The following is a 57,671-nucleotide window of genomic DNA, read 5'->3' as shown; positions in this document are numbered from 1 at the left end:
GGTTGATGTCAACATCATCGAAGTGGCCAGCGCGGCCGGCATGATCCCGGTGATTGCGCCAATCGCGCCGGGTGCTGGCGGCGAAACCTATAACATCAACGCCGATACCATGGCCGGCGCAATCGCCGCAGCGCTGGGCGCGGCGCGGTTATTCCTGCTGACCGACGTGCCAGGCGTGCTTGACAAGGACGGCACATTGCTGACCGATCTGACCCCGGCCGATATTGCCAAATTGCAGGCCGAAGGAACAATTTCAGGCGGGATGATCCCCAAGCTGGAAACCTGCATCCACGCGGTTGAGGCCGGGTGCGAAGCCGCCGTGGTGCTTGATGGCCGGGTGCCGCACGCGATGCTGCTGGAAATCTTCACTTCACGCGGGGCGGGCACGCTGATCAAAGCATAGAAGCATGTCCCGGCCACGCTTGCCGCTATGCTTCGGCTCAGCTAAGCGCTGGCTGCTTAACAATCGGGAAGGATCGGATCTGTGGCCGTTTTGGCGCTTCTGGATATTTTCAGCCTGCTGATATCTGTGCTGATCTGGCTGATGATCGCGCAATTCGTGCTCAGCCTGCTGCTTACCTTCAACGTGATCAACATGCACAGCCCCGGGGTAAGCGGGCTGTGGCGCGCGCTGGATTCGTTGCTTGAACCGATTTACCGCCCGGTGCGGCGCCTGGTCCCGCCGGTGGGCGGAATGGATTTCTCACCGATGGTCGTGATCATCCTGCTGAATGTCCTGAAAAAGGTCGTTACGGCTGCAGCAATAGCGAGCATTACATGACTGCTGAACTGATCGACGGAAAACTGTTTGCCGCCACCCTTCGCACCAAAATCGCTGAATTCGCCGCTACGTTTGAGCAAAGCGCGGGCCGCAAGGCTGGCCTGGCGGTGGTGCTGGTGGGCGATGATCCGGCCAGCCACGTCTATGTTGCCAGCAAGGCCAAGCAGACCGTGGCCTGCGGAATGTCGAGTTTTGAACACCGCCTGGCCGAAGGCACCGATCAGGAAGCTTTGATGGCGCTGGTTGACCAGCTCAACGCCGATCCGATGGTTGATGGCATATTGGTCCAGTTGCCGCTGCCAAAGCATCTTGATGAGCAAGCCGTGGTCGAACGGATCGATCCGAACAAGGACGTTGACGGCCTGACCCCGACCAGCACCGGGCGCCTCGCGCTGGGCCTGCCGGGGTTGGTCCCCTGCACCCCGCTGGGCAGCCTGATGTTGCTGAAAGACCGGCTGGGCAGCCTTTCTGGGCTTGATGCAGTGGTGATCGGGCGCTCAATCCTGGTCGGCAAGCCGATGGCCCAGTTGCTGCTGGCCGAAAGCTGCACGGTTACCATCGCCCACAGCCGCACCCGCGATTTGCCGGATGTGGTAAAGCGCGCCGATATCGTGGTGGCTGCGGTCGGCCGTCCCGAAATGGTCAAAGGCAGCTGGATCAAGCCCGGCGCAGTGGTGATTGACGTTGGCATCAATCGCCTGCCGCCCGCCGAAGGCGCGGCCAAAGGGCGCCTTGTGGGCGATGTCGATTTTGCCGAGGCTTGCGGAGTTGCCGCGGCCGTCACCCCGGTCCCCGGCGGTGTTGGCCCGATGACGATCGCCGTGCTGCTGCGCAATGCGCTGGTAGCCGCGCATCGGAATGCCGGGGTGGCTTTGGCCGACGGAGCGCTGTAAGCTGCTGCGCATGAAGCGCTTTGTCCTGCTCGCCCTGGCCGTGCCGACCGCGCTGCTGGCCGGAAAATCAGACCCCGGCGCGCCGCTGGTTGCGGCGGACGAAACCTATTCGAAAGCATCCCAGCGCAATGGCGCATGGACAGCCGTGCGGCAGGTGGCGCTTCCCGAAAGCGAAACCTTTGTGCCGCACCGGGTCAAGGTGCTCGAATTCGGCAAGGATCTGCCCGATCCGCCCTTTACCCAAAGCTGGAAGCCTGAGCACGCCTGGATATCGTGCGATGGCACAGCCGGAGTTACATTCGGTTCCTGGAAGATCGACGGCCACCCGATCAAGGGCTGGTACGAATCGGTCTGGGTACGGATGAAGGATGGCAGCTACCGCGTCCTTTTGCGGCGCGGCGGCCGCGAAACACGCAAGCTGCACTCGCGCCCGGGCCGCAAAGGCATCCGCGCGGTTTGCGGCGGAAAAGCCCCGCCGCTGCCGCTGGTCGCGCCCGATGTTGGAACCGATTTCAAGCTGGGCGCCAGCCACGATCAGACCTTGATCTGGAGCTCTGCGGTCAGCCAGGGCGGCGCGGTCCGCGTGGTCATTTCACTGTGGGATGGCAAGGTTCACGTGCCCATACTGGAAGATGTGGCTCCCGCGCCGCAACCGCGCTAACCTGCTGCAAATGAACAAACCGATTCTTGCCCTGTGCGCTGCGGCGCTGCTTGCCGTTCCGATGCTGGCCGCCGATCGCCGCGATCCACGCGAAGGTCATGGCTATGCCAATCCCAGTGCGGTTATCGCCGCTGAAATTGGCTTTGCCCGCCTGGCCCAGGAAAAAGGCCAATGGACGGCCTTTCGCACCACCGCCACCAAGGATGCGGTGATGTTTACCCCGCAGCCGGTCTATGCGCAGCTGTTCCTCAAGGGCAAAGCCGATCCGGCCAAGGCGGTGGCCTGGCAGCCGCATCAGGTCTGGTCGAGCTGCGATGGCACTATGGCGATCACCCGCGGCGCCTGGCAGGCACCCGATGGCACTTCAGGTTATTTCACCACCGTCTGGCAGCGCCAGAAGGACGGCAAGTACAAGTGGACGCTCGATCAGGGCGATCCCCTGCCGATGCCGCTGGATGCACCGGAAATGATCGTGGCCAAAGTGGCCGATTGCCCAGCCGGATACCGCGCCGATCGTGCATCCAAGCCGCGCGATTTCAAGGGCAAGCTACCCGCGCTTGATCCGGCGCACCTGGCCGGCCGATCGCATGATGGCACGCTGGGTTGGGATGTTACCGTTGCCCCCACTGGTGCACGCCGCTTTGTTGTCACCATGACCAGCGAAGGCAAGCCCGCCACCGTTCAGGACATTCAGACCGAAGCCCCGGCAAAGTAAGCCGCCTGCATGCTCGATCTGTTCCTCTCGGCCTTCGTAACCCTGTTTGTGGTGATCGATCCGCCCGGCTGCGCACCGATCTATGCCGGGCTGGTGCGCGATGCCAGCCGCAGCCAGGCGGTGGCCATGGCCTGGCGCGCCTGCATTATCGCCACGATCATTCTGGTGGTATTCGCCTTGTTTGGCGAAGATCTGCTGGGCGCGCTGCATATCGAACTTAACTCGTTCCGGGTTGCGGGCGGGATCATGTTGTTTGTGATCGCGCTTGATATGGTTTTTGAAAAACGCACCCAGCGCCGCGAGGAACGCGCTGAAAAAGTCCGGGCCGAACACGCCCAGACGCCCGAGGTGGAAGATGTCTCGGTGTTCCCGATGGCCATGCCGATGATCGCCGGTCCCGGATCGATCGCCACCGTGATGCTGCTGACCGCGCGGGCCGACGGGATAGAGCAGAACCTGGCCGTGCTGGGCGCACTGGCCGCCGTAATGGTGCTGACCTTCCTCTCGCTTGCCGCCGCCGGCCCGCTGATGAAGCTTTTGGGCCACAACGTCGAAGCGGTAATCACCCGCCTGCTGGGCGTGCTGCTGGCAGCATTGGCAGCGCAATATGTGATCGATGGTGTGAAGGCGGTGCTGGTTTAGACTTACTGCAGCGTAACCCGCCCGTCATCGCTATCACGGCGGGCGAAGAACTGCATCAACTGGATCAGCAGCTCGCACCGCTGGGCCAATCCATCGGCCTCTAGCAGCGCTTGCTTGGCCGCCGCATCGAACGGAGCGATCTGGCTTACCCCGTCGATCAGCGAGAGATCATCAAGCCGGGTTACTGCTTCCCAATCGACGCCGTATCCCTGGGCATCGGCAAAACGGCGGGCTTCGCGTTCAAACCCGGCGCGTTCGATCGGGCTAAGCGCCTGGTCTGGCAGCTCGGCGATCAATTCACCTTCAATCTGGCGGAACGGCGTGGTGCTATCCAGCTCGTGCAGCAACCGAAACCGCGCCTGGCCTTCAAGCACCAGATTGAACCGCCCGTCATCCAGTGCCTCAACCTCGCCGATCTTGCCCAGACAGCCCACCGCATAAAGCGGTGCGCCTTCGCCGGCATGCTGGGGCTGGATCATCCCAATCCGCCGATCACGCGCCAGCGCATCCTTGACCAGCGCCTGATAGCGGGGCTCAAAAATGTGTAATGGCAAATGCAGCCCAGGATAGAGGATCGCCCCGGTCAGCGGGAAGATCGAAATACGCATCGCCCCGGCCCTAACCGAACAGCAACAGCGAAAGCTTGCGGCGCTGCGCGGCAACCCAGGGATCTTCCAGGCCGACGGCCTCAAAAATCTGCAGCAACTTGGCTTTCGCCGCGCCATCGTTCCATTCCCTGTCCTCGGCGATCATCGCCAGCAGCATGCCGATCGCAGCATCGCGATCCTGCGCGGCAAAAGCGGCTTCGGCATAGGCCAGCCGCGCTTCCATATTGCCCGGCGCTGTGGCTGCCGCCTGAAGCGCGGCAAGTTCGCTGTCCTCAGGCTTGCTGCGGGCCAATTCCAACGCGATGCGGGCCCGCGCCACTTCAGCATCGCCCGCAAGGTCTGCGGGCAGCGCGCCCAACACACCTTCCGCCTCATCCAGCCCGCCGGCTGCAACCAATGCCCGCACCAGCCCGCCATAGGCCGCGCCGCTGGCCGGATCGATTTCGGCGATCTGGGCAAAGATTGATGCGGCCCGTTCGCCGTCGCCGCCGGTCAGCGCTTCCTCACCCATCGCCAGCAGCGGAGCAATATCCTGCGCGGGCGCAGCGCCGGCGTTGATCGGCAGCTTATCCAGCAATTGATCGAGAATGCCCTTCAACTGAGTTTCACTGCGGGCCTGGGTCAGATCGGCCACCGGCTGGCCCTGAAACAGGGCATAGACCGTGGGGATCGAACGGACCTGAAACTGCGCAGCGATGAACTGCTCTTCATCGACATTGACCTTGGCCAGGACAACACCCTTGTCTGCATATTCGGCCGCGACCTTTTCCAGCATCGGGGTCAGCGCCTTGCACGGCCCGCACCATTCAGCCCAAAAGTCCAGAATCACCAACGCGGTCATCGATGGCTCGACAACTGTCTTGCGGAACCGGTCCACCGCCTTTTGTTCATCAAGGTTTAGACCCTGGCTAGCCACTGCATGTTCCTTTAAAATGATTGTTCGCCTGCCAATTTGGGCCTTTTGGGCCATTTGCCAAGGGCCAATGCAGATCAAGTGTCATTTCGCACTTTTCCGCTTGGCAAGCGCAATACCCGATGCTAACCGCGCGCCTCACCCCGGCCCCGACGCTGAAAAGCAATTGGGCCGCAAACGTTCGAGCGGGCGTAGCTCAGGGGTAGAGCACAACCTTGCCAAGGTTGGGGTCGAGGGTTCGAATCCCTTCGCCCGCTCCAGTTTTCTCCCATAAAACTGAATAGGTTAAGCGGATCGCGAACGCGCGAAATCCGCTTCCCCGCCCTGTTCCGCGCGCCGGGGAAGCAGGGGGGAAGCACAAATAGCCGTTTCGTGGCGTGATCTAGCGTTCGCATTGCGGTATTCTGAACCCCGTGATTCCAAGGCGCAAGGGCGATAGTGTCGAGGGCAAGGATCGGCGGAACTGACTTCGCCAAGCCATACCCTTCACGGCATTTTGAATGCTCGTCGAACCTTCGCCAGACTACGCCGAACGGATGGGGCACGGTAGCGAAGGCCCGGATAGGCGCGGCACTATGAGACGGCTCCAGAATTGGCTGAATTGCGCCGGTTCTGGGGAAATGTGCCAGCTGGGTTGCATAGTGGCTGGCTGTGAAACCCCAGCAAAACTGCGGCCCCACACCCCAGCGGCTGGCGCTGCTTTTATCTGGCCATCCAAAATTCCACCCTTCCCAGCCGCTCCTCAGGGCCTAAACCCAGGCCGATATAGACCGGCCCTCTGTATAGCGTAGCTTGACGCTAAACGAACTCGCTGATACAAGCACGCATGAGAATCAGAAATGTCCTCCACAAAGGGCTGAAGCGGTTCATTGAACGTGACGACGCGAGCGGCTTGCAGCCTGCCGTGGTCGGCAAGATCGGGCGTATGGTCTCGTTCCTGCAAGACATGACGCACGAGGATGAATTGCAGACCGTGCCCATCTGGAAGGCCCACCGCCTGACGGGTGATCGCAAGGGAACGTGGAGCCTGTTCGTCACCAAGAACTGGCGGATGACATTTCGGATCAACGCGGACGAGATCGAGATCATCGACCTCGATTATGAAGATTACCACTAGGAAGACTGGCACCAGGAGGCCGTTATGAACGCCATGACCGGAATCAGGATGAAGACCCCCGCCCATCCCGGCGGCTTCATCAAGCACGAGATCATCGCTCCGCTGGAACTGACCGTGACGGCGGCAGCGCAGGCGCTGGGCGTCACCCGCGCCGCGCTCTCCACTCTGCTCAACGAACGCGCGCACCTCTCGCCGGAAATGGCCCTGCGCGTGGAAAAGGCGTTCGGCGTCTCGATGGACACGCTAATGCGGATGCAGAACAGCTATGACATTGCCCAAACCCGCAAGCGCGAGGGGGAGGTCAAGGTGTTGCGGTATTTGAAGACTGCCAATTCAGCTGCAACACAAGAAAAGATGGTTTGAAGAATTTTGTCAAACGGTGATAAGCCACTGTTGTCAGTCGCTAAGCAGTTGGATGGAGAGGGTGTGAAAGGAGCACAGGAAACAGAGCTTGTCACGCAACAAGACCCTCTCAGTCAGGGCGACATAATAAGAATTGAATGGCCTGGCCACATGGTGGGGCCGGAATTGGGCGTTGTCATCAACGCCGATTGCGATATCGCTCATTGCAAGACTGACGGTGTCATTGCCTTTCTTCCACTCTATCACTTTCGCGAATACCTATCCGAATTCTGGGTGGCAAATCACATCCAAGAAGTTATAGATTCGGCCACAAGGACAGTTTTGAGACTTGCGAATGACGAAGACCCTGCGGCGCTTCACGCATGGCTATCGACAGATGCACCTGAAGCGGTTGGACAGAAAATTTCTGAACATAGATCACTAAAAAATGGCGATTCCACCGCACTGATGCGAGAATTAAACCGATTAGCCGTTTGCCTTGATGGAAATAAAGAACACATCCAAGCATTCAAAGAGATTTGTTTGTTAGAATCTGATTCAGAAAAATATGCTCGCACACATATCACGGCGGCGAAAAAGGCCATGGGAGACGGGCATTTCTTCATAAGTGAGTTGGCTGGAAATCAATCTGTAGGTTTCGTTATACGCATGAGACGAATTTATTCTATTCAAGAGGAATGCGTATTTTTGTCAAATTCAGATCAAAAGTCAAAGAGTATAGGTGAAATAGAAAGTGCCTTTCGCATTGCCCGCCTCACTCCGCTATATAGATTTAAGTTATTGCAACTATTTGCTCATCAATTTTCACGAATTGGCTTATCTGACGAAACGATGGCACTTAGCTCTTTGGCAATTGACGATCTTGTCATGCAGTTTTCCGGAGACAGAAAATGAAATCTCTGGTAATTTCAGTTAAAACATTATTCCGCCTGTCGCAATATTCTATATCTGACGAATGGTTTGATTGTTACGGAATACCAGAAGGTGATTCGACGATCAAGCAAGTCGTAGTCAACGATATTGCCTATCTTATTGAACCTGATCTTGATTCCGACGACGAGCCTGTAGTAGTAATAAACCTCGCGGAAGACAATGTGTTTGGTCATTCTCCTTCTCGGAGCGTTACGCTCGAGCGGATTATCACGGTTGGTAGATCAATTTACACAAATAGTGTCAGCATTCCAACGGGATGGCGGAAGCATCACGATGAAACGACATTTTCGATTCAGGCAGCATCAATCTACCATGGGTGGAAGCCCCGCCTTCATTTCGAAACGCGACCTCGTGGAACGAAAGATTTATTCGCCTTTTCACGAACGGAAGAGACCGTCAATTTCGCCGATCTCGATCATCACCTTGATATTTATGACGCTGCCAAGGCCGGATTGGCTGAAGCTATCCTCTCCAAAGGCCAAGTTATCCTCTCCCAAGACCAACAGGAGAGCAAGAGCTCTCGGGCAGGTATAACTCTTAGCCAACGATTACCCCAAGGCTTCGTCCAGGGCGCTTCGCTCGAAGAATGGTACGATACCAAATTGACATCCGAGCAACGAGGCTTTGTTGACAAAGCACACGATGGGCCAGTTCGCCTCCGAGGCGCTGCAGGAACGGGAAAGACGCTATCCTTGGTAATCAAGTTTCTGCGAGATTCCATTGCACAAAGAAATTGCGGAGCAAAAAAAAGGATTGGATTTATAACACACAGCTTTGCCTCAGCTGATCATGTTAGCTCGATTTGCGAAAGCTTGGATCATTCGGGAATTATGCACTCAAGAGATGCTGCTATTAGAACTGAAATTCGAACACTCTATGACGTGGCAAACGAATATCTTAACTTCGATTTAGATCAGCTCACACCACTGTCGCTTGACGGCCGGGAGGGTCGAAAGCTTCAGATGGAAATTATCGAAGCCGTCCTGAAGGAAATTTTTTCATCGAATCTTGCTCAGGCGCAATTTTCCGGCCTTTCCGATGAGATCATGCAGCGCTGGGTCGCGTTGATCCGTGATGAAGACAAGCGCTTTGTCTCCGAGGTGATGAATGAATTTGCCAGCGTCCTAGACGCAGAGGGGATTCGATCGGGAGAAGATAAAGGTGAAAAATATGCTAGGGGGACTGTGCCTCGTGCTACTTGGCTGATGAATCTTCCGGCAGAAATTGATCGCAGATTCCTTCTCGAAATTCACCGGAGATATCGTGTACACCTTGGAGAGATGAACACGATAAGCGTCGATCAGATGATCGGTGATTTTAACTCTTTTCTAGATTTTAATAGGTGGGATAGAATTAGAGATCGGGAAGGATACGATGTTATTTTTGTCGATGAATTACACTTGTTCACATCTGTAGAACGGCAAACTCTACATAAAATCATGAAGCGAAATTTTGAAGAAGATGGCCGCCCATGTCGGCCTCCAATATTCATGGCATATGATCTAAAGCAAAGCCCTCGCGATACCTTCGCAAGCTATGATGATGGTGATTATAATCTATTCTCTTCATCTACTGGACTTCAGGGAGCGGATCTTGTAAAATTGGAGCGTGTTTTTCGATATACTCCTCAAATTGCTGAATTTCTCTCAGATCTCGACGCATCATTTCCTGCAATTGATATTCCCGGAGAATGGGATGCGTATTCCGGTAAAGCAGAGCTTGATAGTGGCGCCACTCCAACGTTGACAGTATTTCGAACTGAAGTCGATTTGTTCTCTGCAATCTTCAGCGAAGCCCAAAAAATTGCTAGATCGATTGAAGGTGGCGGAAGGCGCGTTGCAGTTCTTTGCGTAAGCGAAGAGCAATTTGATAAGTATCTTACTGCTGCAAGTGGACAATTTTCAGGACGGCATTTGCCGATCACGAGTAGAGAGCCTTCATCTGAACTCCGACACGCAGGGAAGCGCTTTGTTTTCAGTATGCCGGAATACGTTGCAGGGCTTCAGTTTGACACGGTATTTTTGATACATGTTGATGCATCTGAAGCGCCTCTTGATTCCGGTGACGGGATGCGTCGGCGCTTTATTTCGAACATTTATCTCGGCTCTAGCCGCGCAGAGAATACACTGCAGATCGCCGCGTGCCTCGCTAGGGGAGGGAAATCCGACGTGCTTGACATGGCAATAGCCCGGAAGAGCATTATTGAAAAGGCACCTCCGATCGCGAAGAAGAAGTAGGACTGTTTCGAGCGAGAGTTCCCTTATTGGGTGTATCTACACCTATTTACCTCAAGCCACCGCCCGCAGCGTCGCCAACGTCCGCGCCTGCTTGATCTCCCGCACGCTCCGCAACTCGCCGCCCTCCAGTAACCGCGCTATCTCCGCCGCCACCTGATCCGCCGCGATGATGAGCGCGGTGTCGAGATGGACATAGCGTTGCGTCACGCCGCGCGGGGCGTGGCCGAGGAGGCCGGAGATTGTCAGCTCGCTGAACCCTTGCGCCGCCGCCATGCTGGCGAAGCTGTGGCGCAGGGTGTGGGGTGTCACCTCGTCCAGACCCGCCCGCTTGCAAACCCGGTCGAACACGCGCACGATGCCGATGAAGTGGCCGTCGCCCCAGTCCGCCGGGAAGACGAACGGGGCGTGGCTGCGCATCGCCTGCTCCTCCAGGCAGGTCATCGCCGCGTCTCCGGCCACGCGCATCTGCGGGCCGGACTTGGTATCCGGGAAGCGGACAAGGTTGTCGTCCGGCTGCACCCATTCCTTGCGCATCGCCAGCACCTCCATGCGGCGGAAGCCGGTGAGCAGCATGACGCGGATCGCGGCGAGGCCGGTCGGGTGTTCTCCCTCACGCTCCATCTGCGTCATCACCTTGCCGAGGTGGCGGATTTCGCCTGCGCTGAGGTATCGCTTGAGTTTTTGCGAGGCCATGATGCGCACGCCCGTCGCCGGGCTGACCTCGATGAGCCCAAGGCGGCGGGCGTGGTTCAATAGGCTACGCAGCGTACTGATCGCGCGGGCGGCGACCCCGATGCCGCCTGCGGTCTGGCCGCCCCTGCCGACCTTGCGCGCCTTTGCGGTCCGCCCAGCGGCGATGTCACCCTGCAAGCGTTCGATGTCAGCCAGCTTCAACTGGCTGACAACGCGGTTGCCGATCAGCGGCTTGATGTGCAGTGCAATCCGGCTGCGGTCGCCGGAAAGGGAGGAGGCCTTGATCGGGCGGCGGTTGCGCCCGATCAGTCGCCCGGCTTCGGCCTCGGTCAGATACCAGTCGCATAACGCTGTCACGGTCAGACCCTGCCGGATGGCGTGACGCTCGGCGGAAGGGTCGGCGCCGTCGATCACGGCGGCGAGTTTCTTCTGGGCCAGGTCGCGCGCCTGCTCGACGGTCAGCACGCCATATTGGCCGATGACGCAGCGGCGGGTGCGGCCCTCCACGTTGCGATACTGGATTATGAAGGTCTTGGTGCCGCTCGGCTTCACACGAACGCCGAACCCGCGCAACTCACCATCCCATAGGAACGTGTCGCGGCGGCGGTCGGGTTTGAGTGTGTCGATGGTGCGCTTGGTCAATCTGGTCATGGGTCTCGTCCTGGGTGCGTATGTCATTCCTCTCGAAGTTGCCCCTGGGTTCCGGTGGGCCGCGCGCCTGCGTTCTGCTTCCCCACGCAAGTGCAGCATGACCGGGGAAGCAGGGGGGAAGCAGTTGACGGCAAACCGCCGGAAATTGCAGGGTAGCGGCTGCGACTCGGAACGCAACACAAGCTATTGATAGTGTGTGGTATTTCGTATGTTTGGCAACGTCCGGTAACGCTGGCGAAATCGTCTCGGGCGAATTGCCAAGGTTGGGGTCGAGGGTTCGAATCCCTTCGCCCGCTCCAGTTTTTCACAAATCGCGGAACTCCACCAGAAACCGTTTGGCCAACGGTCCTGCGCGCCCTTCTTTTACAGAGCGTTTCGGGCTTTTATGGTCGAACTATCCGTAAGTGTTCGAAATGGCCGCGGGCTGGCATAGTGCGGGTTGGTCCAACCTACCATTGCCGTCGCCGCGTTCGCGTTGATGTAGCGGGCGTTTTGGGACGTCGGGATGGAAGTTTTGTCATCTCGGGCTATCCCTACGCAATCGAATGCGACATGTTCGCGCGCCTTGTCCCGCTGCAGTCGCGGCATGGCCATTGGAGACTGTGATCGCCGGAAAAGGAAACCAGGACAGTGAGCACCCAGATCGTCGCCATCGGCGGTACCGTCAATCCCGGCAGCGCGACCGAGCAAGCCCTGCGGCTTGCGGCTGCCTGCGCTGCTGCGGGCGGCGCAGAGCTACAGGTGTTTGGTGGGGCCTATCTGGCCGCGCTGCCGCACTATGGCAGCGAAGCCCATGCCAAAGGCAATGGTAGTGAACTGGTGGAAGCGGTGCGCCGTGCCGATGGTGTGCTGATTGCCGCACCCGGCTATCACGGGACGATATCCGGACTGGTCAAGAACGCGCTTGATTTCCTTGAGGACCTCTCGGAGGACGAGCGGCCCTATCTGGATGGCCGGGCGGTTGGGCTGATCACCACCGCTTATGGCGATCAGGCAACAATGAGCACCCTCTTTGCGATGCGCTCGATTGTCCACGCGCTGCGCGGTTGGCCGACCCCGCTGGGAGCTACGATCCGAACTTATCACGGGCTGTTTTCGCCCGATGGCAAATGCCTGGAAGACCGTGCCAGGCTGCAACTGGAACTAGTCGGCCAGCAGGTAGCGCGCGGCGCGCGCGCTTTTGCACTTGCAGCAAACGAGGCCGAGCAGTGAACGACAGACGATGCTCTGTCCCAGCACGATCGGGCCGGCGTCGATCTGGCCGATCTGGTGGATTCAGCCGCCGCTTGACCTGATCCCGCCGGGCAGGCAGGCACAGCGCCATGGCGGGATTTCTTTTTGCGATGCTGGCGGTGCTGGCTGCCGGACTGGGCGCGCGCGATCAGGTGCTGGTGGCGCGGATGGCCCCGCGCGGGGCAGTGCTTGTGATCGCCCTGGTTTGCACTTTGCTCACATCTTTGGGAGCCGGCCTGGCAGGGCAAGCAGTCGCGCCGCTGCTTAATGGTCCGGCGCGGGCGATGCTGGTCGCCATGGCGCTGGGCCTGGCCGCGCTGGAGCTGCTGGTGATCCGTCCAAAGCGCAAGCCGGACGAGCCGACCCAGTCGCTGGGTGCTTTTGGGCTGGTGCTGCTGGCACAGCAATTGACGGATGCCGCAAGGTTGATGATTTTCGCGATCGCTGCGGCCAACCCGTTGCCTTTGGCGGTGATCGCTGGCGGCGTACTGGGCAGCGCGGCGTCTGTGCTGGCCGGCTGGCTGGGCGGCGCGGACTGGGAGAAGCTGCCGCTGACGGCAATCCGCCGCAGCCTGGGCCTGCTGCTGGCGCTGGTCGCGGTTTGGCTGGCGTATAATCGTTAGAGACGCTCTGGCGGAGCCCGCATAGCTTTGCGCGCAGGTTCCTTGGCCGCCGCACAAGTGCTATCGCCGCGCGCATGGATCAGCTGTCTATCATCCCCCATGCCGGTGATGCCGAAATTGCCGATTGGCTGGCGCGGCATTTGGCTGCCAAACTGGATGCCAATCCGGATGGCATCGCCATTACCATCCCCGGCGGCTCTACGCCGTTCCCGATCCTGGCCCGGCTCACCGCGCGGTCGGGGGTCGACTGGAGCAGGATCACAGTCTGGCCGGGCGATGACCGGATTGTGGCGGAGGATCACCCGGCCAGCAATGTCGGGCGAATACGCCGCGCGCTTGAACCGCTGGGGGCAACAGTCGTTGCACTGAGCGAGGCCGCCCGCCCACCCCGGTTCGCACTTTGCTGGCTGGGCATGGGCAGCGATGGGCATATTGCATCGCTGTTTCCCAACACCGATCCGCAGGCCGCCGATCCCCTGCCTGTCCGCCGCCTTGTGCCCGATCCGCTGCCGCCCGAGGCACCTTTTGATCGGCTAAGCCTGACGATCCCGGCCTTGCTTGATAGCGATGCGATCGTGTTCGTAATCCGGGGAGAGGATAAGGTCGCGCTGTTCGATGCGGCGCTGCGCGGGAAGCACGATTTGCCCGTAGCGCGGCTGCTGGCGGCGGCCCATCAGCCGGTAACATGCTTCGCCTGATCCCGGCAGCACTGCACCGCACAGGCTACCGGCTGGCCCACGCGGTGCGCCGGCGCTGGTGGCGCGCCACCAAGGCCAAGCTGACTGGCTGCCGGGTGCTGGCGTTCGATGCGGCAGGCCACCTGCTGCTGATCCGCCATTCCTATGGCAGCGGCAACTGGATGCTGCCCGGCGGCGGGATTGCGCGCCGCGAGGATCCATTGGCAGCGGCCCGGCGCGAACTGGCCGAAGAGACCGGGCTGACGCTGGAACGGCCGCTCTGCATCGCGGTTGTCGATGAGCCGCTCTATGGCACCACCAACCGGGTCCACCTGTTCACCGGGCGCGCGCAAGGCATGCTGGTGATTGACGGGCGCGAGATCATTGAAGCGGCGTTCTTCGCCCCCGATAGCCTGCCCCCTGCGCTGTCACCAGCACTGGCACGCGGGCTGCGGGATTGGCTGCGCGCGGCTCAATAGCCGCCGACTGTTCCCACCGCCAGACGCGGATCTATCGCGCCAAAATAGCGCCAGCGATTTCCGGTAGCAGCATTTGGTTTGATGCTGAGTGATGGCCCCCCAACCAGGATTGCGGCAACCTGGTTCCAATAGTCCATCTGCTCCAGCTTGTGCCCCTTGGCCATCAGCACCGCCATCGTATCGGCCGATAGTGAATCCTTTTCATAAAAGATCACATCGGGCAGCCATTGGGCGTGGATGCGCGGCGCATCGACGGCTTCAGTCAGGGTCATCCCGTGATCGATCACGTTCACCATCACTTGCAGCACGCCGGTGGGGATATGGCTTCCACCCGGCGTGCCCAGGACCATCAAAAGTTGGCCATCGCGGGTAACGATGGTTGGTGTCATCGAAGAAAGCGGGCGCTTGCCCGGCGCAATCGCGTTATTGGTCCCTTCGACCAGCCCATAGATATTGGCGTTTCCAGGCTTGGCCGAAAAGTCATCCATCTCGTTGTTGAGCAGAATTCCGGTGCCATCAGCCGTAACCCGCGCGCCAAACCAGTCGTTCAAGGTATAGGTCAGCGACACCGAATTGCCGGCCTTGTCAACGATTGAGAAATGCGTGGTGCTGCGGCCTTCGCGGATGCCATCAGGGCCCGGCAGGCTTGAACTTGGCGTGGCCTTGTCTGCCGAAATACCCGCGCGCAGGTCTGCGGCATAGGCCTTGCTGGTGAAGCGGCTGGTATCAAGCGGAACGAAATCGGGATCGCCCAGATTCATGTTGCGATCGTGATAGGCCCGGCGCAGCGCCTCTGCCGTGTAGTGGACGCCCTGTGCCGAATGGAACCCCAGGTTACCCAGCGGATAGCCTTCCAGCACATTCAGCGTTTCGCACAGCACCACCCCGCCCGAACTGGGCGGCGGCGCGGAAATGATGTGAAAGCCGCGGTAATCGCATTCGATCGGTTTGCGCTCTACCGCTTTGTAACTCGCCATATCAGCGGCTGTGATAATCCCGCCGCGCAGCTGGCTGGATGCCGCCAGTTTGGCCGCCGTTGGCCCGGTGTAAAAAGCCTTGGCCCCGCCAGTCGCGATCGCCTGCAGCGTGCGGCCAAGATCGGCCTGAACCCAGCGCTGCCCAGCCTGCCATGGCTTGCCCCGGTTGAGAAAGATCGCCGCGCTGGCCGGATCCTTGGCAAAATCTGCCGCGCCTTCAGCCAGAAAATCGGCATCGGCCTGATCGAGAACGAAGCCTTTGGCAGCAAGCCCAATTGCAGCAGCCATCAGCGTGGCGCGGGCGCGGGTGCCATATTTGGTCCGGGCCAGCTCCAACCCGGCGACAGTGCCGGGAATGCCCACTGCCAGATGACCGCGAGTGGAAAGATTGGCAATCACGTTGCCGCTCTTGTCCTGAAACATCGTTGGCGTGGCCGCAGCGGGGGCCGTCTCACGAAAATCAATGAATGTCGACGTGCCATTGGCCAACCGGATCGTCATGAAGCCGCCGCCGCCGATGTTGCCAGCTTCGGGGAATGTCACCGCCAAAGCATAGGCCACTGCAACCGCAGCATCGACCGCGTTGCCGCCCTTCTTCAGCACATCCAGCCCAGCGTCGGTTGCCAGCCGGTGCGCGGTTACAACCATCCCGTTGGTTGCGCCCGGCGGCGATGGCGCGGCAGCCGCCACGATTTGCGAGCTGACCAGTGCCAGCGAAATGGCGGCCGATAGGGCAAGCTTCAAAACGCGCATCCAGGATCCTCCCAATTAGCCAAACCTTGGCACAAAAGAATGGGGCGGAGAAGCCTGCGCTTCTCCGCCCCGAACTTTGCCTATCCCCGAAGGGCAGGTGCGCGGATCAGAACTTGATCCGGACGCGCCCGTACCAGAACCCGCCGTTGAACCCGAAAGGTCCACCGTTGCGCGGATAGACCTGACCATCAGCCGTGCTGTTGGTGATGGTGTAGATCGGGTTCGAAGCCGAAGCCGCGATCCTGTCAGGATAAGCGTTGAACAGGTTGCTGGCACCAAACGAGAAGGTGTAGTGATCGTCAAAGGTGTAGCTGATATCGAAATCAGTCGTCCACTTCGAGCCGAACAGCTGGCCAGGATAATCCTGCTCAGCGCGCCATGAGCTGTAGAAGTGCTCAGTCAGGTTGATGCTGAGCGGGCCAACCGACCAGTTCGCCATCATGTTGAGACGATGCTTCGGCGCCAGGTTTTCAGCATCGCTGATCTGGCCAGCGCTGATCGTTCCGGCGATGAAACGTGTCACCTTGTTCTTGTTGTGGTTGTAGGCCAGCGTCAGGTTGAGCTTTCCTTCGCCCAGGCTGGTCCGATAGGTGCCGACCACGTCAACACCCTGCGTCCGGGTGTCGAGCGCGTTGGTGAAGAAGTTCACATCACCGCCAACCCCGACCGAGGCGAGTTCTGGCAGAGCAATGATATGCGCCGCCGTCACCGAATTGGCCTGCGAGATAAAGATGCGGTCGGTAACCTTGATCGAATAGGCATCAACCGTCAGCGTGATGGCGTTGCTGGGCTGGAATACAAAGCCGAGACCGAAGTTGGTCGACTTTTCCGGCTTCAGCGGAACGCCGCCATAGAACTGCGCAATTGCGCTGGTGACCGGGAACGTACCCGTCTGGACCGATTGACCAGCAACAAAGTTGGTGGTCAGGATCTGGGTGTTGTTCTGACCCGGCGACGGAGCGTGATACCCGGTACCGACGGTGCCGCGCAGCGACAGTTCTTCGGAAACCTTGAACAGCGCGTTGACCTTGCCAACCACGGCATCGCCCGAGCTTTGATAATGCTCATAACGACCGGCAATGCCCATGCTCAGACGATCGGAAAGATCGCCTTCAAGGCCCACGTAAGCACCATAGCTGTTGTCGGTGTTGGTCCCGGCATAGGTCGGGCTGGTGCCGCCATAACCGCTGGCAGCCGGGCTTTGCGCGCGGGTGCAGACCGAGCCGGCGACGGTGCAATCGGCGCTGGTTCCGACCAGTACACCGGCCGGGGTATAAAGCGGATGCGGAGTTGCCCACGGCCCTGCGCCATAAGACTGCACATCACCCTCGGTAGCGGTGTAGGATTCGCGGCGATATTCAGCCCCGAACGAAAGCACCAGCGGGCTGGCAAGGCCGGCATCAAGATCATAGGTGCCGTCAAAGTTGACCGTGATTTCCTTCTGGATCAGCGTGCCAAAATTGAAGCTGGTCTTCGAAAGCGGGCCGTATGAAGGGCTGATCGAGTTGTACATCGACAGGTCAAGCGAGTTGCGCGCCAGCGTTGCCGACAGGTCATAGTGCAGCTTGCCCGAATCGCCGCGGATCCCGGCGGTTCCGGTAGCCTCATCAACCACACCAACGAAACGCGGGGTGAAACCGGCCGGATAGAGCGACGTAGCGTTCCAGATGTTGGTGTTCTGGATGTATCCGCCTGCTGCAATACAAGCCGGGTTAACGGTGCACTGGGTCAAGTAGTAAGGCGCCCGGAAAACGCCGTTCCCGTTCAGGCTGCCAGTGGTGCCCGCGGTGGTGCTGAAGCCTACTGCCACCGATTGCGGCGCGCGGTAGTTGAAGCTCTGGTCAGCCTCCGAATGGGCGACGTTGGCGAACAGATAAAGCTCTGCACTGTCGCTCATTTCGAACTTCGAGTTGAGCATCACCTTGTAGCTGGTGCTGGGCGAGTTGCCCCAGATCTGGGCTGGATCTGGATAGTGCGGCAGCAGGTGCGCAAGGCTGGGGTTGTTGGCAGCGAATGACACTGCCAGCGGGCGGGTTTGGCCGCGGCTGGTCTGGCCATCATCGTTGTATTCACCCGAAAGCGAGATCGAACCGCTATCGCCCAGCTTGAAGCCGAAATAGCCCGAGAGCTGATAGCTCTTGCCATCGCCCTTGTCATAGTACTGGCCATAACGGGCGCCAACTTCGATCCCGGCATCGCTGCGCAGTTCATAGTTGAGCACGCCAGCGATAGCGTCCGAACCGTACTGGGCGGTTGCACCATCGCGCAGAACCTGAAGGTTCTTGACCGAGATGGCCGGAATGCTCGAAATGTCCGAACCCTGCGAGCCGAACGACAGACCGGTGTCACCACCGCTGTAAACCTGGACCAGCGCCGAACGGTTAAGGCGCTTGCCGTTGAGCATCACCAGCACCTGATCGGCCGGAAGGCCGCGCAGCGAAGGCGCGCGAACGAAAGTCGAAGCGTCCGAAATCGAGTTCTGGCCGACGAAGAACGAAGGGACCACATTCTTGACAGTGTCGAGCATGTTCGAGCTCGGCTGGTTCTGCAGATCCGAAGCGCTGATCACGTCAACCGGCGAGGCCGAATCGGTAATCGTACGATCGGTACGGCGGGTGCCGATCACAACCAGCGTTTCTTCAGGAGCAGCGGCGGCGGCATCGTCAGCCGCGCCGGCATCCTGCGCAAGGGCCGGATCGGTGAGGAAAATGGCGAGAGTTGCTGCTGTGGCTGCAAGCGCAACCTTGCGGCTGCGGCGGCTTGCGGTCGTTTGCATTGGGTTCTCCGTCTATATAGTTAACCGCCACGCCCGAAACAGCGCGATTACGGCGCGGTTTGGCTATTGCGGACGGCGCGCTTGTGCAATCCATTGCAGCCGTAGATGCATCGAATGTTACCGGACTGTGGCTTTCGCGCACCTATTGTTGCGGGCGGGCCGCGGCTACAATTCCGAACTTTTCATTGCAAAGATTGGCGTGTGTGGTTCGTGCGCGGCCATCCGCGCCAACAGCAGATCAAGCTCGGCCTCGGCGATGATGATCCCCTGATGCGCAGGCCGCACGAAGCCAGTAGCAATCATGTGGTGGTTGAAAGCGATCAAATGATCGTAAAACCCGAATGCGTTGAGCAGGCCGACCGGCTTGGCGTGATAACCCAGCTGGGCCCAGCTGACTGCTTCCCACAGCTCGTCCATCGTGCCGACCCCGCCCGGGATCGTCAGAAACCCATCGGACAGCCGGGTGAAGGCGGCCTTTCGTTCGTGCATATCGGCCACCACGATCAGCTCGCTGCAATCGTGGTTGGCCACTTCACCAGAGACCAGCGCTTGGGGGATCACCCCGATCACCTCGCCGCCGGCCTCAAGCGCGCCGCTGGCCAAGGCCCCCATCAGCCCAAGCCGGCCGCCGCCATAAACCACACCAATCCCGCGCGTGGCAAGGCTGGTGCCAACCTCTTTGGCCAGCGCAAGATAGCGCGGATCATCAGGCGAAGCCGAACCACAATAGACTGCCAGGCGTTTCACACGATGCTCCCCACAATTGCTGCGCTGCAGGCCTTAGCACCCGCCAGCACGCCCGCAACCCCAGCCCCCGGATGGGTTGCCGCCCCGGCAAGATAGAGGTTGGCAATCTTGCGGTCGTGGTGCGCCAGGCGCAGCGGACCCGATTGGCTGGGGCACTGTTCGAGGCTCCAGCCGCTGCCCAGGTGGACCCCCGGATCCAGCGCCAGATCGCGCGGGGTGGTGATGCATTGGGCCAGGATCCGGTCCTGGATATCGGGGATCAAGCGGCGGCCGATCTCTGCCAGAATCCGTCCCGCGATCATCGGTCCGGCGCTGTCCCAATCGATTGGCAGCTTGCCCAGATGCGCCACCGGAATCGTCGCACGCATCAGGCTGTGCCCGTCCGGTGCCAGCGCTGGATCGGTTACCGTGGGGTGATGCAGCCAGATCAGCATATCACGCGGCAACACGCCGGTATCAAACAGATCGCCCATCAGATCGGCGAATCGCGGGCCCAGCAGCACGCTTTGATGCGCGATTCCCGGCCACGATCCGGCCAGCGCAAAGTGCACCGTCAAGGCCGAAGGCGAAAACCGCCGCTGCGCCAGCCTGGCCCCCATCGCCTTCCCCCGCGCGGTATCCTTCAGCAGGGTGCGATAGGTCTGCACGGCATCGGCCGCGCTGGCTATTGCGGCAAAGTGTGTGCGCCAGCCGCTAAGCGTTTCAACCTCGCTGGCGCGGTTGCCCAGACAGTGGATCCGCACCACCGGATCATGCAGCCGGATCACCCCGCCCAACGCGGTAAAGCGCGCCGCCATGGTATCGGCCAGCCGCGCCATCCCGCCCAGCGGCCAAAAGCCAGGACCAGCCCCGGCCAGATGCTGTCCGCCCAGCACCAGCGCGCTGGAGTTCAGCGGATTGGCCCCCGAAAGAAGCGCCGGGAGAGCCAAGGCCTGACGCAGGTGCGGTTCTTCAAACAGCCGCGCTGCACGCTGCCAGGGCGATTGCCACAGCCGCCCATGGCGCAGCGCAGCCACCGCCCGGCCCAGGTCCGCAGAACCAGACAGGCCGCTCTCCGCCAGCCTTGGCCAGGCCTCGCGCCGGATCAGCCCGGTCCATTCGCGCCATTCATCAAGCCGCCCGGCATCGCCCGGCGCAATCCGTGCAACCTGCCGAAGCAGCTCTGCCGGATCGGCTGCGGCTTCGAATTGGGTCCCGTCGCTCCACAGAAACCGGCAAGCCGGATCAACCGGCTGAAGCTGCAAGGCCGGTTCAGCGTCTTCCTCGGTAAGGCTCCACAGCTCACGCAAGGGGGCAGGATCGGCGAGCAGCCCTGGGCCTTCCTCAAACGCAAAGGGGTGCCCGGCGATTCGCCGGATCAGCCCGCCCACTTCACCGCGTGCCTCGATCAAGGTGGTTGGCAGGCCCGCCGCCTGCAACCGGATCGCCAATGCCAATCCGCCCAGCCCGGCGCCGATCACGCAAACCGCGCGGGCAGGATCATGGGTGTTGCTGTGGGTGCGTTTGGCCATTGGCCATGGGTTTTAATGGCCAGGCCAGGCGATGCAACGCCCTTGGCGCAGCCGCCGCCTTGCGCCATGGTGGCGCCGCGATGATGATCCAGCCAGCCACCCTTGCCGATGCCGCTGAAGTGGCTGAAATCTATGCCCATCACGTGCGCTGCGGCACCGCGACGTATGAGCTGGAGGCGCCCGCCCCATCAGAAATGGCGGCGCGGATGGCCAAGGTGATTGCCGCCGGCTGGCCCTGGCTGGTGGCGCGCGATCCCGCCGGGCAAATGCTGGGCTATGGCTATGTTGTCCAGTTTCGAGACCGGGCGGCCTATCGCTATGCCGGGGAGGATTCGATCTACATCCGTAACGAATGCCGCGGCCAGGGGGTGGGCAAGGCACTGCTGGCGGCGCTGATCGGCGCCAGCGAAACGGCCGGCTTTCGCCAGCTTTATGCGGTGATCGGGGGGGCCGAACCGGGCTCAATCGCGCTGCATGCGGCGCTGGGTTTCAGCCATGCCGGAAGGCTGCGCGGCAGCGGGCGCAAAGCCGGGCGCTGGCTTGATACGGTATTCATGCAGATCGCCATCGGCGCAGGCGATACCGCCCCGCCGCCAAGCGAGCCCTAGCGACCAAATTCGTCGGACAGGAATTGCATCATTGCCGCCTGGAAATCTTCACGTTCTTCGGGAGTGGAAATTTCTTCCGAACTTGGAGTTACCACGCTGCCGAGCGCGCGGTTCATCGCGTTGATCTTTTTTGAAGCCGGGGTTTGGCCAAAAGCGATCAGCTGGCGTTTTTCCGCTGGGGTCAGTGATTCCATCAGCTGATCCATCCCGCTGCTCAGGCCTTTGCGTTCATCCGCCCTGGCAGCCTGCTCATCGTCAAAATCACCGCTCTGGATGCCAGCATCAAGCTGCGAGGCGAACGTCATATTCCTGGCCATCGCTGCGCTGATCTTGCGGCCAAGCGGTGAACCATAAAACCGGGCCATCTCGCGCGCTTCGGCCGGGGTCATCACCGGAGCCAGCGCCGCAACCGAGCGATCGCGCGCGATCTTGATCGAACGCGGTATCCAGGCTCGGAAATAGGGCAGGCACATCGCAATGAAACGGTCGCGAATGCCCTTCTTTCCGCTTACTTTTCTTGCAAATTCAGGTTCGTTTCGGACAATCGCATCGAACACTTCGCCTGAAGCCATTGCTGACATTGCTTCAAGATCAACCGCACCGATGATCGAATCGTATAGCTCAAAATAGGCCTTGTCGGCATCCGGTGTTACCGAAACCACCATTGGTGGGGCAGCCTGGGCCGAGGTCAGCGCCGGGGCCAGGGTAGTTCCGGCCAGGACTGCCAACAGCGGCGCAAGCAGGCTGATCTTTCGCATAATCGTGAACCCCTTAAGTGAATCGCTGAGACACGATAGCAAGCCGGCGCATCCGAGCAAGCCGGAAGCGGCGCGGGCGCGGCAGGCCGGTTGATCCGGCCCGCAAGGTCTGGACTATGTGTTTATGGCCCAGGTCACGATTGCAGCCCAGCCCAGGTGTACGTCGCCCAGACCAGCGCGGCGCAGGCGGCCAAGGCCAGGTAGGGCAGCAGCCCGGCCCGCGGCACCACCACTTCGCGCTCGAACGGATCGTCCGCCGTTCCTTCGCTGACCGGGAACTTGCCTTTGTCCTGCACATAATGGCGATAGGCGAATACCGGGACGATCAGCAGCGCAGCCAGCAATCCGTTGCGCAGCGTCCCCGCACCCCAGATATCCGCACCTGCGCCCATCCAGACCATGTTGATGAAGCCAAACACCGCACCCAGCGCCAGCAGCCAGGTGGGGCAGCGATAGGGCCGGGCCCAGCCCTTGCGATCGATCCGGTGGATCCAGCCGGCTTGCAGGTTGAGAAAGTTGAAGATGAAATAGCAGACGTTCGACATCATCAGCACGGCGAAATAATCGGACGCCAGAAGCAGGACCAGATTGAAGCCAAGATCGGTCCACATCGCGGCGGTGGGCGAACCATGCTGGTTGACCCGCGAAAGATATTTGGGCAGCCAGCCATCAGCCGAGGCCTGATAGAGAGTGCGGCTGGAACCCATCATCGATGTCATCACGATCAGCAGCAGCCCCAGCACCAGCATGACGATCACCAGGTTGCCGATAACCGCGCCGCCGCCAACAATCCGGGCCAATGCCGCCGCCACTCCGGTTCCGTCGTAAATCGTCGGATCGAGCAGGCCGTCAAGCCCCAGCGAGGCCTGGAAGGCCAGCGGCACCAGCGTAAAGATTGCAATGCACAGCACCCCCGCTGCGATAATCGCCTTGGCGGTATCCTTGGCCGGATCGCGGAATTCGCGGGTGTAACAGACCGCGGTTTCAAACCCGTAGGTTGACCAGCCCGCCGCAAACATTGCTCCGGCCATCACGGCCAGACCAGCCCCATCCCAGGTGCCAAATCCGATGTTGCCCGCGGCATCGCGGACGATCGGGAGCAGCGGAAACAGATGATCGCGCGGCAGATCGCCTGTCAGCAGCGGGACCAGACCAACCAGCAGCAGCGGCAGCATGCAGACCAGCCCCAGAACCTTCTGGAAACTGGCAGCGCGGGCCGCGCCGTGGTGCTGAAGGAAGAAGGTCAGAAGGAGAAACGCCGCGCCGATGATCGACACTGCGTTAAGCCGCAAAGTCAGCCCTTCGCGGATGAGGCCAAGATCCATCAGCTGGATCTGCCACGTGCGGATCACGGCATCAGCCGCGAACAGGCTGCTCAATGCATAGCCTGCCGCCAGACTGCTTCCCAGCACCAGCACCGGCGACCACGCCAGCCAGTTGCACCACACCGATATCGGCGCGATGAATTTGCCATAGGGGAGCCAGGCCGCTGCGCCATAGATCGAGGCGCCGCCCGATTTGTTGGGATAGAGCCCAGCGATCTCGGCATAGACGAAGCACTGGATGAAGCCCATGAAGATAGAGGCAATCCAGATCACCCAGCTGGGTTGGCCGATCACCGTTGCGATCCCGCCCATGGTTAGCAAAACCCCGGCCGGCACCCCGCTGGATGCCCAGAAGGCATCTTTCCAATCGAGCTGACGGCGCAGCTGCAGCGCGTCGGCTGCGCTTATCTCAGGTGCCTGGCTTGCCACTCAACCCTCTCCTCAAATGTAAATCGGGCCTGCCTTCGGATTGCTCCAAAGACAGGCCCGCATTCCTTCGCGCGACCCGAAGGAAACCTAGGGCTCGGACCCACTACCAACAGGTCCGAGGCGTCAAAATGGCGAACATATCGGGCCGAAACGCACGCCGCAGGGGCTTGTTGCCCCTGCAAGGGCGTTTCGGCCCGAGATGGAAGCCATTTTGGCGTCCCTTCGGGATTTGATGAATTTGCCCCATTGCTGCGTCAGGAAGTCTCGAAATATCGACATATTCCATCGCCTTCCCTCCTTGCACTGAGGCAAATTCCTTCAAACCTCGGACCTGTTGGTAGTGGGTCCGAGCCCTTAGTTGCCGAAGTTGTAACGCAGGTTCACGCCCCAGGTCCGCGGCTTGGCATAGACCCCCAAGGTGTCACCCCAATAGAGCGAGCCATCGAAGGCATAGACCCGGTAGGCGCGGTTGAAGAGGTTGTTGACATAGAATGCCACGCTGATCCGTTCATCCGCCGTGGTAAAGCCGATCCGCGTATTGGCGACAGCATAGCCGCCTTCGCGCTCAACCGGCGCACACATCACGGTGAAACACATCGAAGATTGGAACAGCGCATCGGCCTGCAGCGAAGCCGTGCCGCCGCCAAGTCCGAACTCATAACGAACCATCGCATTGCCCGAGAATTCGGGCGACTGCGGCAGGTTGTTGTTCACCAACGTTACCCCATCGGGCAGCAGCACACCTTTGACTTCGGTATCCAGATAGGATCCCGAAAGCTGGAACGTCAGCCCGGGGGCCGGACGCGCAGTGAAATCAGCCTCGATCCCGGTCACCTTGGCTGGCAGGTTGCGCACCACCTGCGTGAAGCCTACCTGCACGAAGGCCTGATAATCCTGATAGTCATAATGGAACGCGGCAATGTTCAGCGTTGTCCCCGGCGCCAGGGTCGATTTGAAGCCGAGCTCAAAGGCATTCAGCGTTTCGGGTTGGTAGGCCAGATTGTTCAGCGTATCGACCAGCTGGCTGGGGAATGGTGTGCCGGTCGAGAAAGTGAACCCGCCCGATTTCGAGCCGCGGTTGTAGCTGAGGTAGACCAGTGTCTTGTCGCTGGGCTTGAAATCGATTTCGGCGCGCGCGGTGACCCCATCGAAAACCGGGCTGGCGGCCGCAGGCGTGATCGTGACCCCAGATGTCCCAGAACCAAAGGCCCAGCTTCCCGGCGTGTTGGTGCCGGTCAGGTCGGTATAGGAAATTCCACCCGGACCGAAATGCAGCGAAAGCGCCCAGAGCGGTAGCGACTGTACCGCTGTATAATCGCCTTCCTTGCTATCGCGCCAATAGCGCAGGCCGCCGATCAGCTTCAGCTTGTCGCTGACTTCGAATTCATCCTGCATGAACAGGGCCAGACTCTCGGTACGCTGGGTAAAGTTGACGCGCGGATCATAGGCGATGAACGGGACCGCATATTTCGCGCGGTATGTACCATCGATAATCATCCCGAAGCCGCCGAAGGTCAGGAAATTGCGGTCGCTGGCGTGCGACAGGCGCAGTTCCTGCGAGTACTGGTTAACCTTGGCACCTTGGTAAAATACCGTGCCCGAGGCAAAGCAGGTGACGCTGGAAGCCGGTGCCGGGCACGGCCCCGAAGCCGGCGGGGTGACCCCTTCGACATAGGGCAGCTCTGGCTGACCGTTGCCCGATTCGATGTAGAATTTGTCAAGCGACTGGTAGTCGGTGATCGAAACCAGATCGAGGCCACCGATTTCGGCATCGATCCGCAGGGTTGAGCCGAAGATCTTGCGATCAACATAGGCATCACCGGTGCCGGCCGTGGCCCAGGGATCGCCGCCCTGCGAAGCCGCAATCGCTGGGTTGAAATAGCCCGGCCCAGCCGTTCCGGTGGTGCCCCAATAGCCGCAGCTTGCGGTCGGTGACATGAATTCGCCCTGGAACTGCGCGTTCGGGCAGGTCGGTGCGTAGTTGTAGATTCCGGCCTGGCGCTCACCATCGGCCTGCGCATAACGCAGGGTCAACTTGGCTTTGAAAGTGCCCGAAGGTTCATAGGCTATGATCCCGCGCAGCCCCCAATGGTTGTTGGCGCCGCGATCTTTCTCGCCCGGAGTGATATTCTGGATATAGCCATCGTCACGGTTGTAGATCCCGGCGATGCGCACGCTCAGCCCCTCGCCCAGCGGGCCAGAAACCGCACCTTCGATAATGGTCTGGTTGTAACGGCCATAGGTTAGGCTGACGAAGCCTTCGCCGCGGTCGGTCGGCTGGTTGGAAATAAACTGCACCGCGCCGCCGGTGGCATTGCGGCCAAACAGTGTTCCTTGCGGTCCGCGCAATGCCTCAACCCGGGCCAGATCAAATACCGGGAAGCCCGCCGTGGTGATCGAGCTGGCGTAGCTGTCATCCTGATAGACTGCGACCGGCGGCTCTTGCTGATCGCCATAATCGTTCTGCGAAACCCCCCGCATATTGAACACCACCTGCGAACTTGAATAGGCGTTGTACTTAATATTGGGGATTGCCGAGACGATGTCGGTCGCGTTGTTGATCGAACGGTTCTGGAGTTCCTTTTCGCCCAGCACCGATACTGCGATGCCCACATCCTGCATCCGCTGCTCGCGCTTTTGCGCGGTTACCACGATGTCACCGGCGGCCTGCGCTTCGGCTGCATCGGGCGTGCCGGCGCTATCCGATTGGGCCTGCGCAGCTGTTGCTGCCAACCCCAGGGCCACACTGGCGATCGATGCGCCCAGGCGCAGCCATGCGGTTTGCGATGAATGTTTGATGCGTTGGGCCATTATAACCTCCCGATTGCGGGGCGGACCCGGACCTTGTTTGGGCCTTCGGGTGCCGCCTCTAGACCTCACTGATCGTCCAAGGATGCTGCATATTGAACGGGCGTGCAAGGCGCTGCTTGCTGTCTGGCTGAATCGCATCTGGTACCCCGCCTGGCAGAAGCAGCCTGTTTGCGGGTCATGCAATGCAATTAAATATTTGATATTAACTTACAAAATATTCGCAGTGCGAAACGCCACCCATGGTAATGCCTATCATCAAAGCCGCTTATAATGCCCTGCCTGCCCCTTTATCCCCATGGCGATAGCGGCGGCAGCTTGTTATTGAACCTGTGTTCAATTGACAGAAAGTGAGTTGCGGACATGGGTCGGAAAGAACCGGAAGATCGCCGCGACCAGCTGCTCAAGGCGGCGCTCGCCAGCCTGGCGGATACCGGAATCGAAAATTTCACCCTGGCCGAGGTGGCGCGCCGCGCAAATGTTTCGGCCGCGCTGGTGGTCCACTATTTCGGCGACCGGGACAAGCTGATCGAAGCGACATTCCGCCAGCTGGTTGAACGCGTCACAACCCTGCCGATGCGCGCACTGGCTGGCGGGGATGAGCCCGAGGCACGGCTGCGGGCCTTCATCATCGCGCACCTCAACCCCAGCGAACTAAGCTCTGAGGCTTCGCGGGCCTGGCTTTCGTTCTGGGGCCTGGCGCTGTTCAATCCAGCGCTGGCCCGGCTGCAACGGGTCCATCAGGAACGACTGGTCTCCAACCTCAAGCACGAATTGCGCGCGCTGGTTATGCCCGCTGCGGTAGAACGGATTGCGGAGACAATCGGCGCGCTGATCGATGGGTTCTGGCTCCGCGCGGCGCTGGCCAGCGCCTGGAAGCCCGACGTGCAGATCCCGGTTGACTGGATTTTTGCCGTGATTGAACGCGATATTGCCGAAGCCCGCCTGCCCGCGGCCGGCACTGCCCCGCCGGCTGACAGCTTTGAGACGATCAACCCCGCCACTGGCGTAGTGCTCGCGGTTATCCGGATCGACGGCAAGGCAGAGGTGGACAAGGCCGTCGGCCGTGCTGCCGAAGCGCAAAAATTGTGGGCTCGTACCCCTGGGGCCGAACGCGGCCGCATCCTGAACCGCGCTGCCCAGCTGCTGACCGAACGCAACGACGCCATCGCGCTGCTGGAAGCGCAGGATACCGGCAAGCCGATCCAGGAAACGCTTGCGGTTGATGTGCTATCGGGCGCCGACGCGATTGAATATTTCGCCGGGATTGCCCGCACGCTTTCCGGCGAGCATTTTGATCTGGGGCCAGGCGCTTTCGGCTATACCCGGCGTGAGCCGCTGGGTGTGGTCGCCGGGATCGGGGCCTGGAACTATCCAATCCAGATCGCCTGCTGGAAGAGCGCCCCGGCCTTGGCCTGCGGCAATGCTATGCTGTTCAAGCCGGCCGAACTTACCCCGCTGACTGCGCTGGAACTGGAAAAAGCCTACCGCGATGCCGGCTTGCCTGATGGTCTGTTCCAGGTGATCCAGGGCAAAGCCGATACCGGCCGCTTGCTGAGCCGCCACCCCGGCATCGCCAAGGTTTCGCTGACGGGAGAGGTTGGCACCGGCAAGAAAGTGATGGCCGATGCCGCTTCGACGCTGAAGGTGGTGACACTGGAACTGGGCGGCAAATCCGCGCTGATCGTGTTTGAAGATGCCGATCTGGACGAAGCGGTTTCGGGCGCACTGCTGGCCAATTTCTATTCGGCTGGTGAAGTTTGCACAAATGGCACCCGCGTGTTCGTGCAGCGCAAGGTTCGCGCCGCATTCCTGGCCAAATTGAAGGCCCGGACTGAGGCAATGGTGGTGGGCGATCCGCTCGATCCGGCAACACAAATGGGCGCGCTGATTTCTGAGGCGCACATGGAAAAGGTGCTGAGCTATATCGCGCTGGGCCAGCAGCAAGGGGCAACTCTGCTTACCGGGGGGCAACGGGTCATCACCGGCGCTTTGGCCAAGGGAGCCTTCGTTCAACCGACCGTGTTCACCGATTGCACCGATGAGATGGCAATCGTGCGCGAGGAAATTTTTGGCCCGGTAATGTCGGTGCTCGAATTTGACGATGAGGCCGAAGTAGTGGCGCGCGCCAACAACACCGATCTGGGCCTTGCCGCCGGGATCTTTACCAACGACCTTACCCGTGCGCACCGGGTTATCGCCGCGCTTGAAGCTGGTACTTGCTGGATCAACACCTATAATATCACCCCGATTGAGCTGCCGTTTGGCGGCAACAAACAATCGGGCCTGGGCCGTGAAAACGGCAAGGCGGCGATCGAGTACTTTACTCAGCTCAAGAGCGTCTATGTGGCGATGGAGCCGATCGATGCCCCATACTGAAAACTTTGATTTCATCGTGGTCGGCGCAGGATCGGCCGGTTGCGTTCTGGCCGACAGATTGAGCGCAGACGGCCAGAACAAGGTGCTGCTGCTTGAGGCTGGCGGATCGGATCGCTCAATTTTCATCCAGATGCCGGCCGCGCTGGCCTATCCGATGAACACCAAACGGTGGAACTGGGGCTATCATTCAGAGCCCGAACCGCATTTGAATGGCCGCCGCTTGCATTGCCCGCGCGGACTGGGTCTGGGCGGATCAAGCTCAATCAACGGCCTGGTCTATGTGCGCGGAAACCCAAACGATTTCGAACGCTGGCGCGATGAAGACGGCGCGGCAGGCTGGGGGTATGGCGATGTACTGCCCTATTTCAAACGCGCCGAAAGCCGGGCCGAGGGCGGCACCGAATACCGTGGCGGGGTCAACAACGGTGGGGGCCCGCTTTCCACCACCTATGGCACGCTCAAAAATCCGCTCAACCAGGCCTGGCTCGATGCCGCGCAACAGGCCGGGTATGATCTGACCGAGGACTACAACGGGTTCCGTCAGGAAGGCTTTGGCCGGATGGATATGACGGTGCGCAAGGGAACGCGCTGCTCTGCGGCCAAGGCCTATCTCTATCCGGCCCGGCGGCGCTCGAACCTGACCGTGGTGCAGCATGCGCTGGCCACGCGGGTGCTGTTTGAAGGCAGGCGCGCGGTGGGGATTGAATACGAACGGCAAGGCCAGATCCACCAGGTCCGGGCCAGCCGTGAAGTGCTGCTTTCGGGTGGGTCGATAAATTCGGTCCAGTTGCTCAAGCTTTCGGGTATCGGTCCGGCTGCGGAGCTGAACGATCTGGGTATCGCGGTGCTGGCAGACCGGCCCGGTGTGGGGGCCAATTTACAGGATCACCTTGAATTCTATTTCCAGATGGCCTGCACCAAGCCGATTACCCTGTTTGGCAAGACCGGTCTTTTGGGCAAGGCGATGGTTGGGGCCGAATGGCTGTTCCTGCGGCGCGGGATCGGGGCATCGAACCAGTTCGAAAGTTGCGGCTTCATCCGCAGCAGGACCGGGATCAAATATCCCGATATCCAGTATCATTTCTTCCCGATGGCGATCAACTACGATGGCACCTCGCTCGCCACAGAACACGGTTTTCAGGCCCATGTCGGGCCAATGCGTTCAAAGAGCCGGGGCACGGTGACGCTGCGCAGCAAGGACCCGCGCGAACACCCGAAAATCCTGTTCAACTACATGAGCCACCCCGACGATTGGGCCGAAATGCGCGCCTGTGTGCGGCTAACGCGCGAGATTTTTCAGCAAGAGGCCTTTTCCCCTTGGCGCGGGCGCGAAATCCAGCCTGGCGCGGACTGCGTTGGCGATGAGGCGATCGACGCTTTTATCGCCGATCATGTCGAAAGCGCGCTGCACCCTTCGTGCACGTGCAAGATGGGCGATCCGAAAGACCCGATGGCGGTGGTCGATCCACAGCTCAAGGTAATCGGCGTTGAAGGCCTGCGGGTAATTGACAGTTCGGTGATGCCATCGATTACCACTGGCAACCTTAACGCGCCCAGCATCATGATCGGAGAAAAGGGCGCGGATCATGTGCTGGGCAAAGGGCTATTGGCGCCGTCCAATCTGCCCTGGTACGTCGCCCCCGACTGGAAGACTGCGCAGCGATGACCCGCGTGATTGCGGAACCAGCCCGCGACATTGCGGTGGTGCATGAAACCGAAGTCCTTGTTATCGGATCCGGGCCCGGCGGGCTTGCTGCCGCGCTTGCAGCGGCACGGGCCGGGGTAAAGACCACGCTGGTTGAGCGCTATGGCTGCTTTGGCGGCAATATTACCCAGGTCGGGGTTGAAGGCTTCGCCTGGTATCGCCACCCAGGGACAATCGACAGCGAAGGGATCGGCCGCGAGTTTGAGGACCGCGCAAAGGCGATGGGCGCAGCCATCCCCGAACCGCAATCGATCAGCCATGCGCTTGATGCCGAGGCGTTCAAATACGTGGCCGATTGCCTTGTGCAGGAGGCCGGGGTGATCCCGATGCTGCACCGGATGTTTGTTGCCCCGATCCTGGAGGGCGATACCATTCGCGGGGTGATCGTTGAAAGCAAAGCCGGGCGTGAGGCAATTTTGGCCAAGCTGGTGGTCGATGCCAGCGGCGATGCCGATATAGCGCACCGCGCCGGGGCGCCCACCCAGATGCACCCCAAGGCCGAGATGATGAGCGCCTCGGTGATGTTTTCGATGTGCGGAGTGGACAAGGCGAAGTTCATCGATGCGGTAAAGGCCGATCCGCAGACTTATGCCGATTGGGCCAAGGACGGCGAATGGTCGGTCAGCACTTCGGGCAAGGAGGACGCAATGTTCTCACCCTTCCTGCGCAAGCCGTTCCAGCAGGCGCACAAGGCCGGCTTGCTGCCCGATAATCTGGCGACCATCGCCGGAACCTGGGGCACGGTCAGCGATCAGGGCGATCTGACATACCTCAACATGGTCCACATGACGCTCGACGGGACCGATCCCGCCGACCTGACATTTGGCGAGATAGAGGGCCGCCGCCAGGCGATGCAGGCGATCGAGGCGTTGAGAAAATTCCAGCCCGGCTGCCAAACCGCCAAACTGCGCAATTTCGGCATGACGCTGGGGATCCGCGATACCCGCAAGATCGATGCCGCCTACAACCTGACTGCCGTGGATGTTCAGGAAGAAGGCCGGTTCGAAGATTCGATCGGCATTTTCCCTGAATTCATTGACGGTTATGGCCTGCTGGTAATCCCCACCACCGGGCGCTATTTTCAGGTGCCATACCGCGCGATGTTGCCCAAGGGCGTGAGGAACCAGATCGTCACCGGCCGCACCATCGGCGGTGACAAGATCAGTCATGCGGCCGTGCGCAACATGATGTGCTGCGCCGTGGCAGGACAAGGCGCCGGCACGGCGGCGGCAATTGCGGTTAAATCGGGCCGCAGTTTTGGCGATGTTGATCTGGCCGCAGTCCAGAACGAATTGCGCCGCCAAGGCGCGCGGATCGCCTGAAGCGGCGCTATTCCCCTGAAGCAAGCGAGGGTGTATAAGCCGCGCTTATGATAACACGCGCTTCTGATATGCGCGGACCAAGGGGGTTTCCGTGCTGAACAAGAGCCAGCTGCCCAGCAGCTTTGAATTCAGGGCCTTGCAGGTCTTCGTGGTCACCGCCGAACAGGGCAGCATGACCCAGGCCGCCAAGGTGCTGGGCCTTACCCAATCGGGCGTTTCGCAGATCATTGCGGCGTTGGAGGAGGCGGTGGGGCGGCAATTGTTCGATCGTTCGATCCGTCCGATCGTGCTGACGAAGGTGGGGCAAGTGCTGCTGCGGCAGAGCCAGAAGATCCTGGGCGATCTCAATTCCGCTTTTGTTGAAGCAACCGAAAGCGAAAGCGGAGAGCTTTCTTCACTGTCGATTGCGATGCCAGAAAGCCTGGCCAATGTGCTGGGCCCACGGCTTTATCGCCGCAAGGGTGATCTGGCGCGCAACTGGCGGATTTCCAACGGTTTGATGCCCGATCAGCGCGCCAAATTCAACACCCATGCCGCCGATGTGATGATCACCGAGGAAAGCAATACATCGGATATGCTCGATGTGGATCGCTACAACCTGTTCACCGAGCCTTATGTGCTGATCTTCCCCAAACAGTTCCAGCTGGCCCCCGAACTGGGGCCGCATCTGGCCGATATGCCCTTCATCCGCTTTTCACTGCGCAGTTCGATGGGGCGGCAAACCGAGGCCCAGCTCAACCGGCTGCAGCTTAAATATGCCTCGCAGATCGAATTCGATTCGATTGTCGGCCATGCCACTGCGGTGGCCTATGGGCTGGGCTGGGGGATTACCACGCCGCTGTGCCTGTTCCAGGTGCCGTGGGCCTTCGATCAGCTATCGATCCATCCGATCCTGCGCGGCAAATTTGGTCGGCGGATGACCATGCTGGCGCGCCAGCAAACGCTGGGCTCTGCACCGCGGGCGATAATCGACGAGTGCCGCGCGATTCTGGACCAGGAGGTGTTCCCTGAATTGATCGGCAAATTGCCTTGGCTTGAAGGCGCCTTCAAGCTGGGTGAGGATTGAGCGGGGCAGCGCAGCTTCATTACCACAGATCATGATAGCGATCATTTTCCGCACCCGGCTTGTGCAAGCCCGCTACATCGCAGAAATCCAGCCCACCGGAGCGCGGCATGGCTCGCGTTTACCGGTTGGCAAAAACTCCGAAATTGAGGGGCAGGGGCCTTTGCGCTCTTGAGGTGAACAGATGCAAGAGAATCAACTTCCCGAGCCGGGTGCCCCGGATATCGAAATCGCCCGCGCCGCCAAGATGGCGTCGATCCTTCCGCTTGCGCAGGAGCGCCTGGGTATCGCGCCGGAAGCGCTGGTTCCCTATGGTCACTTCAAGGCCAAGGTCGATCTCGATTTCATCGCGACGCTTAAGGACAGGCCAAACGGTAAGCTGGTGCTGGTTACCGCGATCACGCCGACCCCGGCCGGTGAAGGCAAGACCACAACCTCGGTCGGCCTGAACGACGGGCTTAACCTGATCGGCGTGAAATCAATCGTCTGCCTGCGTGAACCGTCGCTGGGTCCGTGTTTCGGGATGAAGGGCGGCGCTGCCGGCGGGGGCCGCGCTCAGGTTATCCCGATGGAAGACATCAACCTGCACTTCAACGGCGATTTCCACGCGATCACCTCTGCCCACAGCCTGCTGGCCGCGCTGCTCGACAATCACCTGCAGTGGGGCAACGAGCTGAATATTGATCCGCGCCGGGTGGTATGGCGCCGCGTGGTTGACATGAATGATCGCGCGCTGCGCAATATCAATGTCGGCCTTGGCGGGGTAACCCACGGGGTTCCGCGCGAAACCGGTTTCGATATTACTGTTGCGTCCGAAATCATGGCGATCCTGTGTCTGGCCAGTGATCTTAAGGATCTGCAGCGCCGGCTGGGCGATATCATCGTTGCGCGGACCTATGACAAAACTCCGGTTACCGCGCGCGACCTAAAGGCCGATGGGGCCATGGCCGTGCTGCTGCGCGATGCGATTTCGCCCAATCTGGTCCAGTCGATCGAGCACAATCCGGCCTTCATCCATGGCGGCCCGTTTGCCAATATCGCGCATGGCTGCAATTCGGTTATGGCGACGCAAACTGCGCTCAAGCTGGCCGATGTGGTGGTAACTGAGGCTGGCTTTGGGGCCGATCTTGGCGCCGAAAAGTTCATCGACATCAAATGCCGCCATTCGGGCCTGCGCCCGGATGCCGTGGTGCTGGTGGCCACAGTGCGCGCGCTCAAGATGCAGGGCGGGGTCAAGAAGGACGATCTGAGCAACCCCGATGTCGATGCTTTGGTACGCGGCGCGGTCAACCTTGAACGTCACATCCAGAACCTGCAAAAATTCGGGCTGACCCCGGTGGTGGCAATCAACCACTTCATCAAGGATACCGAGGAAGAGATCGCCGCGCTGCGGTCCGTGTGCGAGAAATATGGCGCGCGCGTGGCATTGGCCAAGCATTGGGCCGAAGGCGGCAAGGGCGCAGAAGAGCTGGCCCGGCAGGTTCAGGCGCAATTGGCTGAAGGCCAGGCTGAGGTTAAGCTACTTTACCCCGATGATATGCCACTGGCTGAGAAGATTGAAACCATCGCCCGCGAAATTTACCGCGCTGATGGGATCGTGTTGACCGGATCGACCGCAGCAACGCTGAAGGATTACGAAAAGCTGGGTTACGGCAAGCTGCCGGTCTGCATCGCCAAGACCCAGTACAGCTTCTCCACCGATCCGACAAAGTCCGGCGCACCAACCGGGCACACCGTAGAAGTGCGCGAAGTGCGGCTTTCGGCCGGCGCTGGGTTCATCGTTGCGGTCTGCGGCGATATCATGACCATGCCCGGCCTGCCGCGGCGCCCGGCTTCGAATGAGATCGGCTTGGACGAAAACGGCCAGATTGTGGGCCTTGCCTGATTTGCAAGGCATTCACAGTCTGATTGCGGCCCCACTCATGACGGCATGAAGATTTGACATGCTTTGGCCTGGCGGGATCGGGGTTAAGCCGGGTGCATGAACGAAATTTCCTCCTCTTCACGGCGCGGCGGCGGGCGTGATGCAAAGCGCGCAGCCCGCCTTGGAGCCACTGCGGCTGCGGTCCCATTCATCAGCCGCAAACTGCCCTATGTCGAGCTGCTGAATGAGGCCGGGCTGGCGCTGATCGAGGAAAATGCCGAGCAGATCCTGTCTGAAATCGGCTGCGAATTCCGCGATGATCCCGAAGCGCTGGAAATCTGGAAGGCGGCCGGGGCCGAAGTAACCGGCGAACTGGTGCGGATGCCGCGCGGCATGTGCCGTCAATTGATTCAGGATCACGCCCCGTCGGAATTCGTCCATCAGGCCCGCAACCCGGCGCGCAGCACCACCATTGGCGGCAAGCGTACCGTCTTTGCGCCCACCGCCGGTCCGCCGTTCGTGCGCTGTCTCGACAAGGGTCGGCGCTATGGCACGATTGGTGATTTCAACAACTTCGCGAAGCTGACCCAGGCATCTCCGTGGCTGCACAGTTCGTCCACGGCGATGTGCGAACCGGTCGATCTGCCGGTCAACAAGCGCCACTTCGATATGTTTCTGGGCAATGCTGTGCACACCGACAAGCCGTTCTTCAGCGCAGTTTCGGCACCCAGCCGGACCGAGGACTGCATCGAGATGGCCAAGATCCTGTTCGGGGATCGCTGGATCAATCCGCTGACGGGTGAGCCCAATACCTGCCTGATGGGGGTGATGAACGGCAATTCGCCGCTAACCTATGATGCAACCATGCTGGGCGCTGCCAAGGCGCTGGCCCGGGCCAATCAAGGCACATTGGTAACGCCGTTCATTATGGCCGGCGCGATGGCCCCAACCGGCCTTGCCGGAGCGATTGCGGTCACCCTGGCCGAAGCGATGGCGGGCATGGCGTTTCTCCAGCTGGTCAAACCCGGCGCCCCGGTAATCTTCGGCAGCTTCGTCACCACGCTTTCGATGCAAAGCGGTGCGCCGACCTATGGCACGCCCGAAACCTCGTTGCTGAAGAATGCGCTGATGGCGCTGGCGCGGCGGCTGGGTGTGCCTTCGCGGACCGGAGGCAGCCTTTGCTCTTCGAAAATCGCTGATGCCCAGGCCGCCTATGAAAGCGCCCAGACCCTGCAAACCACCGTGCTGGGCGGCGCCAATTTCGTGCTGCAATCGGCCGGCTGGCTTGAGGGCGGCCTGGTCACGGGGTATGAAAAGTTCATGATGGATTGCGATCAGCTGGGCATGATGCATGTGCTTCTGAACGGCTATGATCTAAGCGAAAACGGCCAGGCGATGGATGCAATCCGCGAAGTGGGTCCGGGCAAGCACTTCTTTGGCTGCGCCCATACCCAGGCCAATTTTGAGAATGCCTTTTACCGCTCGCCGCTGGCCGATTATGCCAGTTGGGAACAGTGGGAAGCAGAAGGCGCAAAAGACATTCAGGTCCGCGCCAACGCCGCGTGGAAAAAGACCCTGGCTGAACATCAGGACCCTGCGCTTGACCAGGGCGTGCGCGATGCGCTTGAAGCCTACATCATGCGCCGCAAGGGCCAGATGCCTGACGCCAACTACTGACCGTCAGACCTGCTCGCGAAAATTGGCGAAGCGGCCGATCAACCAGCTGCGGAACACCGCAATGGCGGGATCGGAAAGATCATCGGGATGAAGCTTCAGATAATAGCCATAGCCGTCTTCGATCACTGCATCGTACGGCGCGACCAGCTGGCCGGCCGCAATTTCGGCGGCAAACATATCGACATCGCCCAGCATCACCCCGCCTGAGGTTGTTGCATAACGCGCCGCAGCAATCGACGTATCGAAGGCCAGGCCATCATGGCTGGGAATAGCAATCCCGTGGCGCCGCAGGTAATCACCCCACAGCAAATCGCGCGGCTGCCCTTGAAGCTTGACGTGCAGCAGCTCGTGATCAGCCAGGAACGGCGCCATTGCCATGCTGCCAGCTAGCGCTCCAACCGCAGGCGAGCAGAGCGGAACCACCCGGACCATCCACAGCAGATCGGTAACCCTGTCATCAACATTGGGGCGATCGTAAACAATCGCCATATCAAGATCGGCTTCTGGCAGGCCGGTCGTATGGGCGCTGGAAACGTCAATCCGTACTTCGGGATGATCGCGGTGGAATTCCGCCAGCATCGGGATGAACAGCTGGTGCAGCAAAGTTGGCGGCACATGCAGGCGCATTGCCCGGCTGGGTACGCTATCATCGCGGATCGCATTCATGGTCTGCTCGATCCGCTCAAGCGACTTGCTGACGACAGCCAACAGCTCCTGCCCGGCTGGGGTCAGCGCCAGACGCCCGGCATCGCGGTCAAACAGCCGCTGGCCCAGCAAATCTTCCAGTGCAGCAACATGGCGGCTCATCGCGCTTTGCGAGACTGAAAGCGCCGCAGCGCCGCCGGTAAAGCTCAGCTGCTTGCCCACCGCTTCGAAGGCCCGCAACGCATTGAGCGGAAGCCAGCGGCGATTGATGGCCGATCGTATCGCGATGTTATCCCCCCTTTTGGTAACCTGCAGCGGCTCGATAGCCGGTCTACATCAGATAGGGCTATGCGAAAATTCAATTGTTCGCAGCCTGCGGAATTGCTCACACGCAGGGCTGCAATTGGAGGCATTGATGAACGACCTTGTCTGGGCCAGGACGCAGCTTGCCGCCCGCCTGCCTGATCACAGTTTGCCGCAAGGGCTCTATACCGATCAGCGTGCCTTCGATTTCGATCTTGATGCGATCTATGGCAGCTCGTGGCTGATGGCCGGGCTTGAATGCGAACTGCCCGAAGCCGGGAATTATCTTGCCCTGAAGGTCGGAAAATGGCCGGTCTTGCTGGTGCGGGGCAAGGATGGAGAGGTGCGGGCCTTTCACAACAGCTGCCGCCATCGCGGATCGATCCTGTGCCAGGATGGCCATGGTTCTGCCCCCAAGCTGGTCTGCCCTTATCACCGCTGGACCTATGACCTGGATGGATCACTGTTTGCCGCGGGCCGGATGGGCGAAGGGTTTGACAAGACGGAACACGGCCTTTCGCCAATTGCGCTGCGGCGCGTGGCGGGCGCGCTGTTTATCTGCCTGTCCGATAGCCAGCCCGAATTTGACAGTTTTGGCGATAGCTTCAACCGCTATGCCGCGCCGCTCAATTTCAGCGATCTCAAGCTGGCCGCAACCGATCTGCTGGTTGAGCAGGCAAATTGGAAGCTGGTGATGGAAAACGCCCGCGAGTGCTATCACTGCCCGACCGGACACCCGGAACTGGGACAAAGTTTCCCGGTCCATATGGTTCGCCACTTCGATACCATCCGCAATCCCGAAGCAGAAACGTTTGCCGCGCAGATGGATGCGCACGGCCTACCGCATGCGGCGGCGGAGGGTTCGTGGTGGCAACTGGCCCGGATTGCGCTCAACCCCGGCAGCACCAGCATCAGCATGGATGGTAGGCCGGTCTGCGCGAAACCGCTGACTACGCTGAATGGCGGCAACGTCGGTTCGCTGCGCTGGGCAATCGACCCGCACATGTTTGCCCATGCCACTGCCGATCATGTGTTTACGTTCAGCTGCATGCCGGTTGGGCCGCGCGAAACGCATGTATTCAGCCGCTGGTATGTTCACAAGAATGCAACCGAGGGGGTTGATTACGATCCCTTCGCGCTAAAGGAACTGTGGTTGAAAACCAACGCGCAGGACAAGGAATTGGCTGAAAACAACCATTGCGGAGTGCTGAGCCCGGGATATAGGCCCGGCCCCTATTCGCTTGAGGCCGAAGCCCTGGCGGTCCGATTTGCCGACTGGTATTGTGATCGCGCATCAGCCTATGTTGCCGATCATGGCTGAACCAAAACCTCCGCAATTTCGCCCCGAAACCCTGGCTATCGTTAGCGGATACGATCCGGAAACGGCATCGCGATCGGCCAAGCCGCCGGTTTATATGACCGCGACCTTCACCTACCCTTCGGCGCAGAGTGCCAAGGATGTTCACCGCGCCTATTTTGATGGTGACGGGCCCGAAGCCGGCGGGGCCTTGCACATCTATTCGCGGCTGGGCCATCCCGGGCTCGACGTGCTGGAGGCACGGCTGGCGGCAATCGATGGGGCAGAGGCCGCCCTGGCCTATAACAGCGGAATGGCTGCACAAACCGCCGTTGCGCTGGCCTATCTGCGGCCCGGTGAAGCCGTGGTCCATAGCCGCCCGTTCTATTCGGGCGTTGATGGCCTGTTCAATGAAATCATGCCTCAATTTGGCAGCCACGCCGAAGCCTATACCGATGGCTGTGATGAGGCGAACATGTGGGCGGCCTGCGAACGCGCGATGACCAAGGGGCCAATCGCGCTGCTCGCTGCCGAAAGCCCCGGCAATCCCACTGCTGCGCTGGTTGATCTGGATCTGCTGGTCAAAGTGGCCGGGCGGATTGAGGCGGCGCAAGGCCGGCGCCCGATCGTGATGGTCGATAACACTCTGCTGGGCCCGTTCCACCAGCGTCCGATCGAACACGGTGTCGATCTGGTTGTTACATCGTTGACCAAATACTGCGCAGGCCATTCCGATCTGCTGGCAGGCGCGATTACCGGCCGCAAGGATTTGATCGAGCCGCTTAAATTGCAGCGACTGGTCTGGGGCAGCCATCTGGATCCCTACACCGCCTGGCTGGTGCTGCGCAGTCTGGAAACGGTGCATTTGCGGACCGCACGGGCGATGGAAAATGCCGCCGCCGTGGCCGATTGGCTGCGCGCCCATTCCAAGATTGCAGGCGTTACCTATCTGGGATTCACCCCCGAAGGCAGCCCGGCCCGGGCGGTGTTTGAACGCCAATGCCGGGGCGCAGGATCAACGTTTTCGTTCCGTCTCCACGGCGGCGAGGCCGAGGCTTTCCGCATGCTTGATCGCCTCAAGCTGCTAAAGATGGCGGTCAATCTGGGCGGATCGAATACCTTGATCTGTCATTCCGCCAGCACCACCCACTATGCCGTTTCGCCAGAGAACCGGCTGAAAAGCGGGATCACCGAGGGCACCATCCGGCTTTCGGTTGGGCTGGAACACGTAGACGATATTATCGCCGATCTGGCGCAAGCGCTGGAGGCCGTATGACCGCGCGTGGAACCGATCCTCACGCCATTGATGGCAAATTTCCGGCACCACAGCAGCATTATGATGTGGTGGTAGTTGGCGCTGGCAGCAGCGGCGCAGCAGCGGCGCTTGGCGCAGCGCAGGCCGGAAAATCGGTTTTGCTGGTTGATGAAAACCCGGTAGCCGGGGCGATGATCGGCACCGACGTGCCCTATTTCTTTGGCGGCCGCGCCACTGCAGCCGTCCAAAATTCCGAACGGATGGTGGAGACGGTATTCTCCAATATGCCCTGGCTAGAGCCTGTGCTTGAAGCTGGCGCCGAGGTGCTGCTGGGCACCTGTGCTTGGGGGATTTACCGCAATGGGCCGCTGGTTGGCAGCCTGCCCGGACAGGTAGTGGGCCTGGCTGACAGCGAGCGTTCATGGCTGGCCGGGTTTGATCAATTGGTTTTGGCCACCGGCGCGCGCGATCTGGCCATGGCATTTCCCGGCTGGGACCAGCCCGGGGTAATGGGGGCAAAAGCCCTGGCAATGCTGCTTGAACGCTACGATGCTTTTGCGGGGCGGCGGATCGTGGTGGCAGGATCGCACGATTTGGGGCTTGAGACGGCGTTGCTGGCGCATGCAAAGGGAATTGAGGTGCTGGCCGTGCTGGAAGTGCGCGGCGCTGTGCAGGGCACACCTGAACTTGCTGCGCAAGTTGCAGCCGCTGAAATCCCGATCTTGTGTGGGACCCATCCGGTTGATGCCAAAGGCGGCATCGACGGGATTGAGGCGCTGGTGCTGTCCAATGGCGCCACGATCGCCTGCGATACTTTTGTCATGGCAATCGGGCTGGTGCCGATGATTGAACTGATCGATGCGATGGATGGCCCGCGCCAGTTTGTTCCCAATCGCGGCGGCTGGATCCCGGGCGAGAGCGTGGCGATCGGTTTCGCCGGAAATTGTGCCGGCTTGCCCGATACCGCCTTTGATCATTGCGCCTACCGAACAGACTGGATGCAGGCGCTGGGCGGGGCCTGCGGCGGCGATACGATTATCTGCCAATGCGAAGAAATGACCCTTGCTGATCTGGTAGGCGTGCAGCCGCCGCGGTATCTTGAACGCTCGCCAGCGATGCAGCAGCGCTCGCTCAGCAGCTTGCTGGCCGATGGCCCCCCGAACCAGGATCAGGTCAAACGCCTGACCCGCAGCGGGATGGGCCAATGCCAGGGCCGCCGCTGCCGCGATCAGGTGGCGATGATCCTTGCAGCCGAAGCCAACTGCCCGCTGGCACAGGTTCCGCTTGCCAGCCACCGCGCACCGGTCCGGCCGCTGCCCTTGAAGGTTATCGCCGATTGGGATGAAGGCCCGGAAATGCGGGCCGGATGGGATGTCTGGATGGGCATTCCGACCCAGTGGGTGCCCTATGCAGATATCGGCACACCCTTTGAGGAAGAGAATCGGCGGCGGCTTGGCGGGAATATGAGCCTGTGAGCGCGCAACGGGTCGTTATCGTTGGCGCGGGCGCATCGGGGCTTTCAGCCGCGTGGTGGCTGGCGCGCAGCGGCGTCCAGGTAACCGTGCTCGACAAGGGCGTGGTTGGATGGGAAGCTTCGGGGCGCAATGGCGGTGGCTGTTCGCACTATCAAAGCCCGCTGTTCAAGGAGGAGCAGCGGCTGTGGCCACAAATGGACGCGCTGCTGGGTTATCCTACAGAATTCAGCCCGCAGCGGATCGTCATGGCGGTAACCCCGCGCCAGCTTGAACAGTACCACTACATTGCCGAGATGAACAATCGGCTGGGCCAGCGGGTCGATCTGCTTGATGTGCAGCAGGTCCGCGATGCGGTGCCATTGGCTGGCGATAATTGTTTGGGCGGGATCCATTATCGGTTCGGCGGCCACGCCAACCCGCACCGCACCGTGCAGGCCTATGCCTGGGCGCTCCAGGATCTGGGTGGGCGGATCGTACAGCATTCACCGGTTACCGGCTTTCAGTCAGCCGGCGGCAAAGTGACCGCCGTTGAAAGCGCCAGCGGCAGGTATGATTGCGATGCTGTAGTCATTGCTGCGGGCCCACAATCCAGCACGCTTGCGGCAATGGTCGGGATTGAACTGCCACTGGCCGCAGCGCGCGCCGAAATGATTGTTACCGAACCCGCGCCGCTGATGAAGCTGGGCGGGGTGGACGGCAACGGGCTCTATGGCCGCCAGACCCTGCGCGGCAATCTGGCTTATGGCGGCGGCCCGCACGAATGGGTTGAATTTGGCGATCTGGGGCCCGCAACAAAACCCAGCACGCCGCTTACCCGCAATCTGGCGCGGCGCCTTGCCGAACTGTTCCCGGGCGCAGCGCATCTTAATGTGATCCGTTCGTGGGCCGGCATTATCGAGATGACCCCCGATGGCCGTCCGGTGATCGACCGGCACGAGAACGTGACACTTTGCACCATGTCAGGCGTCGGTTTTGGTCTGTCACCGGCCAGCGGCCATGCGATCCGCGATCTGGTGCTGGAGGGGCGCTGCAGCTTTGCCGATATCGATAAGCTGGGACTTGGCCGGTTTGATGGGATCCAAGCGGATTGGCGGACAACCAAGGGGTGGCTGCCGCTCTGATGGGCAAATATTCCGCCCTTTCCCTGCTGCGCGGCGCGTTCAACGGGCAGAGCCACTGGCAGCCCGCCTGGCGCGATCCTGAGCCCAAGAGCAGCTACGACGTGGTGATCATCGGCGGCGGCGGGCATGGCCTGGCGACCGCCCACTACCTTGCCAAGGTCCACGGCATCACCAACGTTGCAGTGATTGAGAAGGGCTATATCGGCGGCGGAAATGTGGGGCGCAACACCACGATTGTGCGTTCCAACTATCGGCAAGAGCCGCTGGGCCGGTTCTATGAAGTCAGCCTCAAGCTGTGGGAAGGCCTGTCAGACGATCTCAACTACAACGTGATGTTCAGCCCTCGCGGCGCGCTGACGCTGGGGCACTCTGATGCCGATATGATCCGCCTTGCGGAAAAGGGCGATGCCATGGCCTGCCAGGGGATCGATGCCGAATTGCTGACCCGCGATCAGGTGATGAAGGTCGAGCCGTGCCTCGATTTTTCACGCAATGCCCGCTTCCCGATCGAAGGGGCTATGATCCAGCGGCGCGGCGGCACCGCGCGGCACGATGCTGTGGCCTGGGGCTATGCTCGTGCTGCAGACAGCCGGGGCGTGGACATCATCCAGAAATGCGAAGTTACTGGCATGGTGATGGACGCTGGCCGGGTGATCGGGGTTGAAACGTCACGCGGGCGGATCGGCGCCGGCATGGTCGCAATCTGCGCAGCGGGTCATTCGGGCCATGTTGCAGCCATGGCTGGCCTGAAGCTGCCGATCGAAAGCCAGACCTTGCAGGCGATGGTCACCGAAGGCGTCAAGCCGATGGTCCACACGGTGGTGATGACCCAAAGCCTGCATTGCTACATCAGCCAGAGCGACAAGGGCGGGATCGTGTTTGGCGGCGATCCGGATAACTGGCCCTCTTATGCCCAGCGCGGCCAACCGATGACGATGGAACTGGCGCTGCAGCAGGGCCTGGCGTTGATCCCGGCGCTTTCGCGATTGCGGATGCTGCGCTGCTGGGCCGGGGTTACCGACATGAGCTTTGATGGATCGCCGATCATCGGCCAGACCCCGGTGGACGGCCTGTGGATCAACGGCGGCTGGTGCTATGGCGGGTTCAAGGCGACGCCGGCATCAGGCTGGCTGTTTGCCGATGCGCTGGCCAATGGCCGCCCCCACGAAGTGATCGAGCCGTTCAGCCTGGACCGGTTTGAGCGCGGCTCACCAGTGGATGAGAACGGCACCGGCCCGTTCCCGAATCATCGCTGATATGAAACTGATCCCCTGCCCTCACTGCGGTAACCGCGCCCAGGCTGAGTTCGTTTACGAGCGCACCGCGGATTCGGTGGTGCCGCTTGATGCCGCCCCGGACGCCGCAGTGGCTGCCTTGTTTGGTCGTGCCAACCTGCGCGGGGTTGAGGAAGAAGTGTGGCGCCACACGCATGGCTGCGGCAGCTGGCTGCTGATCCGCCGAGACCGGGTTAGCCACGCACTTGAATGGGTGAAGCTGATCGGGCCGGAGGCGCTGCCATGATCGGGCCAGCAATCAACTTCACCTTCGATGGCCGCTGTTTGACCGCACGGCCGGGGCAAACGCTCGCCGCTGCGCTGCTTGATAACGGGATCAAGCTGATCGGCCGCAGCTTCAAGTATCACCGCCCGCGCGGGATCCTTTCGGCCGGGGTGGAAGAACCCAATGCGCTGGTGACGGTTGGCAGCGGCGGGCGGACCGAACCAAACACCCGCGCAACCGATCTGTTCGTTTACGAAGGCATGGTTGCAACCAGCCAGAACCGTTGGCCCACCCTGAGCAGCGATGTGGGAGCAGCGTTGCAACTGGTGTCCAGGGCCCTGCCAGCAGGGTTTTACTACAAGACCTTTTTCGGCCCGCCGGGGCTGTGGCTGTTCTATGAGAAGTTCATTCGCCGTGCTGCCGGGCTTGGCCCAGCCCCAACCCGGATCGACCCCGATCAGTATGCTCAGCGCGCTGCATTCTGCGATGTGCTGGTGGTGGGCGGTGGTCCAGCCGGGCTGCTGGCCGCGCGCGATGCCGTGCGCAGCGGAAAGACGGTAATCCTGGCCGAGCAGGACGCTGTGCTCGCCCCTTCACTGCTGCGTGATCCACAAGAAATCGATGGGCAGCCAGGCAGCGAATGGGCGGCCATTGTGGCCGATGAAGTTCGCGCTTCTGGCGGAAAGGTGCTGACCCGGACCAGCGCAAGCGGGCTGTGGGACGACCAGTTCATCTGCCTTTCGGAAAAGTTGGTCGAGCCGGGGCAGGTGCCCGAAAACGGCTTTACGCAGCGCTATTGGCATGTTCGCGCGGGCGAGGTTGTACTGGCGACCGGAGCAATCGAACGCCCGCTTACCTTCGCCAATAATGACCGGCCGGGCGTGATGCTCAGCCAGGCCGTGCGGACCTATGTTAACCGCTTTGGCGTGGTTCCGGGCAAGCGTGTGGTGGTGGCCACAACCGGCGATGATGCATACTTGACCGCACAGGCGCTAAAGGCCGCCGGAGCCGAAGTTGTAGTGCTGGACAGCCGCGCCGCGCCTGCCGGGCAGGACAGCGGGCTTGAAGTCCACAATCACGCTGCGCCGTTAACCGCCATAGGCGGGAAGTACGGCGTGACGCGCCTTGTTGCCGAAATTGGCGGAGACGAACGTAGCTTTGACTGCGATCTGATCGCGATGTCGGGCGGGTTCACGCCGGTGGTACATCTTCACATGCAGGCGGGCGGGAAGCTCGATTGGGACGAGGCCGCGCAGGCTTTTGTGCCGGGGACAAGCCGCTGGAATGTGCGCAGCGTTGGCCTTGCTGCGCAGCCGTCTCCCGCCGAAGCCGTGGGCGCTGCTGGAAATACCAAACAGGCCTTCGTCGATTTCCAGAACGATGTGACCGTGGCCGATCTCGATCTGGCCTGGCGCGAAGGATACCGCTCGGTCGAGCATCTCAAGCGTTACACCACGCTTGGCATGGCGACTGACCAGGGCAAGACCAGCAATATGGCCGCGCTCGATCGGATTGCCCGGCGCGAGGGGATGGCCGTTCCCGAAGCCGGGCTGACCACCTTCCGCCCGCCCTATACGCCGGTTTCATTGGGTGCGCTGGCGGGTTTGGCAACCGGCGAACACGCCCAGCCAACCCGCCGCCCGGCGCTTTACGATCTTCACGCTGCCAAAAACCCGATCTGGCTTAACGCGGGTTACTGGAAACGGCCGCGGGCCTATCCGCTAGGCAGTGAGAGCCTGGCCCAGGCTGGTCTGCGCGAGGCCCGCGCAGTGCGCTCTGCGGCTGGGATGTGCGATGTTTCTACCCTCGCCAAGTTTGAGGTCCAGGGCCCAGATGCTGTCCAGTTCCTTGAGCGGGTCTGCCAGACCACGGCCGGCAAACTGGCAGTTGGGCGCGGACGCTATACCTTCATGGCGCGCGAGGATGGGTTGGTGTTTGATGACGGCACGGTCTGGCGGCTGGGTGAAGCCCGCTACCTGCTGACCAGCTCGACCGGCGGGGCCAGCCGGATGGAAACCTGGCTGTCTTATGTGCGCCACAAGCTTTGCGGCGATCTCAGGGTTTCGGTTGTGCCGGTTCAGGAACACTATGCCGCGATTGCCGTAGCCGGGCCGAATAGCAGCGCAATCATCGCTACGCTGACAAAGGCCGAAGCCCCGCGCCACATGTCGGTTGTGGAACGCACGATTGCCGAGACGCCAGTGCTGGTGATGGCCGCCAGCTTTTCAGGCGAGCGTGCTTTCGAAGTCCATTTCGATGCCAGCCATGCCCAAACGGTGTGGCGGGCGATCGAGGCGGCAGGCTGCTGCCCCTATGGGCTGGAGGCGATGGAGCTGCTGCGGATCGAGAAAGGCCATATGGTGGTCGGCCCCGATATCGATGGGCGCCTGACCGCCGAGGATCTGGGCCTTGGCCGGATGGTCAACAAGGCCGGCGGCTGGATCGGCCAATCGGCTTTGCACCGTCCGGCTTTCGCGGACCCGCTGCGCAAGCAATTCGTCGGACTGGAGGCCTTGGACGGCGGCTCAATCCCGGAGGGTTCAATGCTGGTCGGCCTTGCTGGTGCAGAGGCCGAGGGCCATGTCACCGGATCGGGCCTGCGTGTGATCGAAGGTGGTTCGATTGCGATCGGTCACCTCAAAGGCGGACAAGCACGCCATGGTGAGGAAATGTGGGCCAGCTCGCCCACCCGCAGGCTGAAGGTCAGGGTCAGGGTTACTTCGCCGCATTTCTACGATCCGGCAGGGGAGCGCTATCGTGACTGAGCTGTGCATCGAACCACTGAGCCGCGCACCGCTTTACGTGCTTGAGCTGTGGGGCGATCCAAAGCCTGCGGCAAAACGGATTGCCAAGGCGCTAGGGCATGATCTGCCCAAAGCCGGCAGGGCACATGGCCTGGTCCTGCGCACCGGGCCGGCAACCTGGCTGGTTGAAGGCGATCTTACCGAACTCAGGGCCGCTTTGGGCGAAGGCGGGGCCCTGACGCCGACCGGCGGCGGTTACGCGCAGGTGCGGATATCCGGCCCGCGCTGGCGCAGTCTGCTGATGGAAGGCGGCCTGTTTGACGCTGAAAGCGCAGCGTTTGCGGTTGACAGCGTTGTCACAACGCCGATCGATCATGTGACGGTCACGTTGCGGGTAGAGAGCGAAAGCGCCTGTCTGGCTTACGTTCCCGCCAGCCTTGCGGACGATCTGCTGCGCTTTTGGCGGATCAGCGCAGGTGGCTTGCCGCGGTAACCAGCGCTTCGTGCAGCCACGGAGCGAAACTGCGCCAGACCTCAACCGTCCAGCGCTCCTCACCTTCGCGGATCAGCACGATTTCAGTGGTTTCATAGATCGTTCGCCGCGCCTCGCCGACCGCGAATTGTGAAAGATCGCGCGGCGCGCCGCTTTGCAATACGGCTATCGCGCGCGGGCCTTCGAGCTCCAGTGTGATCGCGCGTTCGGAAATGTCGACCACGCTCAGCGGCAAGCCCTCGCCCGATGGGACCACCGATCCGATCGGCAGACGCAACAACCATTCGTCTGGGCCAAGGCAGGCCATACCGCCTTCGTTGGTGCCAATTTTACCCGGCACCTTGTGCCCGATCGCCTTGGCCAGCGCCTTGGCATCACGCCCGCGCAGCGACCAGCGCGCCAGTGGTGCGCCCAACCGGATTGAAACACCGGGAAACTCAGCCGGCTGTGCCGGGATCGGCGCGGATCGGGTGGCGGTGTCAGGCATTCAGCCGGCTCCCCTCAGCATCATAGAACATCGGTTTGACCACTTTGGCCGTGATGGTCTTGCCCGGCATTGGGACGTGCAATGTCTCACCCATCCGGTCGAAACCACCTTGCACCAGTGCCATTGCGATCGAGCGGCCCAGCGTGGCGCTGGCATAGCTTGACGTAACATGTCCGATCATTGTCATCGGCACCGGCTGGTTCGGATCGGCCACGATCTGCGCACCCTCAACCAGCACTTCGGCAGGATCATCGGTCAACAGACCGATCAGCTGCTTGCGCCCGCTTGCGATAATATCGGGCCGCGCCAACGAGCGCTTGCCAACAAAGTCCGGCTTTTTCTTGCCCACCGCCCATTCAAGCCCGGCATCAGATGGCGTGACCGTGCCATCGGTATCTTGCCCGACGATGATAAAGCCCTTTTCCGCGCGCAGCACGTGCATCGTCTCGGTGCCATATGGAGTGATACCGTGGGCCTGCCCGGCCTGCCACACCTGTTCCCAGACATGCCGGCCATAGGCCGCAGGAACATTGATTTCAAAGCCCAGCTCGCCAGTGAAGCTGACCCGGAACAGCCGCGTCGGTACTCCGCAGATCGTGCCTTCGCGCACCGCCATGTGCGGGAACATTTCACCCGATAGATCGATGCCGGAAACCAGTGGTGCGATCACATCACGCGCCTTGGGTCCTTGGAGCGCAATCACGGCCCACTGTTCGGTGGTGCTGGTCAGCCAGACGTTCAGATCGGGCCATTCGGTCTGGAGGTAATCCTCCATCATGTTCAGCACACGGGCTGCTCCGCCGGTGGTTGTGGTCAGATGAAACCGGTCAGGTGCCAGTCGGGCCGAAACACCATCATCGGTAATGAACCCGTCTTCGCGCAGCAGCAGACCATAGCGGCACCGCCCCGGCTCAAGCTGCTTCCATGGGTTGGTGTACATCCGGTTGAGGAATTCCGCCGCATCGGGGCCGACAACCTCGATCTTGCCCAGCGTCGATGCATCGAAAATTCCGGCGCCTTCCCGCACCGCCAGACATTCACGCGCAACGGCTGCGTGCATGTCTTCGCCAGCCTTGGGAAAATATCGCGCGCGGCGCCACTGCGCGACCAGTTCGAACACCGCACCATTGGCCTCGGCCCACGGATCGATCGGGCTTTTGCGGACCGGCTGGAACAACGCATCCTTGGCATGCCCCGCCAAGGCCCCAAATGTCTGCGGGGTATAGGGCGGGCGGAAAGTCGTCAGCCCGATTTGCTGGACCGGCCGATCCAGTGCACGCGAAGCCAGTTGCAACGCGTTAAGATTACTGGTTTTTCCCTGATCGGTTGCCATCCCGTTGGTGGTATAGCGCTTGATGTGCTCAACCGATTTCATCCCTTCGCGCACCGCAAGCGCAATGTCCTTGGCGGTGACATCGTTCTGGAAATCGACGAAAGCCTTGATCCGGGACGGGTTCTTCGGAGTGGGCAGCTGACCAATGCTGAGGCCACTGCCAAAGCTCCAGGTGCCGCCGCAGGCACCAACGCAGCGCACATTCTCGTTCGGTTGACCCGGCAGGTATGCCCCCCAGTCCTCAGACCATTCAAGCTTGCCAAGCGAGTGTGACCACAGGTGGACCGAAGGGGTCCATCCGCCGGCCATCAGCAGCGCATCGCAAGCGATCCGCTGCCGCGCGGAACCATCGGCGCGGGCCATCTCGATGCCCTTCACTGCCTGCCGGCCGGCTACACCGATAACCGCGCTGCCGAGTTCAACTCGCAGGCCCAGCTCTTGCGCTTCGGCCAGCAAGCCCTCGTCCACAGTGTCGCGCAGATCGATGATTGCTGCCACGCTCACCCCGGCGCGGGCCAGCGTGAAGAGATCGCGCCAGCCGCTGTCATGGACCGTCATCAGCGCAACATTGCCGCCCACTGCAACGCCGTAGCGCGCCAGATAGGTCCCCGCTGCCGAGGCCAGCATAACGCCGGGCACATCGTTGCCCTCGAACACCAGTGGGCGTTCGATCGCGCCCTGCGCCAGCACCACTTCACCTGCGCGGATCCGCCACAGTTTCTCGCGCGGGTGATGATCGGGATTGGCCAAATGCTCGGTCAAACGCTCAACCGCGCCGATGAAATTGTCGTGATAATACCCGAACGCGGTTGTCCGGCTTAGCAGGGTGACATTGGGCAGTTTCCCCAAGTCCTTCAGGCTTTCCGCCAGCCATGGCCACAGCGCCGGATCACCCAGCGCGCCGCCGCCCATTTCGTCCTGTTCGTCGAGCAGAAACACCTTTTTCTTCGATGCTGATGCGGCCAGCGCTGCGTCGATCCCGGCTGGCCCAGCGCCAACGATCAGCACATCGCAGTGGGCATAGGTCGCGCCGTAAACATCGGGATCAGCATCTGTCGGCGCATCGCCCAGCCCAGCCATGCCCCGGATCGCGGGTTCATACAGTTTTTCCCAGGCCGAACGCGGCCACATGAAGGTCTTGTTATAGAACCCCGCCGGAAAGAACATTCCCAGCCGATCGTTGATCGAACCCAAATCGGTCTGCAGCGATGGCCAGCGGTTCTGGCTGCGGGCGTTCAGGCCTTCATAAATCTCGATCGCGGTGGCCCGCAGATTGGGCGTGTATCGCCCGCCGCCGCGGTCCACACTGATCAATGCGTTGGGCTCTTCGGCGCCCGCCCCCAACAGCCCGCGCGGGCGGTGGTATTTGAAACTGCGGCCCATCAGGATCACGCCGTTCGCCAGCAGCGCCGAAGCCAGGCTATCGCCCGCCTGGCCTTGATACGCCTTGCCGTCAAATCTGAAATTGACCCGTCCTGCGCTGCTCAGCCGGCCCGCGCCTGCAATCCGGTGCGCGCTCATTTGCGGGGTTCTCCGGCCTTGTAGGTCGTTTCAAACTTGTCGGTCACGGTATCGCGAACCGCGTTGAAGAACCGCCCGCAGCCATGGATATGGCGCCAGCGTTCGTTGTGCCGACCACGCGGATTGGCGCGGATGAACAGGTATCTGGCCCAGTCCTCGTCCGACATCGCCGACGGTTCGGCAGGCCGCGCAATGTGCGCTTCGCCGGCATAGGCAAATTCAAGCTCGGGGAGCGTCTGTTCGCAATAGGGGCAGTGGATCAGGATCATATCAGTGCGCCACCGCTGCTGCTGCCGCTTCATCAATCAGCCGGCCACGGCGGAATCGGTCAAGGTTGTAGGGCGCGTTGATTGGATGCGGTTCGTCCTTGGCCATGGTGTAGGCCAAAAGATCGCCCGCACCCGGTGTTGCCTTGAATCCGCCGGTGCCCCAGCCGCAATTGACATAGAGCCCGGGAACCGGGGTCTTGCCAAGGATCGGCGAACGATCCGGTGTCACGTCTACAATTCCGCCCCAGTTGCGCAGCATCCGCATCCGCCGGAACAGCGGAAAAATCTCGCAGATCGCAGCCACGGTATGCTCGACAATATGGAGCGCGCCGCGCTGTGAGTATGACACATACTGATCGGTTCCAGCACCGATCACCAGCTCGCCCTTGTCTGACTGGCTGATATAGGCGTGGACCGTGTTGGACATCACCACGCAAGGGAAAACCGGTTTGACCGGCTCTGAAACCAGTGCTTGAAGCGGATAGCTTTCCAGCGGAAATTCCAGCCCTGCCATCTGCATGATTACCGAGCTGTTGCCGGCGGCCGATACCCCGATCTTCTTCGAAGCGATAAAGCCGCGGGTGGTTTCCACGCCTTCCACGGCGCCATCGGCCCCGCGGCGGATGCCGGTTACCGCGCAGTTCTGGATGATATCAACCCCCAGTGCCGCCGCCGCGCGGGCATAGCCCCAGGCCACGCTATCGTGCCGTGCGGTTCCGCCGCGCCGCTGCAATGCCGCGCCCAGTACCGGATGGCGTGCACCTGGATCGATGCTCAGCGGCGGGCAGTATTCCTTGGCCTCTTGCGGGGTCAGCCACTCGTTGTCGACGCCGTTCAGGCGATTGGCATGGATGTGGCGCTGAAAGCTCTGCACATCGTGGACATTGTGCGCGAGCATCATCACGCCGCGTTTGGAATACATCACGTTGAAGTTGAGGTCCTGGCTCAGCCCATCCCACAGCTTGACAGCGTGATCATACAGGTGCGCGCTTTCATCGTAGAGGTAGTTCGAGCGGACGATCGTGGTGTTGCGCCCGGTGTTGCCGCCGCCCAGCCAGCCCTTCTCGATCACCGCGACATTGGTGATGCCGTACTTCTTGGCCAGGTAATAGGCCGCGCCCAGGCCATGCCCACCCGCACCCACGATGATTGCATCATAGCTGGGCTTTGGCTGCGCATCGGGCCACAGTTCGGGCCAGGACTGATGCCCACCCAATGCCTTGGCAAACAGGCTGATCGCGGAAAAGCGGGTCATCGGTTCAGGCCTTCAGCGCGTTGTTCTCTGGATCAAATGGGCTGTCGGGGATTACCACCGCCTTGTATCGATTGCCCAGGATCGAAATCTCCAGCTCGGTCCCGGCAGCGGCCAGATCCGGGCGGACCATGGCCAGCGCCAGGCTTTTGCCAACGCGCCAGCCATAGCCGCCCGAAGTAGCGCGGCCGACCAGCTCTTCGCCCAGGTAAATAGCCTCGCTGCCGCGCGCATCGGCATCGGTCACGCCCAGCACTTCCATTGTCACCAAGGCATTGGCCAGCCCGGCCTCCTTGCCCGCCATCAACCCATCCTTGCCGTGGAAACCCGGCTTCTTGAGGCTGATGAAGCGATCGAGACCGCTTTCGAAGGCGTTGTATTCGATCGACAGTTCGCGCGGGATCAGCTTGTAGCTTTTCTCCATCGCCATCAGCGTCATCGCCTTGATCCCGAACGGCTTGATGTCAAATTCCGCGCCGGCAGCCATCAATTGATCGAAAATGTAGTTCTGCATCTCGATCGGATGATGAATTTCCCAGCCCAGTTCGCCGATGAAGTTGACCCGCAGCGCATCCACCGGGGCGGCGCCAATGCTGATCTTCTGGCCGGTCAGCCAGGGGAAGGCAGCGTTGGAAAGATCGGCGCGGGTCAGCTTGGCCAGCACATCGCGGCTGCGCGGTCCTGCCAGAACGAGCACGCCCATTGCGGTCGTCAGTCGTTCAAACATGACCGAACCATCGCTGGGCAGCGCCTTCTTGAGGTAGTCCTGATCGTGCCGTTCATAGGCCCCGGCCGAGACCAGGTAATATTCTTGCGGCGCGGTTTTATGAACGGTGAATTCGGCGCGCACGCCGCCCTTGGCGGTCAGCAGATATGACAGGGTCACCCGGCCGATCTTTTTGGGCACGGCATTGGACAGCAAGCCATCGAGCCAGCTTTCCGCGCCAGGGCCGCTGATCCGGCACTTGGCGAAAGCGCTCATGTCCTGCAGGCCGACTTTTTGCGTCACATGGCGGCATTCGGCGCCAACATGTTCAAAGTAGTTGGAGCGGCGGAACGACCACTTTTCGCGTATCGGCTCGCCCGGCACATCAGGGTGATTGTGGTTCAGCAGCACATCGGGCCGGTCCAGATCGGCATCGCCCAGCTCATATCCTTGCGGCGCAAACCAGTTGGGTCGCTCCCACCCGAAGACCGATCCGAACACCGCGCCCAGATCCTTCATCCGGCTGTAGCATGGCGTTTGGCGCAAAGGCCGCGCGGCTTCGCGTTCCTCGTCGGGATAGTGGACCGAGAAAACCTTGGCGTAGGATTCCTCGTTCTTGGCTGTCAGATAGCCTTCGCCAGCATAGTCCCCAAAACGGCGCGGATCGACGCCCATCATATCGACCGTCGGTTCGCCCTCGACAATCCAGTGCGCCAGCTGCCACCCGGCCCCGCCGGCCGCCGTGATCCCGAAAGAATGGCCTTCGTTCAGCCAGAAGTTCTTCTTGTCCCAGGCCGGACCAACAATCGGCGAACCATCAGGGGTATAGGCGATCGCGCCGTTATAAACCTTCTTTACACCAACCTCGCCAAAGGCCGGAACCCTCTTAATCGCAGTTTCGATATAGGGCATCAGCCGGTCCAGCGCATCGGGGAACAGCTCATACTCGCTGTTCGCTGCCGGGCCATCAACATAGCAGGCAGGCGCGCCAATTTCGTAGGGACCAAGCAGCAATCCGCCGGCCTCTTCACGCATATACCAGCTTGAATCGCTTTCACGCAGCACGCCCATTTCGGGCAGGCCGGCGGCGCGGCGTTCCATGATCGCGGGATGCTGATCGGTAACGATATACTGGTGCTCAACCGGGATCACCGGAATATCGAGTCCGATCATTCGCCCGGTCTGTCGGGCAAAATTGCCAGTGCAGGAAACCACGTGTTCGCAGGTAATATCGCCCTGGTCGGTGTGCACCACCCATTCGCTGTTTGGCAACTGGGTGATGCCGGTGACAGTGGTGTTGCGTTCGATCGTTGCGCCGCGCTGACGCGCACCCTTGGCCAGGGCCTGGGTCAAATCGGCGGGCTGGATATAGCCATCAGCCGGGTGCTGGATCGCACCGATTACGCTATCGACATTGCACAGCGGCCAGATCTGCTTGACCTGATCGGGGGTCAGAAAGTTGACCTCAACCCCGATCGTCTTGGCCACGCCGGCATAGTATTTGTATTCGTCCAACCGGTCCTGGGTGCGCGCAAGCCGGATGTTGCTGACTTTGGAAAAGCCCACGCTAAGTTCGGTCTCGGCCTCTAGGCTGGGATAGAAATCGACCGAATACTGGTGCAATTTTCCAACCGAGTAGGATAGATTGAACAATGGCAACAGGCCTGCCGCATGCCAGGTGCTGCCGCTGGTAAGCTCTTTGCGTTCGATCAGCACGCAATCGCTCCAGCCCATTTTCGCCAGATGATAGAGCGTCGATACGCCCACCACGCCGCCGCCAATTACCACAACCCGTGCCGTCGATTTCATTGCAAATGCCTGCCTGTTCCAGTCCGAGCCGGTCCCATGCCAGTCCTTGCCGCACCGCGACAACCACGGTGCGCTTCATGGCGCTTTCTAATGATCTGGATTAGCGCGCCGGGCTGGCGGAATCGACTGTCAAAACGATTTTGCCGACATGGCGTTTTTCCAGAAACACGCGCTGGGCCGCTTCGATTTTCTCCAGCGGGAAAGTGGCGCAGACCACCGGGCGAACTTCGCCCCGTTCGATATGACCAACCAGGCTTGCGAAAACGCCATCATCAAGCGCGGTGCAGCCAAAAAGCGTCAGGTCCTTGAGGTAGAGCGTGCGCAAATCCAGCTCAACCAAAGGCCCCGCAATCGCTCCCGAACTGGCATAGCGACCGCCCGGCCGCAAAGCTTGCAGCAACTGGCCAAAACCGCTTCCGCCAACCACATCGATCACGGCATCGTACGCGTTGTTTTCAAGCGGGGCATGGCGATCAAGCACTTCGCTGGCGCCCAGATCGGCAACCGCGCGATGCTTTGATGCCCCGGCCAAGGCGGTGACAATTGCACCGCGCCGCCGCGCCAGCTGGACGGCAGCCGATCCGACCCCGCCTGATGCACCGGTCACCAACACGCGTTCGCCCGCCGCTACTTTGCTGCGGTGAAGCAGGTTTTCAGCGGTGGAATAGGCGCAAGGGAACGAGGCCAGTTCAACCTCGCTCAGGGCACAGCGGACCGCGTGGCTGTGCGCTGCCGGGGCAACGGCATATTCGGCGAACCCGCCATCGCATTCCGAACCAAAGAAATCGGTCATGCCATTAGCCCGGCGCAAAGCCGGTTCAACCAGCACCCGTTCGCCGATCCGGGTTTGGCCAACGCCTTCGCCCACGGCCACAATCCGCCCGGCTGCGTCTATTCCCTGGATCCGCGGAAAGGTGAACTGGGTGCCGCTCCAGCCCTCGCCCTGCGCCTCCGCAAACCCGCCGGATCCGCCCGCAGCTGTCGATCCTTCAACGCTTGGTGAATACCAGCCGATCCGGGTGTTGATATCGGTATTGTTGACCCCGGCAGCCCCCACCTTGATCAGAACTTCGCCGGGGCCGGGCCGGGGCACCGGCAGATCGATCCGATACTCAAGCTTGTCAAACCCGCCAAAGCCGGTCAGCACCACACCGCGCATGGTATCAGGCACGCTCATTCGGCGCGGCTCTGCCCGAACTGATTTAGGTACCATTTCTGGAACTTGATTACGCTGCCTTCCTGGTCGGAATAGCGCCCTGGGCGATACCGGCTCGACAAGATTCCAGCCTGATTGTTTTCGGTGATCACTTTGTCCTGGCTGGTGGTGGCGTGATAGCCCCAGATCATTTTGGCGACATCGACCTCGGCCTCACTGGCGCGGCCATCGACCAGCCAGATCATCTCGACATCGGATTCAAGCGCCGAACGCGGGGTGAACTGGAACAGGATGACGAAGTGATCATCGGCGACGATTTGGCTGAACGGGCTGAAGCTTAGGTGCATCCGTCCCCCATCGGCCTGGCTGCGCTGGCCCATCAATGGCGCTGGCGCGGTGCCGTCCTGGGTCTCGGCGGCCCAGCCCTGCTTGTTCATTCGCTGCATCAGCAGGCGCAGGTGACTGGAATCAGGCGCGTCATCAATATTGCCGGTCGGCCGGCCCAACGCCGAGGCACTGGCTTCCCAGGCCTGTGCTTTGGGCATGTAGCTGGCAACGGCATCAGCCGGGCCTGAGCTGGGCCCCGCCCCCACAGCCACGATCGAATCCGCCGCGTGCATCGAACAGAATTCAGGGTGCGAAGGGACGCAGTGATAACATTCAAAAAAGTTCTCTACCACGAGCTTCCAGTTGGCGGTGGTGGGATAGCTGCCGGCATGGGCGATCCGCGCCTGGGCCAGCCCGTGGTAATCCAAGATTGGGCCAAAATCGCCAAACGTCGCGTCGAAATCGTCAGGCTCGCCCTCGCTCATGTTGATGAAGATCAGTCCATGAAAAACGCGGATATGGCACGCATTCAAGCCATTTTCGGCCTTGTCGAAATCCTCGGGCATCAGCCGCGCGGCAAGCAGCTTGCCGTCGAGCCCGAAAGTCCAGGCGTGGTATGGGCAGACCAGCTTTGGCGCGTTGCCGCTATCGGCCTGGCAAATCGTCGAGCCGCGGTGGCGGCAGACATTGAAAAAGGCACGGACACTTGCCTCATTCTCACGGATGACGATGATCTGCTCCGAACCTACCCGGAACAGGAAATAATCCCCCTTGTCCGGGATCCGCGACACATGGCCCGCCAGCAGCCACTTGCGGCTGATGATTTGCGCCATATCGGCTTCAAACACGGCATCGCCAACGTAGAATTCACGCTCGAAACTGTATCCGACCTGAGTGTTCGCCGCGAGCCGCTGCATCAGCTGGTGTGCAGTTTCAGGGATCATGATTTTATCCTTGCGCTTGCGGGATCGTAAAGCGGTTTGAGCGAAGCGGTGGCGCGATGGCGCACCCCGGCCACTTCAATTTCATAATCGTCGGCCCCGATTGGCCCCACCAC

47 protein-coding genes and 1 tRNA gene (1 of these 48 running past the window's edge) are annotated in these 57,671 nt (G+C 60.9%); 30 read left to right on the top strand and 18 right to left on the bottom strand.

Features of this window, described 5'->3' with window-relative positions:
* The 6 genes from argB to ABL914_RS01230 all read left to right on the top strand — a co-directional run.
* Positions 1-403, top strand: partial view of an acetylglutamate kinase gene (argB, locus tag ABL914_RS01255; RefSeq protein WP_391561331.1) — the 3' portion only. It extends 494 nt beyond the left edge of the window; only the last 403 of its 897 coding nucleotides appear in the window; its start codon lies beyond the left edge, outside the window; its stop codon occupies positions 401-403.
* A gap of 81 nt (positions 404-484) precedes the next feature.
* Positions 485-781: a YggT family protein gene (locus ABL914_RS01250; protein ID WP_391561330.1), complete on the top strand. Its 297-nt coding sequence runs from the start codon at positions 485-487 to the stop codon at positions 779-781.
* A complete protein-coding gene (gene folD / locus ABL914_RS01245) occupies positions 778-1,674 on the top strand; it encodes a bifunctional methylenetetrahydrofolate dehydrogenase/methenyltetrahydrofolate cyclohydrolase FolD (protein WP_391561329.1) in 897 nt (298 codons plus the stop codon). The genes ABL914_RS01250 and folD overlap by 4 nt, the downstream gene beginning before the upstream one ends.
* A 10-nt stretch (positions 1,675-1,684) precedes the next feature.
* A complete protein-coding gene (locus tag ABL914_RS01240; protein ID WP_391561328.1) occupies positions 1,685-2,335 on the top strand; it encodes a hypothetical protein in 651 nt (216 codons plus the stop codon).
* A gap of 10 nt (positions 2,336-2,345) precedes the next feature.
* Entirely contained in the window at positions 2,346-3,050 is a 705-nt protein-coding gene (locus ABL914_RS01235; protein ID WP_391561327.1) for a hypothetical protein, read from the top strand.
* Between the two features lie 9 nt (positions 3,051-3,059).
* A complete protein-coding gene (locus ABL914_RS01230) occupies positions 3,060-3,692 on the top strand; it encodes a MarC family protein (RefSeq protein WP_391561326.1) in 633 nt (210 codons plus the stop codon).
* A gap of 2 nt (positions 3,693-3,694) precedes the next feature.
* Here ABL914_RS01230 and ABL914_RS01225 read toward each other — a convergent pair whose 3' ends face one another.
* Positions 3,695-4,300, bottom strand: a complete 606-nt coding sequence (locus tag ABL914_RS01225) for an LON peptidase substrate-binding domain-containing protein (RefSeq protein WP_391561325.1) — start codon at positions 4,298-4,300, stop codon at positions 3,695-3,697.
* 10 nt (positions 4,301-4,310) lie between these two features.
* The gene (locus ABL914_RS01220) at positions 4,311-5,216 is read right to left on the bottom strand and encodes a tetratricopeptide repeat protein (protein ID WP_391561324.1); all 906 of its coding nucleotides are present in this window, start codon (positions 5,214-5,216) and stop codon (positions 4,311-4,313) included.
* Between the two features lie 182 nt (positions 5,217-5,398).
* Here ABL914_RS01220 and ABL914_RS01215 point away from each other — a divergent pair.
* From ABL914_RS01215 to ABL914_RS01195, 5 genes are all read left to right on the top strand, one after another.
* Positions 5,399-5,473: transfer RNA gene (locus ABL914_RS01215), tRNA-Gly, on the top strand.
* Positions 5,474-6,039: 566 nt separating this feature from the next.
* Complete coding sequence (locus tag ABL914_RS01210; RefSeq protein WP_391561323.1) at positions 6,040-6,330, top strand: type II toxin-antitoxin system RelE/ParE family toxin; 291 nt, start codon at positions 6,040-6,042, stop codon at positions 6,328-6,330.
* A gap of 24 nt (positions 6,331-6,354) precedes the next feature.
* Positions 6,355-6,693 (top strand): HigA family addiction module antitoxin, encoded by a 339-nt coding sequence (locus ABL914_RS01205; protein WP_391561322.1) that lies wholly within the window; start codon positions 6,355-6,357, stop codon positions 6,691-6,693.
* Between the two features lie 30 nt (positions 6,694-6,723).
* Positions 6,724-7,587 (top strand): hypothetical protein, encoded by an 864-nt coding sequence (locus ABL914_RS01200; protein ID WP_391561321.1) that lies wholly within the window; start codon positions 6,724-6,726, stop codon positions 7,585-7,587.
* Entirely contained in the window at positions 7,584-9,863 is a 2,280-nt protein-coding gene (locus ABL914_RS01195; RefSeq protein ID WP_391561320.1) for a UvrD-helicase domain-containing protein, read from the top strand. The genes ABL914_RS01200 and ABL914_RS01195 overlap by 4 nt, the downstream gene beginning before the upstream one ends.
* A 51-nt stretch (positions 9,864-9,914) precedes the next feature.
* Here ABL914_RS01195 and ABL914_RS01190 read toward each other — a convergent pair whose 3' ends face one another.
* Positions 9,915-11,207 carry a tyrosine-type recombinase/integrase gene (locus tag ABL914_RS01190; protein WP_391561319.1) on the bottom strand — a complete coding sequence of 431 codons (1,293 nt, stop codon included), beginning with the start codon at positions 11,205-11,207 and terminating at the stop codon, positions 9,915-9,917.
* 630 nt (positions 11,208-11,837) lie between these two features.
* On the opposite strand from ABL914_RS01190, the gene ABL914_RS01185 reads away from it, so the two are divergent.
* From ABL914_RS01185 to ABL914_RS01170, 4 genes are all read left to right on the top strand, one after another.
* A complete protein-coding gene (locus tag ABL914_RS01185) occupies positions 11,838-12,419 on the top strand; it encodes an NADPH-dependent FMN reductase (protein WP_391561318.1) in 582 nt (193 codons plus the stop codon).
* A 110-nt stretch (positions 12,420-12,529) separates the two neighbouring features.
* Entirely contained in the window at positions 12,530-13,063 is a 534-nt protein-coding gene (locus ABL914_RS01180) for a hypothetical protein (RefSeq protein WP_391561317.1), read from the top strand.
* A 74-nt stretch (positions 13,064-13,137) separates the two neighbouring features.
* Positions 13,138-13,761 carry a 6-phosphogluconolactonase gene (locus ABL914_RS01175; protein ID WP_391561316.1) on the top strand — a complete coding sequence of 208 codons (624 nt, stop codon included), beginning with the start codon at positions 13,138-13,140 and terminating at the stop codon, positions 13,759-13,761.
* On the top strand, positions 13,749-14,219 hold the full coding sequence (locus ABL914_RS01170; RefSeq protein WP_391561315.1) for an NUDIX domain-containing protein: 471 nt from the start codon (positions 13,749-13,751) through the stop codon (positions 14,217-14,219). Before ABL914_RS01175 ends, ABL914_RS01170 begins: the two co-directional genes overlap by 13 nt.
* Here the strand turns inward: ABL914_RS01170 and ggt are convergent.
* The 4 genes from ggt to crtI form a co-directional block, all read right to left on the bottom strand.
* On the bottom strand, positions 14,213-15,949 hold the full coding sequence (gene ggt / locus ABL914_RS01165) for a gamma-glutamyltransferase (RefSeq protein ID WP_391561314.1): 1,737 nt from the start codon (positions 15,947-15,949) through the stop codon (positions 14,213-14,215). The two genes, ABL914_RS01170 and ggt, sit on opposite strands and share 7 nt — an antisense overlap.
* A 106-nt stretch (positions 15,950-16,055) precedes the next feature.
* On the bottom strand, positions 16,056-18,725 hold the full coding sequence (locus ABL914_RS01160; RefSeq protein ID WP_391561313.1) for a TonB-dependent receptor plug domain-containing protein: 2,670 nt from the start codon (positions 18,723-18,725) through the stop codon (positions 16,056-16,058).
* A gap of 165 nt (positions 18,726-18,890) precedes the next feature.
* The gene (locus ABL914_RS01155) at positions 18,891-19,472 is read right to left on the bottom strand and encodes a TIGR00730 family Rossman fold protein (protein WP_391561312.1); all 582 of its coding nucleotides are present in this window, start codon (positions 19,470-19,472) and stop codon (positions 18,891-18,893) included.
* Positions 19,469-20,983 (bottom strand): phytoene desaturase family protein, encoded by a 1,515-nt coding sequence (gene crtI, locus ABL914_RS01150; RefSeq protein WP_391561311.1) that lies wholly within the window; start codon positions 20,981-20,983, stop codon positions 19,469-19,471. Before crtI ends, ABL914_RS01155 begins: the two co-directional genes overlap by 4 nt.
* Positions 20,984-21,063: 80 nt before the next feature.
* On the opposite strand from crtI, the gene ABL914_RS01145 reads away from it, so the two are divergent.
* Positions 21,064-21,591 (top strand): GNAT family N-acetyltransferase, encoded by a 528-nt coding sequence (locus ABL914_RS01145; RefSeq protein WP_391561310.1) that lies wholly within the window; start codon positions 21,064-21,066, stop codon positions 21,589-21,591.
* Here ABL914_RS01145 and ABL914_RS01140 read toward each other — a convergent pair.
* From ABL914_RS01140 to ABL914_RS01130, 3 genes are all read right to left on the bottom strand, one after another.
* The gene (locus tag ABL914_RS01140; RefSeq protein WP_391561309.1) at positions 21,588-22,349 is read right to left on the bottom strand and encodes a DUF2059 domain-containing protein; all 762 of its coding nucleotides are present in this window, start codon (positions 22,347-22,349) and stop codon (positions 21,588-21,590) included. The two genes, ABL914_RS01145 and ABL914_RS01140, sit on opposite strands and share 4 nt — an antisense overlap.
* Before the next feature lie 134 nt (positions 22,350-22,483).
* Positions 22,484-24,103 carry an APC family permease gene (locus ABL914_RS01135; RefSeq protein ID WP_391561308.1) on the bottom strand — a complete coding sequence of 540 codons (1,620 nt, stop codon included), beginning with the start codon at positions 24,101-24,103 and terminating at the stop codon, positions 22,484-22,486.
* 354 nt (positions 24,104-24,457) lie between these two features.
* Entirely contained in the window at positions 24,458-26,914 is a 2,457-nt protein-coding gene (locus tag ABL914_RS01130) for a TonB-dependent receptor (protein ID WP_391561307.1), read from the bottom strand.
* Between the two features lie 360 nt (positions 26,915-27,274).
* Between ABL914_RS01130 and betB the strand changes: the two genes are divergently transcribed.
* The 6 genes from betB to ABL914_RS01100 all read left to right on the top strand — a co-directional run bounded on the left by betB (position 27,275) and on the right by ABL914_RS01100 (position 36,921).
* Positions 27,275-29,290 carry a betaine-aldehyde dehydrogenase gene (gene betB / locus ABL914_RS01125; RefSeq protein WP_391561306.1) on the top strand — a complete coding sequence of 672 codons (2,016 nt, stop codon included), beginning with the start codon at positions 27,275-27,277 and terminating at the stop codon, positions 29,288-29,290.
* Positions 29,277-30,956 (top strand): choline dehydrogenase, encoded by a 1,680-nt coding sequence (betA, locus tag ABL914_RS01120; RefSeq protein ID WP_391561305.1) that lies wholly within the window; start codon positions 29,277-29,279, stop codon positions 30,954-30,956. Before betB ends, betA begins: the two co-directional genes overlap by 14 nt.
* Complete coding sequence (locus ABL914_RS01115; RefSeq protein ID WP_391561304.1) at positions 30,953-32,317, top strand: FAD-dependent oxidoreductase; 1,365 nt, start codon at positions 30,953-30,955, stop codon at positions 32,315-32,317. The genes betA and ABL914_RS01115 overlap by 4 nt, the downstream gene beginning before the upstream one ends.
* Before the next feature lie 91 nt (positions 32,318-32,408).
* Positions 32,409-33,383, top strand: a complete 975-nt coding sequence (locus ABL914_RS01110) for a LysR family transcriptional regulator (RefSeq protein WP_391561303.1) — start codon at positions 32,409-32,411, stop codon at positions 33,381-33,383.
* Positions 33,384-33,564: 181 nt separating this feature from the next.
* Positions 33,565-35,265 (top strand): formate--tetrahydrofolate ligase, encoded by a 1,701-nt coding sequence (locus ABL914_RS01105; protein WP_391561302.1) that lies wholly within the window; start codon positions 33,565-33,567, stop codon positions 35,263-35,265.
* A gap of 96 nt (positions 35,266-35,361) precedes the next feature.
* Positions 35,362-36,921, top strand: coding sequence for a trimethylamine methyltransferase family protein (locus ABL914_RS01100; protein WP_391561301.1), 1,560 nt, complete (start codon positions 35,362-35,364; stop codon positions 36,919-36,921).
* Between the two features lie 3 nt (positions 36,922-36,924).
* Here the strand turns inward: ABL914_RS01100 and ABL914_RS01095 are convergent, their stop codons facing one another.
* Positions 36,925-37,806: a LysR substrate-binding domain-containing protein gene (locus ABL914_RS01095; RefSeq protein ID WP_391561300.1), complete on the bottom strand. Its 882-nt coding sequence runs from the start codon at positions 37,804-37,806 to the stop codon at positions 36,925-36,927.
* Positions 37,807-37,981: 175 nt separating this feature from the next.
* Here ABL914_RS01095 and ABL914_RS01090 point away from each other — a divergent pair, with 175 nt between their 5' ends.
* The 8 genes from ABL914_RS01090 to ABL914_RS01055 are packed head-to-tail and all read left to right on the top strand — an operon-like array spanning position 37,982 to position 47,754.
* Positions 37,982-39,190, top strand: a complete 1,209-nt coding sequence (locus tag ABL914_RS01090) for an aromatic ring-hydroxylating dioxygenase subunit alpha (protein ID WP_391561299.1) — start codon at positions 37,982-37,984, stop codon at positions 39,188-39,190.
* A complete protein-coding gene (locus tag ABL914_RS01085) occupies positions 39,183-40,442 on the top strand; it encodes an aminotransferase class I/II-fold pyridoxal phosphate-dependent enzyme (protein WP_391561298.1) in 1,260 nt (419 codons plus the stop codon). The genes ABL914_RS01090 and ABL914_RS01085 overlap by 8 nt, the downstream gene beginning before the upstream one ends.
* Positions 40,439-41,896, top strand: a complete 1,458-nt coding sequence (locus ABL914_RS01080) for an NAD(P)/FAD-dependent oxidoreductase (RefSeq protein WP_391561297.1) — start codon at positions 40,439-40,441, stop codon at positions 41,894-41,896. The genes ABL914_RS01085 and ABL914_RS01080 overlap by 4 nt, the downstream gene beginning before the upstream one ends.
* On the top strand, positions 41,893-43,017 hold the full coding sequence (locus tag ABL914_RS01075; RefSeq protein WP_391561296.1) for an NAD(P)/FAD-dependent oxidoreductase: 1,125 nt from the start codon (positions 41,893-41,895) through the stop codon (positions 43,015-43,017). The genes ABL914_RS01080 and ABL914_RS01075 overlap by 4 nt, the downstream gene beginning before the upstream one ends.
* A complete protein-coding gene (locus ABL914_RS01070; protein WP_391561295.1) occupies positions 43,017-44,273 on the top strand; it encodes a sarcosine oxidase subunit beta family protein in 1,257 nt (418 codons plus the stop codon). Before ABL914_RS01075 ends, ABL914_RS01070 begins: the two co-directional genes overlap by 1 nt.
* 1 nt (position 44,274) lies before the next feature.
* A complete protein-coding gene (locus ABL914_RS01065; protein WP_391561294.1) occupies positions 44,275-44,538 on the top strand; it encodes a sarcosine oxidase subunit delta in 264 nt (87 codons plus the stop codon).
* Positions 44,535-47,282 carry a 2Fe-2S iron-sulfur cluster-binding protein gene (locus ABL914_RS01060; protein WP_391561293.1) on the top strand — a complete coding sequence of 916 codons (2,748 nt, stop codon included), beginning with the start codon at positions 44,535-44,537 and terminating at the stop codon, positions 47,280-47,282. The genes ABL914_RS01065 and ABL914_RS01060 overlap by 4 nt, the downstream gene beginning before the upstream one ends.
* Positions 47,275-47,754: a hypothetical protein gene (locus ABL914_RS01055; RefSeq protein WP_391561292.1), complete on the top strand. Its 480-nt coding sequence runs from the start codon at positions 47,275-47,277 to the stop codon at positions 47,752-47,754. Before ABL914_RS01060 ends, ABL914_RS01055 begins: the two co-directional genes overlap by 8 nt.
* Here ABL914_RS01055 and ABL914_RS01050 read toward each other — a convergent pair.
* From ABL914_RS01050 to ABL914_RS01020, 7 genes are all read right to left on the bottom strand, one after another.
* A complete protein-coding gene (locus tag ABL914_RS01050; RefSeq protein ID WP_391561291.1) occupies positions 47,729-48,241 on the bottom strand; it encodes a sarcosine oxidase subunit gamma in 513 nt (170 codons plus the stop codon). The genes ABL914_RS01055 and ABL914_RS01050 overlap by 26 nt on opposite strands.
* The gene (locus ABL914_RS01045; RefSeq protein WP_391561290.1) at positions 48,234-51,095 is read right to left on the bottom strand and encodes a 2Fe-2S iron-sulfur cluster-binding protein; all 2,862 of its coding nucleotides are present in this window, start codon (positions 51,093-51,095) and stop codon (positions 48,234-48,236) included. The genes ABL914_RS01050 and ABL914_RS01045 overlap by 8 nt, the downstream gene beginning before the upstream one ends.
* Positions 51,092-51,364, bottom strand: coding sequence for a sarcosine oxidase subunit delta (locus tag ABL914_RS01040; RefSeq protein ID WP_391561289.1), 273 nt, complete (start codon positions 51,362-51,364; stop codon positions 51,092-51,094). Before ABL914_RS01040 ends, ABL914_RS01045 begins: the two co-directional genes overlap by 4 nt.
* Position 51,365: 1 nt before the next feature.
* Complete coding sequence (locus ABL914_RS01035; RefSeq protein ID WP_391561288.1) at positions 51,366-52,619, bottom strand: sarcosine oxidase subunit beta family protein; 1,254 nt, start codon at positions 52,617-52,619, stop codon at positions 51,366-51,368.
* Between the two features lie 4 nt (positions 52,620-52,623).
* Positions 52,624-55,131 carry an FAD-dependent oxidoreductase gene (locus tag ABL914_RS01030; protein WP_391561287.1) on the bottom strand — a complete coding sequence of 836 codons (2,508 nt, stop codon included), beginning with the start codon at positions 55,129-55,131 and terminating at the stop codon, positions 52,624-52,626.
* Between the two features lie 100 nt (positions 55,132-55,231).
* Positions 55,232-56,308: an alcohol dehydrogenase family protein gene (locus tag ABL914_RS01025; RefSeq protein WP_391561286.1), complete on the bottom strand. Its 1,077-nt coding sequence runs from the start codon at positions 56,306-56,308 to the stop codon at positions 55,232-55,234.
* The gene (locus ABL914_RS01020; RefSeq protein WP_391561285.1) at positions 56,305-57,558 is read right to left on the bottom strand and encodes an aromatic ring-hydroxylating dioxygenase subunit alpha; all 1,254 of its coding nucleotides are present in this window, start codon (positions 57,556-57,558) and stop codon (positions 56,305-56,307) included. Before ABL914_RS01020 ends, ABL914_RS01025 begins: the two co-directional genes overlap by 4 nt.
* Positions 57,559-57,671: the final 113 nt, after the last annotated feature.

The sequence above is a fragment of the Novosphingobium sp. genome (genome assembly GCF_040079535.1).
Taxonomy (GTDB): Bacteria; Pseudomonadota; Alphaproteobacteria; order Sphingomonadales; family Sphingomonadaceae; genus Novosphingobium.
This window is presented reverse-complemented; position numbering and strand designations above follow the sequence as displayed.

Bases quoted from the DNA above. Each gene is read 5' to 3' on its own strand.
- ABL914_RS01210 (WP_391561323.1), top strand. From the start codon at position 6,040: ATGAGAATCAGAAATGTCCTCCACAAAGGGCTGAAGCGGTTCATTGAA.
- betA (WP_391561305.1), top strand. From the start codon at position 29,277: ATGCCCCATACTGAAAACTTTGATTTCATCGTGGTCGGCGCAGGATCG.
- ABL914_RS01130 (WP_391561307.1), bottom strand. From the start codon at position 26,914: ATGGCCCAACGCATCAAACATTCATCGCAAACCGCATGGCTGCGCCTG.
- ABL914_RS01030 (WP_391561287.1), bottom strand. From the start codon at position 55,131: ATGAAATCGACGGCACGGGTTGTGGTAATTGGCGGCGGCGTGGTGGGC.
- ABL914_RS01065 (WP_391561294.1), top strand. From the start codon at position 44,275: ATGAAACTGATCCCCTGCCCTCACTGCGGTAACCGCGCCCAGGCTGAG.
- folD (WP_391561329.1), top strand. From the start codon at position 778: ATGACTGCTGAACTGATCGACGGAAAACTGTTTGCCGCCACCCTTCGC.
- ABL914_RS01100 (WP_391561301.1), top strand. From the start codon at position 35,362: ATGAACGAAATTTCCTCCTCTTCACGGCGCGGCGGCGGGCGTGATGCA.
- ABL914_RS01045 (WP_391561290.1), bottom strand. From the start codon at position 51,095: ATGAGCGCGCACCGGATTGCAGGCGCGGGCCGGCTGAGCAGCGCAGGA.
- ggt (WP_391561314.1), bottom strand. From the start codon at position 15,949: ATGCGCGTTTTGAAGCTTGCCCTATCGGCCGCCATTTCGCTGGCACTG.
- ABL914_RS01140 (WP_391561309.1), bottom strand. From the start codon at position 22,349: ATGCGAAAGATCAGCCTGCTTGCGCCGCTGTTGGCAGTCCTGGCCGGA.
- ABL914_RS01080 (WP_391561297.1), top strand. From the start codon at position 40,439: ATGACCGCGCGTGGAACCGATCCTCACGCCATTGATGGCAAATTTCCG.
- ABL914_RS01240 (WP_391561328.1), top strand. From the start codon at position 1,685: ATGAAGCGCTTTGTCCTGCTCGCCCTGGCCGTGCCGACCGCGCTGCTG.
- ABL914_RS01090 (WP_391561299.1), top strand. From the start codon at position 37,982: ATGAACGACCTTGTCTGGGCCAGGACGCAGCTTGCCGCCCGCCTGCCT.
- ABL914_RS01105 (WP_391561302.1), top strand. From the start codon at position 33,565: ATGCAAGAGAATCAACTTCCCGAGCCGGGTGCCCCGGATATCGAAATC.
- ABL914_RS01175 (WP_391561316.1), top strand. From the start codon at position 13,138: ATGGATCAGCTGTCTATCATCCCCCATGCCGGTGATGCCGAAATTGCC.
- ABL914_RS01180 (WP_391561317.1), top strand. From the start codon at position 12,530: ATGGCGGGATTTCTTTTTGCGATGCTGGCGGTGCTGGCTGCCGGACTG.
- ABL914_RS01160 (WP_391561313.1), bottom strand. From the start codon at position 18,725: ATGCAAACGACCGCAAGCCGCCGCAGCCGCAAGGTTGCGCTTGCAGCC.
- ABL914_RS01085 (WP_391561298.1), top strand. From the start codon at position 39,183: ATGGCTGAACCAAAACCTCCGCAATTTCGCCCCGAAACCCTGGCTATC.
- ABL914_RS01145 (WP_391561310.1), top strand. From the start codon at position 21,064: ATGATGATCCAGCCAGCCACCCTTGCCGATGCCGCTGAAGTGGCTGAA.
- ABL914_RS01225 (WP_391561325.1), bottom strand. From the start codon at position 4,300: ATGCGTATTTCGATCTTCCCGCTGACCGGGGCGATCCTCTATCCTGGG.
- ABL914_RS01230 (WP_391561326.1), top strand. From the start codon at position 3,060: ATGCTCGATCTGTTCCTCTCGGCCTTCGTAACCCTGTTTGTGGTGATC.
- ABL914_RS01025 (WP_391561286.1), bottom strand. From the start codon at position 56,308: ATGAGCGTGCCTGATACCATGCGCGGTGTGGTGCTGACCGGCTTTGGC.
- ABL914_RS01035 (WP_391561288.1), bottom strand. From the start codon at position 52,619: ATGACCCGCTTTTCCGCGATCAGCCTGTTTGCCAAGGCATTGGGTGGG.
- betB (WP_391561306.1), top strand. From the start codon at position 27,275: ATGGGTCGGAAAGAACCGGAAGATCGCCGCGACCAGCTGCTCAAGGCG.
- ABL914_RS01115 (WP_391561304.1), top strand. From the start codon at position 30,953: ATGACCCGCGTGATTGCGGAACCAGCCCGCGACATTGCGGTGGTGCAT.
- ABL914_RS01195 (WP_391561320.1), top strand. From the start codon at position 7,584: ATGAAATCTCTGGTAATTTCAGTTAAAACATTATTCCGCCTGTCGCAA.
- crtI (WP_391561311.1), bottom strand. From the start codon at position 20,983: ATGGCCAAACGCACCCACAGCAACACCCATGATCCTGCCCGCGCGGTT.
- ABL914_RS01070 (WP_391561295.1), top strand. From the start codon at position 43,017: ATGGGCAAATATTCCGCCCTTTCCCTGCTGCGCGGCGCGTTCAACGGG.
- ABL914_RS01235 (WP_391561327.1), top strand. From the start codon at position 2,346: ATGAACAAACCGATTCTTGCCCTGTGCGCTGCGGCGCTGCTTGCCGTT.
- ABL914_RS01020 (WP_391561285.1), bottom strand. From the start codon at position 57,558: ATGATCCCTGAAACTGCACACCAGCTGATGCAGCGGCTCGCGGCGAAC.
- ABL914_RS01040 (WP_391561289.1), bottom strand. From the start codon at position 51,364: ATGATCCTGATCCACTGCCCCTATTGCGAACAGACGCTCCCCGAGCTT.
- ABL914_RS01050 (WP_391561291.1), bottom strand. From the start codon at position 48,241: ATGCCTGACACCGCCACCCGATCCGCGCCGATCCCGGCACAGCCGGCT.
- ABL914_RS01170 (WP_391561315.1), top strand. From the start codon at position 13,749: ATGCTTCGCCTGATCCCGGCAGCACTGCACCGCACAGGCTACCGGCTG.
- ABL914_RS01060 (WP_391561293.1), top strand. From the start codon at position 44,535: ATGATCGGGCCAGCAATCAACTTCACCTTCGATGGCCGCTGTTTGACC.
- ABL914_RS01190 (WP_391561319.1), bottom strand. From the start codon at position 11,207: ATGACCAGATTGACCAAGCGCACCATCGACACACTCAAACCCGACCGC.
- ABL914_RS01205 (WP_391561322.1), top strand. From the start codon at position 6,355: ATGAACGCCATGACCGGAATCAGGATGAAGACCCCCGCCCATCCCGGC.